Here is a 57,671-nt window from a genome sequence, read left to right on the forward strand (position 1 = left end):
AAACCAAGACATGAAGAGCTACGCCACCCAAGAGATGATCATGATCTGACGGTGCGTGGGATTCCCGGGATCGATGTGATCCGCGCCCCACGCCGCTTCTGCGCTCTCGACGGGAAGGGTAAGGTTAGGTTAACCTCACCGATATGTGGGGAAGGCACGGCCAACGACCCCGTCGGGAGGTGAACCGCGTGTACGTCTGCTCATGCTTCGGTATCACGGAGAAGCAGGTGAAGGAGCACGCGGACGCCGGCGCCTGCACCCCCCGCCAGATCGCCTCCGCCAGCAAGGCGGGCACGGACTGCGGATCATGCGTGCGCAGGATCCAGTCCATACTGGGCCGGGGCGGCTGCCCCCGGCGTGAGCTTCTCGATCAGGGCAGGCCCGCGCTGAGCGCCGTCGCGGATCTCGACGAAGCTGCGTGACGACTGAAGGAGCGTTTCCGCGCTCCATCCGGCCCCGCTGCCGGCGCTCCGGTCAGCTTTCCGGCTGTTCGATCAGCTGTGCGATGTAGAGCGGCTCGCCGAGCTTCTCGATCAGCTCCAGCTGGGTGTCGAGGTAGTCGATGTGGTGCTCCTCGTCCTCGAGAATCGACTCGAAGATGTTCGCCGAGGTCACATCGCCCTTGCTCCGCATGAGCTCGATCCCGCGCTTGAGACGGTCGATCGCCTCCACCTCGATCAGCCGGTCCGCCTGGAACATCTCTGTGACGGTCTGGCCGATCCGTACATGGAACAGCCGCTGGTAATTCGGCAGCCCATCGAGGAAGAGAATCCGGTCGGTCAGTACCTCCGCGTGCTTCATTTCGTCGAACGACTCGGAGCGGGTGTACTTCGCGAGCTTCGTCCAGCCGAAGTTCTCCTGCATCTTCGCGTGCAGGAAGTACTGATTGATCGCCGTCAGCTCGGCGGTCAGCTGCTCATTCAGAAACTCGATGACCTCGGGGTCGCCCTGCATCGCAGAGGCTCCTTCCACGCGATATGACTTCGGGAGCGGGTTCGCGCATCCTCGCATCGCAGCGGAGAGCCCGTCCAGTAAGTGCCTCCTTAGTAGGAGTTGCCCGAATCGGCGCAGACCCGGTCATGACCACCCCTCCCGGTCTGTCACCATGGACGGCATGGGTCAGCCGGAGAACCGGGATTACCGCGCAGTCGAGGAGTCCGTGCTTCCGCCGGGGCAGCGAGTACAGCGCGGCTGGCCCGTCACCCACTACGGGCCGGTGCCCAAGTTCAAGCCGGACCGCTGGGAGTTCAGGGTTTTCGGTGCGACGGCCGACGGTGACAAACACTGCTGGAACCACGGAGAGTTCTCGGCGCTGCCTTTCTCGACGGTCGTCGCCGATCTGCACTGCGTGACGAAGTTCAGCATGCTGGGGTCCGAATGGGGCGGTGTGCTCGCCCGTACGATTGTGGAACTCGCGCCGCCCGCCGCCGCCGTCACCCATGTCATGGTCTGGGCCGAGTACGGATTCAGCGCCAATATGCCGCTCTCCGACTTCACAGCCGAGCGGACGATTTTCGCCACCCATAAAGACGGCGAACTGCTGACCGCCGAGCACGGCTTCCCGCTCCGTCTGGTGGTGCCGCAGTTGTACGCCTGGAAGGGGCCCAAATGGGTCCGGGGCGTCGAATACATGACCGCCGACCGCCGTGGCTTCTGGGAGGAGCGCGGCTATCACAACCTCGGTGACCCCTGGCGGGAGCAGCGCTACTCGTATCAGGAGGAGCCGGGGGACGGCCCGGAGCTGTAGGCGCTTCCGGAGCCGCCCACCGGCTTCCGGCGGCCGGCGCGCGGGGTCCGTGGGCGTCGGTCAGTGGAACTGGTGCATCACCGCGTGGCCCTTGCCGCGGCCGATCAGCCACTTGTTGACCGGGGTGGTGATCAGGAACGCGACCACGAAGGCGATGGCGAGCGCGTACCAGAACAGCGCGTCCGACAGTTCCGCGTGCATGGCGCCGGGCCAGAGCGCGAGGACGCTGTTGTCGGTGATCTCCATGACGAGGATGGAGAGGGTGTCGGCGGCGAGCGCGACCCTCACCGCGGCCTTGAAGCTCAGGCCGGCCCGGAGGATCGTCATCATGGTGAACGAGTAGCCGAAGATGAAGGCCAGGAAGATGGCGAGAGCCATCGTCTCGACGTTGCCCCAGCCGAGCGCGGTACCGATGACCATGCCCAGGACCTCGCCGATGGCGCAGCCGACGAGGCAGTGAAGGGTCGCTCGCGCGGCCATGCCCCAGCTGACGGGTCCGCCCTCCGGGCCATGGGCGCCGTGCCCGCTGTGGTCACCGTGCCCGCCGTGCCCGCTGTGGTCCGGTTGCCCTCCGTGATCGGCAGGTGCCGTGTGACCGTGTTGCGCACCGTGCTTCTGTTCCCTCCCGTCCGTCTCCGTGTCCGGGCCATGGGCGGAGTGGTGCGCATGGGCGTCGTGCTGCATGAGAGATCCCCTAGGTCAGATGTACGTTCCAGCCAACAGCAAGGAACCGTATACCTCCCTAGGGTATTCTTTAAACGGGTGACGGACCGAGGATCAACCCCGGAGCCCCTTCAGCCTCGCCACATCCGCCGCGTGCCCTTCCCTGCCACCGGGGGTCTCGATGATCAGTGGCACGCCCTCGGTCGCGGGATGTCTCAGCAACCGCCCGAAAGGCTCCTCACCGATATGCCCGGCTCCGATGTTCGCGTGACGGTCCCTGTGCGAGCCGGTCATCTCCTGTGAGTCATTGGCGTGGACGAGTTTGAGCCGGCCCTCGCCGACCGTCTCCACCAGCAGATCCAGAGTCTGGGCCATCCCGTCCGGAGCGGCGAGATCGTGCCCGGCCGCGTGGACATGGCAGGTGTCCAGGCATACCCCCAGCCGGGGGTGGGCGTCCAGCGCCTCGAAGTACGGGCCGAAGTCCTCGACCCGGGAACAGAGCGAGAAGCCCTGCCCGGCCGTCCCCTCCAGCAGCAGAAACGGATCGTCGTCGTGTGTCAGCTCGTCCAGCAGCGGCAGCACCAGCTCCCGTACCTGCGCGAGCGCCGTCCGGCGGGACCGGCCGCCCGTCGCCGAACCGGTGTGCACGACCACGCCGAGCGCGCCGATCTCCCGGCCCCTGCGCAGCGAGTGCCGCATCGACTCCACGGACCGCTCGGCGGTCGCCTCGGTGTGCGAGCCGAAGTTGATCAGGTACGGGGCATGGACATACGCCGTGATCCCGGAGTCGGCGCACTCGGCGCGGAACGCCTCGTCCTGTGCCGGACTGCCGGTGGGTGTGGCCCAGCCGCGCGGATTGGCCACGAAGACCTGAACGGTCTCCGCCTTCAGCTCACGGGCGTAGCCGAGTCCGACCGAGGCGAGGCCGCCTGCCACGGGCACATGGCCGCCGACGGGGTTGCGCATGAGCGTTCTCTACAGCCCTTTGATCTTGATTGTCACGGTGCTGCCCTCGGCCGCCTGACCGTTCGCGGACGGGGACTGGCTCTCGACGGTGCTGCCGAGGTACGGGAAACTCTTCTCGGTCCTGACCTCGAAGCCCGCGTCCTCCAGCTTCCGCTTGGCGTCGCTCTCGGAGTCGCCGGTGACATCGGGCACGGCGATCATGCGCGGCCCCTTGGAGACCGTGAGCGTGATGGTGTCCCCGCTGGCCAGCCGCGCTCCCTCGGGTGCCGACTGCCGGGCGACGGTGCCCGCCGGCTGCGGGGCGTTGATCTGCTCGGGAGCGATCTCGACCTCGAAGCCCGCACCCTTCAGCTCGCCGGTCGCCTCCTCCACCGAATCGCCCGTGACGTCCGGGACCTCGATCGGCGCGCCCTTGCTGACGACGATGGCGACGGCCGAGTCCGGGCTGCGCGGCGAACCGGCCTCCGGCTCCGTGCCGATCACCAGGCCCTGGGGCACCGACGGGCTGAACTCCTTGGTGACCACTCCGGGCGCCAGGCCGGCCTTGCGCAGTCTGTCCTCGGCGGTGTCGAGAGGATCGCCCTGGACCGCGGGGACCCGGATGATCTCCGGGCCGCGCGAGACGATGAGGGTCACCGAGCCGTTGCCCCGGATGCGCTCATGGGTCGCGGGATCGGTGCCTATGACCGTGCCCCGGTCGACCGTGTCGCTGAATTCGCGCCGGACGTCCTTCACGTCGAGCCCCGCGCTCTCCAGCCGCTTCCTGGCGTCGCCCTCGGACTTGCCGATGAGGGCGGGGACACGCGTGAACTGTCCGGAGTTGATGTACCAGACGCCCGCACCCACACCGAAGACGACCAGGACGGCCACCAGGATCGCGAGGACGCGCCGCCCGGGGAGCCCCGGACGGCCCATCGGCCGGGGCTCCGGAGGCGGAACGGGGGGCATCGCCAGCCGCGCTGTATGGCTGACCCGCGGCTCCTCGCGGGGGAGGGCCCGCGGGATCACATCGGTGCGCTCCTCGGACCCCGAGGACCCGCCCGACGGGTTCGGGCCCCCGGCGAGCGCCCCCGGAGGCACCAGGTCCAGCTGGTCGTCCCCGAGCGCGGCACGGGCCGCACGGGCCTGCGCCAGCAGAGCCACGGCGTCGTGCGGACGCACATCGGGATTGCGGGCGGTGGCGGCGGCGACCAGCTCGTCCAACTCGACCGCGAGCCCGGGCACCAGCGCGGAAGCCGCCGGAACGGCCTCGTTCAGATGGCGGTAGAGCACCTGGGCGGGGGTGTCCCCGGAGTGCGGTTTGGCACCCGTGAGCATCTCGTACAGGACGACCCCGCACGCGTACACATCGGTGCGGGTGTCGGCCGTCCCGTCCTCGATCTGCTCGGGGGCCAGATAGGAGACCGTGCCCAGCACGGTGCCGGTGGTGTTGGTGACGGAGCCGACCGCGCGGACGAGGCCGAAGTCGGCGACCTTGACCCTGCCGTCGTCACCGATCAGAACGTTCTCCGGCTTGATGTCCCGGTGGACGAAACCGGCCCGGTGAGCCGCCCCCAGCGCGGCCAGGACCGGCTCCAGGACGTCCAGCGCCGTCCTCGGCTGGAGCGCCCCACGCTCGCGCAGCACGTCCCGTAGGGTGCAGCCCGCGACGTACTCCATCGCCAGATAGACGTACGCGCCCTCCGCGCCCTGGTCGAAGACCCCCACCACATTGGGGTGCGAGAGACGCGCCACGGACTTGGCCTCGCGGATGAAACGCTCCACGAAAGTGACGTCGGCGGCGAGGGCGGGATGCATCACCTTGAGCGCGAGTTCGCGGTCGAGCCGGGTGTCGACGGCCCGGTAGACCGTGGCCATACCGCCGACGGCGATGCGCGCGTCGACGCGGTAGCGGCCGTCGAGCACCTGCCCGACGAGAGGGTCCTGGAGGGTCGTGTCCACGCCCCGATTCTACGAGTCGCCGCCGACACCGCCGTTCGGGCGGAGCGGGACCGGTTCACGACTGATTCCGAGCTGTGACAGCACGGGCACGCCCACTTGCATGGCCTTTGGGAGCGGCTCGTCGCTTGCGGGTGCGCGGGTGCGCGGGTTCCATGGTCTGTTCCATGGCCCGTGAGCCGTGAGCCGTGAGCCGTGAGCCGTGAGCCGTGAGCCGTGCGCCGTGAGCCGTGGCGCGTGGCGGGCAGCCCCTGTGCGCCTGGGCCGCGACCGGGCTGCGGCCCGTGTGGTGGCGCATGGCCTGTGGCCACCTGAGCGGCTGCCGGGCTGAGCGGCTACGGTGCGTTCGGCCACTGAGGCCGCTGCTGGGCCACGCCCGCGACCGGCGCCGACGGCACCGGATCGGGGGCGCACACCACCGAGCGCGCTGAGCGACCACTGGCCTGCGGCCCCGGCCCCCAGCCGACCGCCCCTGACCGGGGGTGGAACCCGGTCGCCCGACCGGCGAGTCAGAACGCCGGCCGCTCCGGATCCAGCACCGCCAAGCCCGCCGCGGGCGACGACGCTTCGGCGAAGTGGCGGCGCGGAATGCGCCCCGCCCCGTGCGCGAGCCGCCCCGCCTCCACCGCATGACGCATCGCCTCGGCCATCCGCACCGGCTCCTGCGCGCGGGTGACGGCGGAGGCCAGCATCACCGCCGCGCACCCGAGCTCCATGGCGAGCACCGCGTCGGACGCGGTGCCCGCTCCCGCGTCCAGGACGACCGGCACGCGCGCGTGCTCGACGATCAGCTCGAAGTTGTGCGGATTGCGGATGCCGAGCCCCGAGCCGATCGGAGAACCCAGCGGCATGATCGCGGCGCACCCCGCGTCCTCCAGCTTCCGGGCGAGCACGGGATCGTCATTGGTGTACGGCAGGACCGTGAACCCCTCGTCGACCAGGATCTCCGCGGCGTCCAGCAGCTCGATCGGATCGGGCAGGAGGGTTCTCTCGTCGGCGACGACCTCCAGTTTGATCCAGTCGGTGCCCAGGGCCTCGCGGGCGAGCCGGGCGGTCAGCACGGCCTCGCCCGCCGTGAAGCATCCCGCCGTATTGGGCAGGACACGGATCCCGAGCCTCGACAGTACGGAGAGCACGGAGCCCTGAACGGTCGGATCGAGGCGGCGCATCGCGACCGTGGTGAGTTCGGTTCCGCTGGCGACGAGGGCGCGCTCCAGCACATCGAGGCTGGGCGCGCCGCCCGTGCCCATGATCAGCCGGGAGGAGAAGTCGGTGTCGCCGATGGTGAGGCGGTCGTCCGTCATGGCGGCGGTCACCCTCCCTGCACCGCGGTGAGGACCTCCACCCGGTCGCCGTCGCCGAGGAGCGTGCCCGGCCATTGGCTGCGCGGGACGACCGCCTCGTTGACGGCGGCGGCGACCCCGGCCGGGGCCGTGGTGAGCTGGGCGACGAGTGCGTCCAGCGTGGTTCCGGTGGCGAGTTCACGCCGTTCGCCGTTGACGGAGACAACCAGGGGAAAGCTGTTCATACGGGCTGCTCCTGGGACACGGGAGTGAGGTGTCGGGGGGTGAATCGATGGGGGGTGAAGGGATGGGCTTCCTCGGGAAGCGCGCCACCGGTGAGCACCGTGGCCATGACATCTCCTGTGACGGGGGTGAGGAGCACACCGTTGCGGTAGTGGCCGGTGGCCAGGTGAAGGCCGGGCAGGGCGGTCGGGCCGAGCAGGGGGGCGTTGTCAGGGGATCCGGGGCGGAGCCCCGCGCGGGTCTCGGTCAGCGGAAGCTCGGTGATGCCCGGCACCAGTTCATGCGCGTCGCGCAGCAGCTCGTACACCCCTCCCGCGGTGACGGCGGTGTCCCAGCCCAGTTCTTCGCTGGTCGCGCCGATGACGAGTTCGCCGTTCTCGCGCGGGACCAGATAGACATCGCTGCCGCGCACCACGGCCCGGACGGTCCGGGACAGGAAGGGGGCGTAAGCGGCGGGGACGGTGAGCCGCAGGACCTGGCCCTTCACCGGGCGCACCGGGGGCACCACATGGTCCGGCACCCCGCCGAGCCGTCCGCTGAGGCTGCCGCCCGCGAGCACGACCTGGTCGGCGTTCAGCTCCTCGCCATCGGCGAGCGTGACGCCTTCGACCCGGTTCCCGAGGACTCGGAGACGGTCCGCCCAGCCGTGGCGGAAGGTCACCCCGGCCCGTTCGCAGGCGGTGAGGAGCGCGGACGCGAGCCGCCTCGGGTCCACCTGGTGGTCGCCGTCGGCACGCAGTCCGCCGCGTACGCCCGGTGCCAGCATCGGCTCCAGACGGCGGCACTCACGTCCCGTCAGCCACTCCGACTCCAGGCCGGAGCGGCGCTGGAGGGCGTGGAGTTCCCGCAGATGGGCGCGGTCGTCGGCGTCGAGCGCGACGGCGAGTGTGCCGCAGGCGCGGTAGCCGATGTCCTGCCCGCCGGCCTCCTCCAACTCCGCGGCGAAGGCGGGGTAGCGGCGCGCGGACTCGATGTTGAGGGCGAGCAGGGTCTGTTCGCCATAGTGGAGTTCGGTGACGGCCGCGAGCATTCCGGCGGCCACACAAGCGGCTCCGCCGCCCGGCTCGGGGTCGACGACGGTGACGCGCGATCCGCGCTGCGCGGTCCGCCAGGCCGTGACCAGACCGATGATCCCGCCGCCGACGACGAGGACGTCGCAGCCCTGTGCGCCGGTGAGCCGCGCGGGCCGCCGACCGTCGGGCCGCCGACGGGCGGGCGGGTGGATCCGCGGACCGGAAGGGAGCGTTGCGGATGCCGTGGAGGCCACGGGGGCCGCGGGCGACGTGGACGGTATCGGTGGTTTCGGTGACGTCGGCGGCCCGGACCGTTCCAGCGGTCCGGGCGGCTCGGAGTTGTGCTGCATGGGCGACCAGCCCCTCCCTTCGCCGGCATGACCCGGATCAGGTTCGTACGGTCGGAGGCCGTCCAGCCTCCCTCTCAGCCCGGTGCGTCCGGACTCCCGCGTGTGTTCTACGGTGGCCACCCTAACCCCCGCCCTCAACCGGCAGTAGACGCGGTGCCGTCCGTCCGTGCGCGGCCGCGCGGCGCCGGAGAGGGTCCAGCGCAAGGGAGCAGTCGTCATGGCAAGGTCGCTCGACGGGCTCGTCCTCTCCCCGGTCGCGGATCAGGCCCCCGGTCAGGTGGGCACCCGCACCCGGTTCGCGTATCACGAGCGGGACGGCCGCGTCTGGGCGGAGTACGAGGGCGGTGACGTGGTCCACGGACGTCTCGTGGGCACGCGTGAGGGCGACCGGCTCGACTTCCGCTATGTGCAGCTCAAGACGGACGGCGCCACCTCGTCGGGGCACTGTGTCTCGAAGGTCGTGGATCTGCCCGACGGGCGGGTGCGGCTCGAGGAGACCTGGGAGTGGGAGTCGCAGGAGGGCAGCGGGACGAGCGTCGTGGAGCAGGTCCCGTAGAGCCCCCCGCCGAGCCGCTACAGCGTCGCGTCGAGCCGTCGTGGGTGTCGTGGAGCAGATGAGCCGCGCCCCGCTTTTCTGACGGTATGTCAGATGCGTAAGGTTGACGGGTGAGCGAGCAGCAGAGACAGCAGCAGACGCCGGGCGTGGTCGTCGCGGGCGCGGGAATGGCCGGGGTGCAGACCGCCGTCGCCCTGCGCGAGCAGGGCTTCACCGGCCCGGTCACCATCATCGGCGCCGAACCGCACCAGCCGTACGACAGGCCCCCGCTCTCCAAGGCGATCCTGCTGGGCACGGCCGAGGGCTCGGCCTTCGAGGTCGACTTCGAGGAACTCGGCATCGGACTGAGGCTCGGCTGCGAGGTGACCGCCGTACGGCCGAAGGCGCATGAACTGGACACCGAGGCCGGACCCGTCCCGTACGACACCCTCGTGATCGCCACCGGTGCGGAGCCGATCGCCCTGCCCGGTGCCGGGTCCGTCCCCGGCGTGCATCTCCTGCGCACTCTCGACGACGCCGAGCGGCTCCGGCCCGTCCTCGGCACCCGGCACGACATCGTGGTGGTCGGCGCGGGCTGGATCGGCGCGGAGTTCGCGACGGCCGCGCGCGAGGCAGGATGCGCGGTCACCGTCGTCGAGGCCGCCGACCGGCCGCTCGCCGGCGCGCTCCCCGCCGAGGTCACCGCGCCCATGGCCGACTGGTACGCCGAATCCGGAGCCGAACTGATCACCGGCGCGCGGGTGGCCGGAGTCGAGCCGGGCACGGTCGTCCTGGAGGACGGCAGACGGCTCCCCGCCGGGGCCGTGGTCGTCGGCATCGGCGCACGCCCCGCCACCGGCTGGCTCGCGGGCTCCGGAATCGAGATCGGCCCGGACGGCGCGATCACCGCCGACGAGTATCTGCGCACGTCCCTGCCCGATGTGTACGCCGTCGGGGACTGCGCCTCCTTTCCCTCCGCCCGCTACGGGCGGCGGCTGCTGGTCCACCACTGGGACAACGCCCTGCAGGGGCCGCGTACGGTCGCCGCCAACGTCATCGCCGGCGCTTCGGCCGCGTCCGCCGCCGAGGCGGCCGAAGCGGCCGGAGCGCCGGACGCGCCCGGAACGCCTGCCGGATCACCGGGGGAACCGCCGCGGGTCTACGACCCGGTGCCCTACTTCTGGTCCGAGCAGTTCGGCCGGTTCGTGCAGTACGCGGGCGATCACGCGGACGCCGATACGACCGTGTGGCGAGGCGACCCGGCGGACCCGGCCTGGTCGGTGCTGTGGCTGCGCGAAGGCGTCCTCGTGGCGCTGCTGGCCGTCGGCAGACCCCGGGACCTGACGCAGGGCCGCAAGCTCATCCAGTCCGGCGGGCGGCTGGACGCGACGGCGGCCGCCGACCCGTCGGTCCCTCTGAAGGCCGCGTCCCTCTGAGCTGTCCCGGATGGGGGAATGAGGCTATGACCTGCGAAAACGATGAGATCTCGGCAGAGTCGGCCACGGTCGGCCGCAGGCCCCCGCTACCCACTGTCAGTCCTAGATGGCAGGCTTGTCCCGTGACCGAGATTGACGCAAAGATCGATGCTCTCGTCCCCGCCTGGCTCACGCTGCCCGACATCGCCGAGATGCTCCATGTCGAGGTGACGCGCGTTCGGCAGCTGGTCAAGGAAGGCCAGCTGATCGCCGTGCGCCGTGGTGAGAACAGGGCCCTTCAGGTTCCCGCCGCCTTCATCAGCGGCGAGCGGGTCGTCAAGGGCCTCTCCGGCACCCTGACGCTCCTCAAGGACGACGGCTTCACCGACGCAGAGATGCTGGAGTGGCTCTTCACTCCCGACCCGACCCTGCCGGGCACGCCCGCACAGGCCCTCAGTGAGAATCGAGGCACGGAGGTGAAGCGCCGGGCCCAGGCGCTCGCCGTCTGACGTCCGCGCCGGTTCACCTGCGCGATCACTGAACACACCTGCGGTGTGCGGGCGGGCCGGCGACCTGTGAGCCCGCGAAGGCCGGCCGACTCGCACCGGCCCGCCCGCACACCGCCGACCCACCGGGGGGAACCAGCATGCCCACGGCTCGCGAGCGACTGTCCGACGCGCGGCTCTATCTCTGCACCGACGCCCGTAAGCGGCAGGGCGACCTCGCCGAGTTCCTGGACGCGGTCCTGTCCTGCGGCGTCGACATCGTGCAACTCCGCGACAAGGGCATGGAGGCGGCCGAGGAACTGGACCATCTCCAGCTCTTCGCCGACGCCTGTCAGCGCCACGGCAAGCTCCTCGCCGTGAACGACCGGGCGGACGTCGCCCACGCCGCCGGCTCCGCCGTTCTCCACCTGGGCCAGGGCGATCTGCCGGTCCCGGCCGCCCGCGCGATCCTCGGCGACGACGTGCTCATCGGCCGCTCCACCCACAGCGAATCCGAGGCGGCGGCCGCGGCGGCGGAGCCCGGTGTCGACTACTTCTGCACCGGACCCTGCTGGCCCACCCCCACCAAGCCCGGACGGCACGCCCCCGGACTGGACCTCGTCCGCTCCACAGCCGCTCTGGGAACCGGCCGGCCCTGGTTCGCGATCGGCGGCATCGACGCGGACAACCTCGACGAGGTCCTGGACGCGGGTGCCCGCCGGATCGTCGTCGTACGCGCCATCACGGAAGCGGACGATCCGGCCGAGGCGACGGCGAATCTCAGCAAACGGATACGCGCCCGCGCCGACCAGGGCTGATCCCAGCAGCCGGTGTCCGATAGATGGACGTCGGTTGGGACACCTTCCGAGCCCCGATAGCCTGCGAGTATGGCCCTCGGAACACCTTCGACCCGGACGGATCGCGCACGGACGGTGCGCGAAATGCTCGCTACCGGCAGGACGTCCTACTCCTTCGAGTTCTGGGCGCCCAAGACGGAGAAGGGCGAGCGGAACCTCTGGAACGCCCTGCGCAGAGTCGAGGCAGTGGCTCCGAGCTTTGTCTCCGTGACCTACGGAGCCGGTGGTTCCACCCGCTCCGGGACGGTCAAGGCCACCGAGCGCATCGCGGGCGACACCACCCTCACCCCCGTTGCCCACCTCACCGCCGTGAACCACTCCATCGCTGAGCTGCGCAATATGATCGGCCAGTACGCCGACGCCGGGATCCGCAACATCCTGGCCGTCCGCGGCGACCCGCCCGGCGATCCCACCGGCGAATGGGTCAAGCACCCCGAAGGCGTACGGTACGCGGCCGAACTGGTCCGCCTGATCAAGGAGTCCGGGGACTTCTGCGTCGGCGTCGCCGCCTTCCCCGAGATGCACCCACGCTCCGAGGACTGGGACACCGACATCCGGCACTTCGTCGACAAGTGCCGCGCCGGGGCCGATTACGCGATCACACAGATGTTCTTCGAGCCCGAGCACTATCTCCGGCTGCGTGAACGGGTCGCCGCGGCGGGCTGCGATACCCCCATCATTCCGGAGATCATGCCGGTCACCAGCGTCAAACAGCTCGAACGGTTCGCCCAGCTCTCCAACGCCGAGTTCCCCCCGCGTCTGAAAGACAGAATCCTCGCCGTCAAGGACGACCCGGCCGCTGTACGCTCCATGGGTATCGAGTTCGCGACGGAGTTCTGCGCGGAGTTGCTCTCGGAAGGTGTGCCGGGACTGCACTTCATCACCCTCAACAACTCCACTGCGACGCTCGAAATCTACGAGAATCTCGGACTGCACGAGCAGTCGTGATCGGCCGTACCCGACGTCGGCCGAGGGAGAGGGGCGGGCATGGGGCTTACGGTCCTCTATATCGCGTTCGGCATCGTCGCTCTGTGGCTGCTGGGCGAGGTGCTGCTCCAGTACAAGGCGAGATTGCGCTGGAGGCTGCTCGCCTTCAGCGGCTTCCTGACCGTGGTCCTCGGGGTGCTGGTGGCCTCCCGGGTGGTGATCGCGCTCGGCACGGTCGCCTTCGCGGTCGGCCAGACCTATGTGACCCTCTCCTTCCGCCGGGGCTTCTCCACCGGCTGGGCGATCGGCGGCCGTCCCGGCGCGAGCCGCCGCCGAAAGGCAGGCTCTTCCGAAGGCCCCCACCCGGCCTCGCCGGAGGGCTCCGGACCTCCCGAGAACGAATCCGGCCATGGGCCGGACGTCCCGGTGGCGGGCGGCCAGGACACCGATCCGGTCTACGAGCCGCAGCCGCTGCCGGACGACACCGGTCAGTACGGCGTGTACGACGAAGCGGCCTACGCCTCGGCGCGGCAGGCGCAGGGCGGCGAGGAGTACGGCCAGTACGACGGCGTGTTCGACCCCTACTACGGTCAGGGGCAGCCGGGCGGAGACGGCTCGGGGCAGTACGACTACGGGACCGGCCAGCAGCAGTACCCCGCGTACTCCGACCCCTATGTGGGCGGTCAGCAGTACGGCGCCTATGACAACTACGACAGCTTCGGCAACCAGCAGCAGTACGGCTCCGATGCGTACTACGCGCAGCAGCCGCAGACGGACACACCGCCGGGCGGGGTGTGGGTTCCCCAGCAGCGCGACGCCGGAGAGCCTCGGCGGGAGCAGTCCCCGTACGACTACGAGCCGGGGCACGACGAGAAACAGGAGTACCGCTACTGACGGTTCGGACGGACCGTCCGGTCCGGCGGTCTGGTTCGGTGCGCTACTGACGGTCCGGTGTGCTTCGGCGCGGGAACGGTTCCGGCTTCGGTCCGGGAAGGCTCCCGGCGGCCCCGGCCGGCCCGCCGCTCACCGGGAGCCGCTGAACTCCGCTCCCTCCACGATCAGGCCCGCCACCAGGGCCCCCGACATTCCGGCGTGCGCCAGCCCGCCGCCCGGATGGGAACGGCCGCCCACCAGATACAGCCCCGGCAGACGGGTGCTGTTCGACGGGCGCAGATAGCGGCCCCCCGCACCGGCCAGCGCGGGCGCGGTCAGTGACCCCGTCTCAGCCGGTGTCAGGATCTCGTGCCACAGCAGCCGCTCACGAATCCTCCCGGCGTCCCCCAGCGAGGCGCCCGCCGTGTCGATCAGCACCTCGGCGTACCGCTCGCGCAGCGTCTTGTCGGTCCAGTCGACGGAGCCGCCGTGCCCCGCGACCGTCGCCGTGACCGTGATGGCCTCATGCCCGTCGTCCGGGCGGGTGCGCGGATCGTTCGGGCGGAGCACGGTGACCGTGGGCCGGTCGGCCGTACCGCCGCCGAACACGGCCGCCGCCTCCGCGGCGGTGTCGGGGGAGTGCACGACGCTCCGGTGGGCGGCCGCCGCCCCCGCACCCCCGCGCAGTGCCAGCAGCACGGTGAACCTGCCCGGCGACGGCCCGCCGCCCTGCTGAGGCCGGATCTCCTCGTCACGCCAAAGCTCCGGCCCGACCGGCCCGGACACGTCCGCCACCACATGGTCGGCCTCGGCCACCGCGCCCCCCGACAACTCGACCCCGGCGGCCCGGCCGTCCTTCTCGACGATCGCCGTCACCTCGGTCCCGAAGACGAACTCGACCCGCCGGGCCGTACACCGCTCGTACACGGCCCGAGCCAACTGCCGCAGCCCGCCCTCGACATACCAGCTGCCGAAGGTCTGCTCCATGTACGGCAGCAGCGCTGCGCTCGCCGGGGCCCGCCGTGGATCCAGACCGTAGGCGAGGGCGTACCCGTCGAAGAGCGCGGCCAGCCGGGGATCGGCCAACTCCCAGGCTCCGACCTCGGAAACCGTGGCGGCCCGTCGAGTACGCAACAGGGCACGCCGACTCGGTGCCGGGTACGGATCACGCTCCAGCACCCGCCAGTCGGACCACAGGGGTTCTTCCAGCAACGGGCGGCGGGAGCGGTCCCAGGCGACCCCGGCCCGGCCCAGGAAGGTGCCCCACCGCTCGCCGGCACCGGCGCCCAGCGCCGAATCCAGTGCGGAGACGATCCCCGCCCGCGAGGTGTTCGGCAGGGTGACCTCCGTGCCGTCGGCGAAGAGATGCCTGCTCGCCGGGTCGACCTGGACGAGGCCGACGCACTTCTCCAGCGGCTCCCTTCCCGTCTTCAGGAACAAGTCGCGCCAGACGGCGGGCAGATGCAGCAGTCCGGGGCCCGTGTCGAAGACAAAACCCTCGCGCTCGAACGCGCCCAGCGCGCCCCCGTATGTCTCCGAGCGCTCGTACACCGTCACCCGGTGGCCTGCCACGGCCAGCCGGGCAGCAGCCGCCATGGCGCCCATCCCAGCGCCGATCACCGCAATCCGTGCCATGCCGACGACTCTAGTGCCGTGCCCGGAGACGCTCGCCGGGGGCTCGACGCGCTGTCCTCCCCCTCGGCCTGGCGGCCTGGGAGGTGCCCCCACCCCTCGGCTTGGCGGCCTGGGAGGTACCCCCACCGCGGGGCCCGGCGGCCTGGGAGGTGCCCCACCGCGCGGCCCGGCGGTCGGGGAGAATCCCGTATCCACCCACCGGATCGGTCGGTGAGGCTTGCCGCGCAGGCCGTCCCGGCCGCTACCCCGGTGGACCGCCGCCGACGCCCAAGGCCGTCGACCGTCGCTCCTCGCGCCGCTGGGCTCTGCGCCGCCAGAACCGGCGGATCCGCGATATCAGGAAGACCACGGTCACCACACCCAGGACCAGCAGGGCTCCCGCGATGATCGCCGCGGCCACCGGATTGAAGATCGCGAAGGTGATGATTCCGGCTACGCCCAGGTCCTCGGCGACGCTTACGGCGATGTTGCTGAACGGCTCCGGGGAGGTGTTGACCGCCATCCGGGTCCCGGCCTTGACGAAATGGCTGACCAGAGCGGTCGAGCCGCCCACCGCACCGGCCGCGATCTCCGGCAGCGAACCGCTCTGACCCGCCAGCAGCGCGGCCACGACCGCTCCGGCCACCGGGCGGATCACGGTGTGCGCCGAGTCCCATGCGGAGTCGACGTACGGGATCTTGTCCGCAACGGCCTCGCAGAGGAAGAGGACCCCGGCGATGATCAGGACATCCGTGCGCTGCAAGGCGTCGGGCACCTCGTCGGTGAGCCCGGTGGCTCCGAAGACGCCCAACAGCAGGACCACCGCGTACGCGTTGATCCCGCTGGCCCAGCCGCTGGTGAAGACAAGAGGAAGCACAGACACGGACGCGATCGTAGCCAGATGCCGGGCAGTTGGGATGGGGGTGGGCACGGACTGCTGAGTACGCGTACTCAGTGACCGGGATGAGTACGCGCGCGGATGGGGACCGGCCCCGGCGGAAGGAAGAGTGGAGACCACGCCGGGGGACGCGGCGCTCGGACCGCCGACACGGGGCGGCGGAACGGCGCGGCTCCCTCGACGGAACGGGGAGCACGTCCCGTGTCCCGCGAGGGGACGCCGGACCACGGGGGACCGGCGGGGTCACGGGGACACGGGCACGGGGGTACGCCGGTCCGGCGCGGTGTGAGAGATCACCTCCCGCCGGACCGGCGTCGTCCCGTCCATCGTGTGGCCCGCACCCGGTGGAGCCGGTGGCTCAGCGCCCGCTCACCCGGCCGTGCAGCAGTCGCGAGAGCGCCGCGTGCACATCGTCGAGCGACCGCTCCCGCTGGAACGACTGCCAGTCCAGCGCGGCCACCAGCACCATCCCGACCAAGGCGGCGGCGGTGAGCGAGATATCGATCTCCTCGCTCAGCTCACCACCCTCGACGGCCTCCCGGAGGACCGTCTCGACGACGGCGACGGCCTGCTGCCGTACCACCAGAAGGGTCGACTGCCAGGGACGGTTGGTCCGCCACAGCTCGGCGACGTACAGCTGGGTGAAGGCCGGATAGCGGTCGATGAAGACCAGACCGGCCCTGATCATCGCGTCCAGAGCCTCGACCTTGGTGCCGCCGCGCTCCGCGGTCTCGTCGGCGGCGGACTGGAGCGAGGCCGTCAGCAGCCCGACGCCGAATCGCAGCAGTTCCTCGAACAGCTCGGTCTTGCTCTTGAAGTTGTAGTAGACCGTGCCCTTGGCCACACCGGCGCGCTCGGCGATCTCGTCCACCGTGGTAGCTGAGAAGCCCTGTTCGGCTATGAGCGTCACCGCGGCCTCATAGAGCTTCGCCCGCGTCGCCCGGCGTCGGGTGTTGGTGCTGTCCATGGCGTCCATGGTGTCGATTCTCACAGGTCTCGCGGGTTCCACAGATCCGTTCCCGCCCTCCTCGCCGCTCTCTCAACGGGCTTCTCTCCGCCGCCGTTGGGTCGCGCCGTATCGAGGGCTTCCGTCGGCTGTCGTTTCGGGGTCGCGTACGGCGGTCCGGCCTTCCTGACGAGCGAGGCGGGCAGCGAGCGAGCCGCCGAAGCGGCACTGCGGCAGAGCACGTTCCCGACGGACCCTCGGCCGCGATCAGCGGGCTCGGTTCCGCCTCGATGACGACCGAGCGAAACGCCCAGCCGCGCGGGCCCTTGAGCCCGAATCCCCTCGGCGACGACGGCCGCCCCGAGCGGACTGTCCGTCCACCCTGCCCGTCTTGCGCCGACCGGGCAGTGCAAAGGACTCCCGTTCACCGGTGTTTCACGGAAAAGCGCAGGTCAGGGGCGATTGTCAGTGGGGGCCCTCACGATGGACACATACGGCCACAGTGCCGTCACACGACGACAGGAGGTTCGTCATGGCCAGCTCCCACGCGGCTGCCGCGCACCGGCGCCGTGCCACCGGCCCTGTCCCCTCACCGACCGGGCCGGCGAGCGATGTGCACCCCGTCCTGCGGCGTGCCTCGGCACCCCCCGCCGCCCTCGATCTGCTCGGCCAGGCCCGTACGGGGCTGGACGAGGCAGCCACGCTCGAAACCCCCAACGAGCGATACGCCACGGCGCATCTGGCCGCCCTGCGCACAGCAGCCGCGGTGCTCGCCGCCCGTGGATACCCCGACAACACTCCGTCCCCCGCCCGCCGTGGACAGGGCACCCCGCCCCGGCGCGGCCGCAGAGCCGGGATACGCAGCGCCTGGGAACTGCTTCCCGAGATGGCGCCGGAACTCTCCGAGTGGAGCGCCCATTTCGCCGCGGGCGCCCAGCGCAGGGCCCGTGCGGAGGCGGGCATACAGGGCGCGGCGACCAGCCGGGACGCCGAGGATCTCCTGCGGGACGCCGCGATGTTCCTCCGTCTGGTGGAGCGCATGCTCGTGCTTCAGCCGGTGCTGCCCCAGCCCAGGTCGGAGCGGCCCGAACCGGGAGACGCGGCCGGATGAGGCCGCCGCGCCGATGGGAAGCAGGGGCACTGCTGCGGAGGCCCCGGCGGGGACTCACGCGCCGGAGGCTCTTTCGGCGACCCTCGTCGGCGACATGTCCCTACGCCGGATGTGTCGTCGCGGGCATGTCTCCTCGTGCATACGCCTTCTCGCGCGTACGTCTCCGGGGGCGTGGGTCACGGCGGCGCGCCTGCTCGTGGCGAGCCCTTCACTCACTACCCGCGGACGGCGCGTCCCGGTGCCGTGTCCCGGTGTCTGTGCCCCAGAACCGTGTCCCCGCTGCGCGGCTCCCCGTGTGCCGTCCGTCCGTGATGGCAGCGCCACCATGTGCGGGGACCCGTCATCCGGGCGTCATCCGGGCGTCATCCGGGCGGGACCGCGCGGGAGTTCGGCGTCCGGACCCCAGACGGACGGGCGAGTGGCGGGTGCCGGGACGCGTCCGGCCCCGGCACCCGGTGCCGCCGGGCCGCCGGAGCCCGCGGTGGAGGCAATAAGGTGGGAACCGTCGTCAGCCCGACGAGAGCCCATCGCCCTCGGCCGCCCAGCGGCCCGGGGCGCCGCACACCAGCCGCCCCGATCGCCCCGCGCGGCCGGAGGCGGCACCGTCCGAGGAGTCAACTGCCGTGCCGGACCCGTCGCCCCGTGGGGAGACCCCACCGCGCCCGCCCCGCGCCTCCCTGCGTACCTCCGTGGTCTGGGAAGTCCTCGAAGACGCCATCGACCGGAGGGTCAAAGCCTCCGGTTCGGACACCCTGGACGTCCTCGACACAGGCGGCGGCAGCGGCTCCTTCGCGGTGCCCATCGCCCGGCTCGGCCACCGCGTCACCGTCGTCGACCCCAGCCCGAACGCGCTCTTCGCACTGGAGCGCCGGGTGGCCGAGGCAGGTGTGGCCGACCGTGTGCGGGGTGTTCAGGGAGACGTCCACGGCCTGTTCGAGGTCGTCGAGCGCGAAGGGCACGACGTGGTGCTCTGCCACGGCGTCCTGGAGTACGTGGACGACCCCGCCGAAGGCGTACGGAACGCGGTGGCCGCGCTCCGCCCCTCCGGAGCCCTCAGCCTGCTCGCCGCCGGCCTCGGCGGCGCGGTCCTCGCCAGGGCGCTCGCCGGCCACTTCACCGAGGCCCGCCAGGCGCTCACCGACCCGGCGGGCCGCTGGGGCGAGGGCGACCCGGTGCCCCGGCGGTTCACCGCCGGCCAGCTCACCGAACTCGCCGAGGAGGCCGGTGTGGAGGTCGCGGCCGTGCACGGTGTACGGATCTTCTCCGACCTCGTCTCCGGCGCCCTCGTGGACACCGAGCCGGGCGCCCTCGACGCGCTTCTCAAACTGGAGGCCGCGGCGGCTGAGCTGCCCGCATTCCACTCCGTCGCGACCCAGCTTCACCTCCTGGCGGAGAAACACGGCTGATCAGGGGCGCAGCCGCAGATGGAGTACGCCACAGACCCCCCGATCGTGTCGTTCGCCCCGTATGATCGAGGGGCAACATCCGGCATGACGGATCGGAGGTTGGGGAATCTACGCCTCAGCAGCCGAGCCGCCGTGGCGGCCCAAACTGGAGAAGTGCCGTATCGACGAAGTGGGCGGGTTTCACGGGGGCGATTCCCTGCCTATCCTGAAAGGGCCGCAAACGGTCGCCCCCGCGGCCGACGACTAGGAGGACTCCGTGCCGCTCTCGGAGCACGAGCAGCGAATGCTCGAGCAGATGGAGCGAGCGCTGTACGCCGAAGACCCCAAATTCGCGACAGCGCTTGAGGGAAGCGGGCTGCGTACGTACACCCGGCGACGGGTCTACCAAGCGGTTGCAGGCTTCCTGGTGGGTATCGCGCTCCTCATGGCCGGAATGGTCGCGCAGCAGATCTGGATCAGCGTGGTGGGGTTCCTCGTCATGCTGGGCTGTGCGGTCCTGGCAGTCACCGGCTGGCGCAAGGCGCCCAAGCCGGGGGAGCAGCAGACCCTGGGGGACGCGGCGGGAGGCGCCCGCCGTCAGCCCCGTCAATCCCGTCAGCGCAAGTCGATGATGAACCGGATCGAGGAGCGGTGGCAGCGCCGCCGCGACGAGCAGGGCCACTGACGTACCGCGGCCTCCGGGGCTGCGCCTGAGTCGTGTGCCGATGAAGGGGTGCGGGGTCCCCGCGGACCGTGAGTTATCGCGCTGTGCGTTGTGGAGTCGTCCGAAGCAAACGCCTGACAGGCTGAACCGGCCTGTCCGGCGTTTTCGCTTGCCTCGGCCGACTCGGCGGCTCGCTGGTGGTCGCTCGGCCCGTCGGCCATCAGCGAGCCAGCCGGTCGAACAGCTCGCCTTCTCCGCCCCCGGATCCGCGGCCGGACCTCAGCCGCCCCAGGGGCTGGACATCCGCCCCCGGCACCTCCAGGCACCCACCGGCACCCCAGACCTCTCAGAGCGTGATCCCCGGCCAGAAGTCCCGGCACAGGGCAGAGTGCGGCAGGGGCCGACGCTCGAGAACATCCGAACGTCGGCCCGGCCGCACGTCAGCCCCGCTGCTTCGACGCGCGGCGCAGCCGCAGCGCGTCGGCCCATCGGCTCGGGCCCACCGCATGAAGACGAGTACGCCAGCGGTCCGTCAGCGAAGTCCAGCGGGCCGACGCCGCCCAGATCACCCGTATGGACGAACGCGGCAGCAGTAGGGCCCGCACACGCGCGCCACGGTGCACACCCGCGCTCAGACCGGCACGGATACGCTTGACGTCGTCCGCCAGGCCCGTGGCCGGCCGGGGATCCGGCGCGTACAGCACCTGCTCCACCGCCCCCGCGACCCGGTGCACCGCCTCCGCGGCCTCGCCCTCAAGCTTCCCCAGCACAACGATCCGCTGCGCCGTCTTGCGGGCGGTCAGCGACTCGTCGGGCGGGATGCCGTGATCCCAGGCGGTGTCCGACACCTCCAGCCAGGCGGCCAGCGTGCGGGCCGAGGCGTCCTCGGGTGCCCGCCCTCCGGAGCCCAGCCGCCGCGCGGTGACTCTCGTCCGCCAGAGCATCGGCGACAGCGGCACCGCCACCCCCACCAGCACCCCCAGCACGATCAGCAGCGGAGCCACCGATGAGGAACCCGAGCCCGTGGGCGTGGCCTCGTCGGCGGCGGCCGCGGACGAGCACTCGCCGAGCCGCCTCAGCTCTGGCGCGCAACTGTCCGAGGCCGAGGGAGCCGCACTCGGCGCGTCCGAGGCGGTCGCCTCGGGCTGCGTCGGGTTGGTCGCGCCGCCGGACGGTGTGCTCTGCCGGGTGTACTCCGGTGTGCTGCCCCGGCTGGGCGTCGGCTCGAACCGGGTCCACCCGACGCCCTCGAAGTACAGCTCCGGCCAGGCGTGCGCGTCCCGGAACCCCACTGACATGGTGCCGTTCGCCTGCGGATTGCCCGGAGTGAAGCCCACGGCGACCCGCGCCGGAATCCCCAGCGTGCGGGCCATCGCCGCCATCGAGAACGAGAAGTGGATGCAGAAGCCCTCCTTCCGCTCCAGGAAGCGGGTGATCGCGGCGACTCCCGTGCCGGACTGCACCTCGGTGTCATAGGTGAAGCCGCCGTTCATCGCGAACCAGTCCTGGAGCAGCACCGCGGCCTCGTAGTCGTTCGCCGCGCCCCTGGTCACCCGCTCCGCGGTCTCCTTGACGACGTCGGGCAGTACGTCGGGCACCTTGGTGTACTCGCGCAGAATGTCCGCCGGCGGGCGCGGGGCCGCCGCCAGCTGCTGAGCCGTCGGCTTCACGAGCAGAGCGGTGACGGAGTACTGCGCGCCACGGGTGGTCTGGCCCCGGTCGCCGACCAGGGTGCGGCCGGTCGGCTCGTAACGCCAGCGGCCGTCGATCTCCACCTCGGTCGCCGGGTAGGGGAGCGGCAGCCAGCTCTGGCGGTAGGAGTCGGCCGCGGAGATGTTCATCTTGATCTCTTGGGTGGCGACCGACGGGTTCAGACCGGCAGGCTGCGGAAATTCGTCCGGAACGTCCCGTACTCGGCGCTCCGAGGACTTCCACGCCGCGCCGTCGAACTGGTCGAGCGCCACGAACCTCAGATAGAGATCCCTGGTGTCCGGCGCGTTCGTGCGGTAGCGCAGGGCCTCGCGGTCACTGGGCTGATTCAGGCTGTCCTGGAGCGAGACCAGCGGGTTCACCGCGGAGATGGTGCCACCGCCGCCCGATCCCGAGCCCTCGCCGGCTCCCGTGCCCGCCAGCAGGCCCCCGTCCAGCGCCGGCAGCGCTGCCGGGACCGCCAGGGCGACCCCCAGCGCCAGCACGCCGATACGGCGGCCCGTGCGGGCGGGCGCCACGGGAGCGCCGCCTCCCGGTTCGAGCGCCTTCGCACCCCGTACCGATGCGGACGGCGCCCCGCCGAAGACCCGCCCCCACTGCGAGAGCTTCTCCCGGCCCTCGGCCAGGAGGAGCAGCAGATATCCGGACGCGGCGAGAACGAACCACAGCATGCTCGCCGCACCGCCCGCGAGCCCCGCGGCCACCGAGTACAGCGCGAGCAGCGGCAGCCCTGCCGGGGCGGCGCTGCGGAACGTCACCGCGAGTGTCTCCACCAGCAGCCCGATGACCAGCACCCCGCCGATCAGCATCAGGCGGATACCGTCGGAAGCCGGTGCCGGGATCGCGTACCGCTCGATGTCCTGGCCACCCGTGGCCAGCAGCTCGCCGAAGCGCGCGAAGGTCTGCGGACCGGGCACCACACCGAAGAACGCCTGCCCCCGGGCGAAGACCACGGTGAGCAGAATCAGCCCGGCCAGGGCCTGCGCGAACACCGTCAACGCCTTCGCCAGCGGCACACGCCTCGCCAGCGCCCCCACAACCGCCTGGATCCCCAGCAGGAGCGCGGCCTCCACCAGCCAGCCGGGTGAGTCGAGCAGCGGCAGCATCGCGCTCGCCGCCAGCAGCGTGGCGGCGTACGAGCACAGCGCCAGACGTCCGCGGCCGCTCATGACCAACCCCCGGAACTGCCGTTCGCACCGATCCCGGAGGACTCCGTGCGCTGCCGGCCCGCCTGCTCCCACAGCGCGGACAGCGACACGCCCGGCGGTACGGCCAGAGCCGTCCAGCCCGCCTCCCGCAGCAGCCGCAGCCGATCCTCGATCTTGCCCGCCATCGCCCCGCCCGTCACCCAGGTCTCGCTGTCCAGGACGAAGGCCACGGCGGCGCCTCCGCGCTGCCGCATCCGCGCCACCAACGTCGCCTGCTCCTCGTCGAGATCGCCGAAGAAGGCGACCAGCAGCCCTTCGTTCCCGCCGCGCAGCACGTCGTGCGCACGCGACAGCCCCTCCTCGTCGGAGTGGTCGACGACCGCCAGCGTGTCCATCAGCAGGCCCGCGGAGTCCGCGGACTCCTGTGTCGAACCGACGAAGCCGTCGGCGCCCTCACCGGGCATCGAACTCCCGGTGTCCGTGAGCAGCCGGACCGCGAAACCGCTCGCCAGCATGTGCACCAGCGTCGACGCGGCCCCCGAGACGGCCCACTCGAAGGCCGCGTCGGGACCCACGCCCTGGTAGGCGACGCCCCTGGTGTCGAGCAGCACGGTGCACCTCGCGCGCTGCGGCTGCTCCTCACGGCGCACCATCAGCTCGCCGTAGCGCGCGGTGGAGCGCCAGTGCACCCTGCGCAGATCGTCGCCGTAGCGATAGGCGCGCGGGATGATGTCGTCGTCCCCGGCGAGCGCCAGCGAGCGCTGGCGGCCGTCCCCGTACCCCGGAGTCTCGCCCGCGAGCCGCACGGGCGGCAGCGGCTCGGTCCGCGGGATGACCGTCAACGTGTCGAACGCGCTGAAGGAACGCGTCAGTTCGCACATGCCGAACGGATCGTTCAACCGGAGCTGGAGCGGCCCCAGCGGATAGCGCCCGCGCAGATCCGAGCGGACCCGGTACGACACCTCGCGCCGCCCGCCCGCCTCGACCCGGTCGAGCACGAACCGGGGCCTCGGCCCCAGCACGTACGGCACGCGGTCCTGGAGCATCAGCAGACCGGTGGGCAGCCGCGAGATGTTGTCCATCCGCAGATGCACGCGCGCCTCGGACCCGGCGGGCACTCGGGAGGGCGAGAGACGTCTGCTGCCCGCGACCCGGTACCGGGTGCGGTACAGCACGGCCACACAGACCAGCGGCAGCACGGCGAGCAGCAGACCGACCCGCAGGAGATCGCTCTGCCCCAGCACATACGCGCACACCGAGGCGGCCACACCGGCCGCCACGAACGACCGGCCGCGAGTGGTCAGCCCCCCGAGGGCCGCCCGCACCCCGCCTTTCGCGTTCCCGTCCTCCGCGGCGGCGGGCCCCCCGGCGGACATCAGAACCGCCGGGCGTCGGGCCGCTGGCCGTAGCGCGGCTCGGGTCCATGGCCCGCGACATACGCGGTCGCCGTGCCCTCGGCCGTGGGGACCGGTGTGCGCTGAAGGATCTCCAGCACGACCTGCTCCGCCGTACGCCGGTTGAGCTGCGCCTGCGCGGTGGGCAGCAGCCGGTGCGCCAGCACCTGCACCACCAGCGACTGCACATCGTCCGGCAGGGCGTAGTCCCGCCCGTTCAACGCGGCCGTCGCCTTGGCGGCACGGAGCAGATGGAGGGTGGCACGCGGTGAGGCGCCGAGTCTGAGATCCGGGTGGTTACGGGTCGCGGACACCAGCTCCACCGCGTACCGCCGCACGGCCTCGGCGACATGGACACCGCGCACCGCGTCGATCAGCTTCACGATGTCGTGCGCGTGCGCCACCGGCTGGAGGTCGTCCAGCGGGGAGACCCCGCCATGGACATCGAGCATCTGGAGCTCGGCGTCCGCGCTCGGGTAGCCGATCGAGACGCGCGCCATGAAACGGTCGCGCTGCGCCTCGGGCAGCGGATAGGTGCCCTCCATCTCCACCGGATTCTGCGTGGCCACCACCATGAAGGGACTGGGCAGCTCGTACGAACTGCCGTCGATGGTGACCTGGCGCTCCTCCATCGACTCCAGAAGCGCCGACTGGGTCTTCGGCGAAGCGCGGTTGATCTCGTCGCCGATCACGATCTGAGCGAAGATCGCGCCCGGCTTGAACTCGAAGTCACGCTGCTGCTGGTCGTAGATCGACACACCCGTGATGTCCGACGGCAGCAGGTCGGGCGTGAACTGGATACGCCGCACCGAACAGTCGATGGACCGTGCCAGCGCCTTGGCCAGCATCGTCTTGCCCACGCCCGGCACATCCTCGATGAGCAGATGCCCCTCGGCGAGCAGCACTGTCAGCGAAAGCCGTACGACCTCAGGCTTGCCCTCGATCACGCCCTCCACCGACTTGCGGACACGATCCGCTGTGGCGGTCAGGTCTGTGAGGTTAGCTCGATCGTCATAGGTCGTCACCCGGCCCTCCTCGGCCCGTTCTTACGGGCCGAGGGACATCCAACGGCCCGGCCCACCCCGAAATACGGGCACCGGCCCCCGGAAGTTCCGGATGGTGCCACATCCGTCATTCTTGTTGCCGTTACCGCGTTGTGTCACTCGCCTGTGGATAACTACGTCGGTTTCGGCGGGTTGGATGCGATTTCCGCAGGTGTCCGACGCGTCGTACGACCGGTTCCCTCGCGAGCCGGTCCCGCACCGGCGGTGATCACGGGCCGCTCACGGTCCCGGAACGGCACCTGCGAGACCCCATGCCACGGACCCGGCACGGACCCGCCACGGACTCGGTACGGACCCGTCAAGGCGCCCGGCGCGGACCGGATCCGCGCGGGTCCCCGCGCGGATCCCCAGCCGAGATCCCTACACGGCGGGATCGATCTCCCGCAGCAGCCCCTCCTTCACATCGAAGACGAAGCCGCGGACATCATCCTTGTGTACGAGGAACGGCGAGGTCCGCACCCGCTGCATCGACTGGCGCACGTCCTGGTCGACATCGCGGAACGCCTCCACCGCCCATGGAGGACGCTGTCCCACCTCGTCCTCCAGCTCGTGCCGGAAGTCCTCCGTGAGGGATTCCAGACCGCAGCCGGTGTGATGGATCAGGATGACGCTGCGGGTGCCGAGCGCCCGCTGGCTGATGGTCAGGGAGCGGATCACATCGTCGGTGACCACACCGCCCGCGTTGCGGATCGTATGGCAGTCGCCCAGTGCGAGGCCGAGCGCGTCGTGCAGGTCGAGCCGGGCGTCCATGCAGGCGACGACCGCCACTCTCAGGACCGGACGCGCGTCCATTCCGGGGTCCTGGAAGCCGGCGGCGTAGCGCTTGTTCGCCTCGATGAGGCGGTCGGTGACCGTACCGGCGGCGCTCGCGGCGTCGGCGGAGTGGTGCGCGGAAGTCGTCATACAGACGACGTTAGTGGCCGCACGCGCGCCGAGCCCGTTGTGGGAAGGGACAAACACTCTCATCAAGGCATGTTGTGAGGTAATCCACAGGGGGTAGGCATCTCCACCTGTTCGAGTGAAATAGTCCCGTTTCAAGCCCCTTGCGCCACGCCGTCGACCGGTTGATTGACCGGGAAGAACAGTGGACTAAAGTGACGCGCAGTCCACAGATACTCCCTGCCGCTTCCCACTGATTCCGCTACTTCCGTTACCGCTGTCACTTCCTGCACTTCCTGCACATTCCCAAGATTCTTCCCGCGTGTGCGGCGTACGCACGGCTCGGCCTTTCACCCCGCTCGCCGGTCGCTCCAGCCCCGCGCCGGACCTGAGAGGGCGCCTTGAGCCATACCCGACACGTCCCGGTGATGCTCCAGCGGTGCCTGGACCTGTTGGCCCCGGCCCTGGAACGCCCCGGATCGGTCGCCGTCGACTGCACCCTGGGCCTCGGCGGACACAGTGAGGCGCTGCTCACCCGCTTTCCCCGGGCCCGCCTGGTCGCACTCGACCGGGACAAGGAGGCCCTGCGGCTCTCCGGTGAGCGACTCGCCTCCTTCGGAGACCGCGCCACCCTCGTGCACGCCGTGTACGACGAACTGCCCCAGGTCCTCGAACGGCTGGACATCCGGCGCGCCCACGGCGTGCTCTTCGACCTCGGCGTCTCGTCCATGCAACTCGACGAGGCGGAGCGCGGATTCGCCTACGCCCAGGACGCCCCCCTCGACATGCGGATGGACCAGACGACCGGCATGGCCGCGGCCGAGGTCCTCAACACCTACCCGCCCGGTGAGCTGGTGCGCATCCTTCGGACGTACGGCGAGGAGAAGCAGGCCAAGCGGATCGTCTCGGCGGTCGTGCGCGAGCGGGAACGGGAGCCCTTCACCACCAGCGCCCGGCTGGTCGAACTGATCCGGGACGCTCTGCCGCAGGCCGCCAAGCGCACCGGCGGCAACCCCGCCAAGCGCACCTTCCAGGCGCTCCGCATCGAGGTGAACGGTGAGCTGAGCGTGTTGGAGCGGGCGATCCCGGCGGCCGTCGGGACGCTCGCCGTCGGCGGCCGGATCGCCGTGCTGTCGTACCACTCGCTGGAGGACCGGCTGGTCAAGCAGGTCTTCGCGGCGGGCGCGGCCACCACAGCGCCCGCCGGGCTGCCCGTCGTACCTGAGCAGTACCAGCCCAGGCTGAAGCTGCTGACGCGCGGCGCGGAACTTCCGACCGAGGAAGAGGTCGCGGAGAACCGGCGCGCCGCCCCTGCGCGTCTGAGGGGAGCACAGCGCATCCGTGAGGACGCGCGATGAGTGAGGACGCGCGATGAGTCACGTACACGAACCCGCCCGTACCACGCGTACGAGGACGGCCGGGGGCGCGAGCAGGGCCCCGGCCACCGTTCCCGGGACCACGGCGGTGGTCCGCGCGGCGGCCGGGGAAGCGATCCGAGGAAGGACCGGGAGGACGCGGTGAGCACAGCGGCCAAACAGCTCAGGGGACGCGCCGCGAGAATCGCCCGGCTGATGCCCGCGGGCCCCAGCACCGCCGCCCGCACCCCCTTCGTCCTGCTCGTCGTGGTGCTCCTCGGCGGCGGACTGATCACGCTCCTGATGCTGAACTCCTCGCTCAACGAGGGCTCCTTCGAACTCAGCGAACTGAAGCTCGAGACCACCGAACTCACCGACGAGCAGCAGGCGCTCCAGCGCGACGTGGACAGCTACTCCGCTCCCGATGCCCTGGAGCGGAGGGCCCGCGAACTGGGCATGGTCCCCGGCGGCCCGCCGGCCTTCGTCAAACCCGACGGCGGCGTCGAGGGCGTACCGCGCAAGGCCACCGCACCCCCCGCCCCGGAGCCCACGTCCAGCGGGGCCTCGGCGTCCGCGTCGGACGCTGCGAGTGCCGCCGATGCCGCCGATGCCGCGGGTCCGTCGGGGGCTGCCGCTCCCTCCACCGGCCAACCTGGCTCACCCGGCCCCAGCCCTTCCTCCGGGCCCACCGGCCCGGCGGCTTCCACACAGCCCACCGGACCCACCGGACCCACCTCACCCTCCCGCGCCTCAGCGCGCTCCGACTCCTCGGCGGCGGCCACCGGATCCGGCCCGTCCGACCCGTCCGCGAAGCCGACCCCGACGTCCTCCGGCAGGTGACGCAGTGCCCTCCAAGGAACCGCCCCCGCGTCCCTCCTCCCGAGACGCGCCGCCCCGCCGCCGGGTGCCCGGCCCCGCCCGGCGTCCCGGCGGGCAGAGCAGGCAGAACCACCGGTCGAGTGAGCAGAGCCGGCCTTCCGGACGCCCCGGGGCCCCCGCCGCCCGGCGGCCCCGGCCCGAACCGCGCTCCCTCCGGCTCGGCAGCCCCCGCCCCCGGCTCCGCCTGGTCAGCCTCGCCCTGACCCTGGTGATGCTGGCCTTCGTCGTGCGGCTGCTCCAGGTACAGGCCGTCGACGCCAGCGCGTACGCGGCCAAGGCCGAGAAGAGCCGCTACCTCAGTGTCGAGCTCGCCGCCGAGCGCGGGGAGATCACCGACCGGTCCGGGATCGCGCTCGCCACCAGCGTCGACGCGTACGACATCACCGCCGACCCCAAGATGTTCACGCCGAACGAGAGCAAGAGCCCCGACGCCCCCGAGCAGGCCGCCGGGCTGCTCGCCCCGATCCTCGGGGTCAGCGCCGAGGAGATCACCAAGAAGCTGAAGACCCCCAAGTCCCGCTACACCGTCCTGGCCCGGCGCCAGACCCCCCAGGTCTGGAACCAGATCAAGGACCTCAAGCGCGTCTTCAACCAGAAGGCCGCGGCCGACGAGGCCAAGGGCGGCCCCGGCGTCAACGTCCTCAGCGGGGTCTTCCAGGAGCCGAGCAGCAAGCGGGTGTATCCCAACGGAGAACTCGCCGCCGGAATACTGGGTTACGTCAACGCCGAGGGCCGCGGCGCCGGAGGCGTCGAGTCCATGCTGGACGAGTCGCTCGCCGGCAAGGACGGAGAGGTCACCTACGCCCAGTCCGGCGGCCGACGCGTCCCCACGGCCGACGGCACCCGGGAAACGCCCGCCGTCCCCGGCTCCGACATAGAGCTGACCATCGACCGGGACATCCAATGGGCAGCCCAGCGGGCGATCAACGACCAGGTGAAGAAGTCCAAGGCCGACCGCGGATACGTGGTGGTGCAGGACACCGCCACCGGCGAGATCCTCGCCATGGCCAACTCGCCCGGCTTCGACCCCAACGACCTCACCCAGGCCGATGCGGCCGCCATGGGCAACGCCGCGCTCCAGGACGCCTTCGAGCCCGGCTCCACCGCCAAGGTGATGTCGATGGCCGCCGTCCTGGAGGAGGGGGCCGCCACCCCCGGCACCCATGTCGTCGTCCCCAACCGGCTGCACCGGGGCGACCGCCTCTTCAAGGACGACGTCGACCACCCCACCTGGTACCTCACGCTCAACGGGGTACTCGCCAAGTCGAGCAACATCGGCACCATCCTGGCCACCGGCCAGCTCGGCGACACCCAGCCCGAGGCGAACCGGGTGCTCCACTCGTATCTGCGGAAGTTCGGCATGGGCAGTCCCACCGGACTCGGGTATCCGGGGGAGACCCCGGGCATCCTCGCCCCGCCGGAGAAGTGGTCCACCTCGCAGCAGTACACGATCCCCTTCGGCCAGGGACTCTCCCTCAACGCCGTACAGGCGGCGTCCGTCTACTCCACCATCGCCAACGGCGGGGTACGCGTCGAACCCTCCCTGGTCCGGGGCAGCAAGGGCCCCGACGGCCGCTTCACCGCCGCACCCGCGCCCAAGAAGAACCGTGTCGTCAGCGAGAAGACCGCCCGGACGCTGGCCACCATGCTGGAGTCCGTCGTCGGCGACGAGGAGGGCACCGGCACCAAGGCCCGTATCCCCGGCTACCGCGTCGCCGGCAAGACGGGCACCGCCAACCGGGTCGACCCCGAAACCGGGACCTACAAGGGCTACACCGCCTCCTTCGCCGGTTTCGCGCCCGCCGACAAGCCCAGGGTCACCGTCTACTGCGCCATCCAGAACCCCACCGAGGGCAGCTACTTCGGCGGTCAGATCTGCGGCCCGATCTACCAGAAAGTCATGGAATTCGCGCTGAAAACCCTCCAGGTGCCGCCGACGGGCGAGAAACCGGCCGGTCTTCCGGTCACCTTCGACCCCGACGACGACTGACCGCCCCGGCGCGGACCGACCGCCCCGGCGCACGACCTGCCCGGTGAAGGAGACCGTCCGGTGAGAGATCTGGTGAGAGATCTGGTGACAGACCCGGTGAGAGATCCGGTGAAAGAAACGTTCAGCACGACACGCCACGCCGAATGATCCAAGGAACCACCAGTGACAACGATCACCCCTGATCCCGGGAACCACGGCCCGGCGCGGCACTCATTTAGCCCCGTGCACGCCGAGCCCGGTACGCTCACCGCCGTGCCACAGCCCGATCAGTACCGAACCACCCCGCAGGACGCCCCGGCGAAACCACCGGGAGCGCCCCGTCCGGACCGGCCCCACCCGACACCCCTCGGGGTGCTGGCCGCCCGGCTGGGGGTGAAGAATCCAGCGGCGGACGAGGTCACGGTCACCGGCATCACCCACGACTCGCGGGCGGTACGCCCCGGCGATCTGTACGCGGCCCTCCCCGGCGCCCGCGTCCACGGCGCCGACTTCGTGGACCAGGCGGCGAACCTGGGCGCCGCGGCCGTCCTCACCGACCCGGCGGGCGCCGATCGGGCGGCGACCACCGGACTCCCGGTCCTGGTCACCGACGACCCCCGCGGCCACATGGGCGGACTCGCCGCCGAGATCTACGGACAGCCGGGCGCCGACCTGCTCCAGATCGGCATCACCGGCACCTCCGGCAAGACGACCTCCGTCTACCTCGTCGAAGGCGGCCTGCGGGCGGCGGGCCGCACCACGGGCCTGATCGGCACGGTCGAGACCCGGATCGGCGACGAGCGCCTCAAATCGGAGCGTACGACCCCGGAGGCCACCGACCTCCAGGCCCTGTTCGCCGTCATGCGCGAGCGGGGCGTCGACGTGGTCGCCATGGAGGTCTCCAGCCACGCCCTGGTGCTCGGACGCGTCGACGGCTGCCTCTTCGACGTCGCCGTCTTCAACAACCTCAGCCCCGAGCACATGGAGTTCCACTCCGGCATGGAGGACTACTTCCAGGCCAAGGCGCGGCTGTTCACACCGGCCCGCAGCAGGCTCGGGGTCGTCAATCACGACGACGAGTACGGCCGCAGGCTCACCAAGGAGGCGTCCGTCCCGGTCACCACCTTCTCAGCCGAGGGCAGCCACGACGCCGACTGGCGGGCCGAGGACGTCGAGCTGGGCGCCATGGGGTCCGCCTTCACGATCGTGGGGCCCGCGGGACAGCGCGTCCGGGCGAAGGCGCCGCTGCCCGGCGCGTTCAACGTCGCCAACACCCTGGCCGCCGTCGTCACCCTCGCCGTCGCCGGGATCGCCCCGCAGACGGCGGCCGACGGCATCGCCGGCGTTCCCGGCGTCCCCGGCCGGCTGGAGCGCGTGGACGAGGGCCAGCCGTATCTGGCCGTCGTGGACTACGCGCACAAGACCGACGCCGTCGAATCGGTTCTCCGCTCCCTGCGCAAGGTCACCGAGGGCAGGCTGCACATCGTGCTCGGCTGCGGCGGCGACCGTGACACCACCAAACGCGGCCCGATGGGCGCGGCGGCGGCCCGCCTCGCCGACACCGCCGTACTGACATCCGACAACCCCCGCTCGGAGGACCCGCTCGCGATCCTCGCCACGATGCTCGCCGGCGCCGCCGAGGTCCCGGCCCATGAACGCGGTCATGTCCTCGTCGAAGCCGACCGGGCCGCGGCCATCGCCGCCGCCGTCGCCCGCGCGGAGCCCGGTGACACCGTGCTGATCGCGGGCAAGGGCCATGAGCAGGGACAGGACATCGCCGGAGTCGTCCGCCCCTTCGACGACCGCCAGGTACTCCGCGAAGCCATCGGCGCCACCCAGGTCGCGCCTCACGAGAAATCCCGGGGATGACCCAGTGATCACCCTCTCCCTCGCCGAGATCGCCGAAATCGTCGGCGGGCAGTCGCACGACATACCGGATCCGGCCGTGCGGATCACCGGACCGGTCGTCAGCGACTCGCGAGCCGTCCGGCCCGGCGCCCTCTTCATCGCCTTCGCCGGCGAGAACGCCGACGGCCACGACTACGCCGAACGGGCCGTCGCGGACGGCGCCGCCGCCGTGCTGGGCACCCGGCCCGTGGGCGTGCCGGCGATCGTCGTGGACGACGTCACCGCCGCGCTGGGCGCCCTCGCCCGGCAGGTGGTCGAACGCCTCGGCGCCACCACCGTCGCGCTCACCGGATCGGCGGGAAAGACCAGCACCAAGGACCTCATCGCGCAGCTCCTGGAGCGCAAGGGGCCGACGGTCTACCCCGCGGGCAACCTGAACAACGAGATCGGCCTGCCGCTGACCGCACTGCGCGCCGACGAGTCCACCGAACACCTCGTCCTCGAAATGGGCGCGCGGTACATCGGCGACATCCGCTACCTCACCGGGCTCGTACCGCCGAAGGTCGGACTCGTCCTGAACGTCGGAACCGCCCACATCGGCGAGTTCGGCGGCCGGGAACGGATCGCCGAGGCCAAGGGCGAGCTGGTGGAGGCCCTGCCCCACGCCGAGGACGGCGGCATCGCCGTGCTCAACGCGGACGATCCCCTCGTACGCGCCATGGCGTCCCGCACCAAGGCCCGGGTCGTCACCTTCGGCGAGGCCGAGACAGCCGATGTACGTGCCGAGAATGTCCGGCTCACCCGGCAAGGTCGGCCCGCCTTCACGCTTCACACCCCTACCGGGTGCGGTGATGTGACCATGCGGCTGTACGGTGAGCACCACGTGTCGAACGCGCTCGCCGCGGCCGCCGTCGCCCATGAGCTGGGCATGCCCGTCGACGAGATCGCCATCGCGCTCTCGGAGGCCGGCACCCTCTCCCGCTGGCGCATGGAGGTCACCGAGCGTCCGGACGGCGTGACGATCGTCAACGACGCCTACAACGCGAACCCCGAGTCCATGAAGGCGGCGCTGCGCGCGCTGGCAGCCATGGGACAGGACGCACAGACCCGGGGGGGGCGTACATGGGCGGTGCTCGGCCTGATGGCCGAGCTCGGCGACGAAGCGTTCGCCGAGCACGACGCCGTCGGACGGCTCGCCGTCCGGCTCAACGTCAGCAAGCTCGTCGCAGTCGGGGGCAGGGAAGCGTCCTGGCTGCAACTGGGCGCATATAACGAGGGTTCGTGGGGTGAGGAGTCGGTGCACGTGTCCGACGCGCGGGCGGCGGTCGACCTGTTGCGCAGTGAGCTGCGACCGGGAGACGTCGTGCTGGTGAAGGCTTCCAGATCGGTCGGACTGGAGCGGGTGGCCCAGGCGCTGCTCGAGAACCCGGCGGCGCCCGCGGATGGGCAGGGTGCCGGTCGATGAGGCAGATCCTCTTCGCGGGGGCCATCGGGCTCTTCCTGACCCTGATCGGCACCCCACTGCTGATCAAGCTCCTGGCCCGCAAGGGATACGGGCAGTTCATCCGGGACGACGGCCCGCGCAGCCACGGCAGCAAGAAGGGCACGCCCACCATGGGCGGCATCGCCTTCATCCTGGCCACGCTGATCGCGTACGCCTGTGCCAAGCTGATCACCGGGGAACCGCCCACCTTCTCGGGCCTGCTGGTGCTCGGTCTGATGGCGGGAATGGGCCTCGTCGGGTTCCTCGACGACTACATCAAGATCGTCAAACAGCGCTCGCTCGGTCTGCGCGCCAAGGCCAAGATGGCGGGCCAGCTGATCGTCGGCATCACCTTCGCGGTGCTGTCGCTCCAGTTCGCCGACAAGCGCGGCAACACCCCCGCCTCCACCAAGCTGTCGTTCATCACGGACTTCGGCTGGTCGATCGGCCCGGTGCTCTTCGTGGTCTGGGCGCTGTTCATGATTCTCGCGATGTCGAACGGCGTGAACCTCACCGACGGTCTGGACGGCCTGGCCACGGGCGCGTCGGTGATGGTCTTCGGCGCGTACACCTTCATCGGGCTCTGGCAGTTCCAGGAGGCATGCGCCAACGCGATCTCGCTCACCAACCCCGCGGCCTGTTTCGAGGTACGAGATCCACTCGACCTGGCGGTGGTCGCGGCGGCCTTGATGGGCTCCTGCTTCGGCTTCCTGTGGTGGAACACCTCACCCGCCAAGATCTTCATGGGCGACACCGGCTCCCTCGCGCTCGGCGGCGCGCTCGCCGGTCTCGCGATCTGCTCCCGCACGGAACTGCTGCTGGCCCTCCTCGGCGGACTGTTCGTCCTGATCACCATGTCCGTGGTCATCCAGGTCGGCTCCTTCAAGATGACCGGCAAGCGTGTCTTCCGCATGGCACCACTCCAACATCACTTCGAACTCAAGGGGTGGTCCGAAGTCCTTGTGGTGGTCCGGTTCTGGATCATCCAGGGCATGTGCGTCATCGTCGGTCTCGGCCTCTTCTACGCGGGCTGGGCGGCGGACAAGTGAGCACGCGTCAGGAACTCGCGGGCCGACGGGTCACCGTGGCCGGGCTCGGGGTCTCCGGAATCCCCGCGGCGAAGGTCCTCCATGGCCTCGGCGCGATCGTGACCGTCGTCAACGACGGGGACGACGAGCGCTCCCGCGCCCAGGCCGCCGAACTGGAGGCCCTCGGGATCACTGTGCGCCTCGGCGACGGCGCGACCCTGCCCGACGGCACCGAACTCATCGTCACCGCACCCGGCTGGAAGCCGGACAAACCACTCTTCCGGGCCGCCGCGGCGGCGGGCGTGCCCGTCTGGGGCGACGTCGAACTCGCCTGGCGGCTGCGCGGACCCGGCTCCCCGCCCTGGCTCGCGGTCACCGGCACCAACGGCAAGACCACGACCGTACGCATGCTCGCCTCGATCCTCGAAGCGGCGGGCCTGCGCACCGCGGCCGTCGGCAACATCGGCGTCTCGCTCCTCGACGCCGTGACGGGGGACGAGACGTACGACGTCCTCGCCGTCGAACTCTCCAGCTACCAGCTCCACTGGGCGCCCTCGCTGCGCGCCCACTCGGCCGCGGTGCTCAATCTGGCGCCCGACCACATCGACTGGCACGGCTCCATGGAGGCGTACACCGCCGACAAGGGCCGGATCTACGAGGGCAACACCGTCGCCTGTGTCTACAACGCCGCCGACAAGGCGACCGAGGACCTGGTGCGGAAGGCGGACGTCGAGGAGGGCTGCCGGGCCATCGGCTTCACCCTCGGCCCGCCCGGCCCCTCCCAACTCGGCGTCGTGGACGGGATCCTCGTCGACCGCGCCTTCGTCGAGAACCGGCGGGAGCGGGCACAGGAGCTGGCCCAGGTGTCCGACGTGAACCCGCCGGCCCCGCACAACATCGCCAACGCCCTCGCGGCGGCGGCGCTGGCCCGCGCCTACGGTGTGCCCCCGGCCGCCGTGCGCGACGGGCTGCGGGCGTTCCGGCCCGACCCGCACCGCATCGAGAAGGTCGCGGACGTGGCCGGCGTCGCGTACGTCGACGACTCCAAGGCCACCAACACACACGCCGCCGAGGCGTCCCTGGCCGCCTACGATCCGATCGTGTGGATCGCGGGCGGACTCGCCAAGGGCGCGACCTTCGGCGAACTCGTCGAGAAGTCGGCGGAGCGGCTGCGCGGCGTCGTCCTGATCGGGGCGGACCGTGCCCTGATCGCCGAAGCCCTGGCGCGACACGCGCCCGAGGTCCCGGTCGTCGACCTCGACCGGACAGACACTGGGACGATGTCGGCGGCCGTCCGGGAGGCGGCACAGCTCGCGCGGCCGGGGGACACGGTCCTGCTGGCCCCGGCCTGTGCCTCGATGGACATGTTCGCCAACTACAACAAGCGAGGCGAGGCATTCGCGGACGCGGTCCGCACCCTCGCCGCCGAGCGCGCCTGACCGGCCCGGCCCTTACGCCGCGCCGTGCCGCGCGTCTTCGGGGCTCCCCGAAGACGCCGGCGGCGCGTCAGGCACGACTGGAGGGGACAGCGCCCATGCCGGCCGATGACACCAGGCAGCGTCTTCGGGCTCCTCGGCGTTCGAGAAGCGGTGTCCGGGGAAGAGCACCGGAAGCGGCCCACCGGGACGGAGCCGACGGTGCTCCCGGCGGCCCGGCCGCCGCCACGTCCGCCGGGACGGGTACGTCCGCCCGCGCACGCGCGACCGCGGCGGTACGCGCCTGGACTCCTGCCCTCGCCCCCGCCTTCGCCGGCGCCCCCGCCCGCACCCCTGCCTCCGCTGGGTTGGCCCTCCGCGGCCGTACCGGAGGCGTCATCGGCCGCCGGGGCTCCCGGCTGCCGGGGAGCTCCGGCCGGATCACCGGCGCCTCGCGCCCCCCGCGCGGCAGCGGCGCCAGACGGCTGTACGAGCGCGCCCGCAAGGCGTGGGACCGTCCGCTCACCGCGTACTACCTGATCCTCGGCAGCAGTCTGCTGATCACCGTGCTCGGGCTGGTCATGGTCTTCTCCGCCTCGATGATCAAGGCGCTGGAGCTGGACCTGCCGGGCTCCTACTTCTTCCGCAAGCAGTTCCTCGCCGCGTGCATCGGCACCGTGCTGCTGCTGATCGCCTCCCGGATGCCGGTCAAGCTGCACCGCGCGTTCGCGTATCCGCTGCTGATGGGCACCGTTTTCCTGATGGTGCTCGTCCAGATCCCGGGGATAGGGCGTAGCGTCGGCGGCAATCAGAACTGGCTCTCCCTCGGCGGCCCGTTCCAGCTCCAGCCCAGTGAGTTCGGCAAGCTCGCGCTCATCCTCTGGGGCGCCGACCTGCTCGCCCGCAAACAGGACAAGCGGCTGCTGACCCAGTGGAAGCACATGCTCGTCCCGCTCGTCCCGGTCGCGTTCCTGCTGCTGGGCCTGATCATGCTCGGCGGCGACATGGGTACGGCGATGATCCTCGCCGCGATCCTCTTCGGCCTGCTGTGGCTGGCCGGAGCGCCGACCCGGCTGTTCGCGGGCGTCCTCGGCGTCGCCGTGCTCGTCGGCTTCATGTTCATCCGAACCAGCGCCAACCGGATGTCCCGGCTCGAGTGCATCGGCGCCATCGATCTCGGCCCCAACGGCGAATGCTGGCAGGCCGTGCACGGGATCTACGCACTCGCGTCCGGCGGATGGTTCGGATCCGGCCTCGGTGCGAGTGTGGAGAAATGGGGTCAACTCCCCGAACCGCACACCGACTTCATCTTCGCCATCGCCGGCGAGGAACTGGGCCTGGCGGGCACGCTGTCGGTACTCGCCCTCTTCGCGGCTCTAGGCTATGCGGGTATCCGCGTGGCCGGACGCACGGAGGACCCCTTCGTGAGGTACGCGGCGGGAGGCGTCACCACCTGGATGATGTTCCAGGCGGTGGTCAACATCGGTGCGGTGCTCGGTCTGCTGCCCATCGCCGGTGTCCCCCTCCCGCTGTTCTCCTACGGAGGGTCGGCCCTGCTGCCGTCCATGTTCGCGATCGGTCTGCTGATCGCCTTCGCGCGGGAGGAACCCACCGCGAAGGCGGCCCTGGCGATGAGGACGCCAGGGGTGAGATGGAAGACGATGAGACGGCGCGTCAAGAAGCGTCCGTCCGGAGAGCGGTGAATTTCGGTGCATGTCGTACTCGCCGGTGGGGGGACCGCCGGCCACATCGAGCCCGCGCTCGCCCTCGCGGACGCACTGCGCAGGCAGGACCCGACCGTGGGCATCACGGCCCTCGGCACAGAACGCGGCCTGGAGACCAGGCTCGTCCCGGAGCGCGGCTACGAGCTGGCGCTCATCCCCGCCGTACCGCTGCCCCGCAAGCCCACCCCGGAGCTGATCACCGTCCCCGGACGGCTGCGCGGCACCATCAAGGCGGCCGAGCAGATCCTGGAGCGCACCAAGGCGGACTGCGTCGTCGGCTTCGGCGGCTATGTCGCGCTGCCCGGCTACCTCGCCGCCAAACGGCTCGGTGTGCCGATCGTCGTCCATGAGGCCAACGCCCGCCCCGGACTCGCCAACAAGATCGGCTCCCGGTACGCGGCGGGGGTGGCCGTCGCCACGCCCGACAGCAAACTGCGCAACGCCCGCTATATCGGCATCCCGCTGCGCTACTCCATCGCCACCCTCGACCGCGCCCGCGTACGCCCCGAGGCGCGCGCCGCCTTCGGCCTCGACCCCAGCCTGCCGACGCTGCTGGTCTCCGGAGGCTCCCAGGGCGCGCGCCGCCTCAACGAGGTGGTTCAGCAGGCCGCCCCGCTGCTCCAGCGCTCCGGCATCCAGATCCTGCACGCGGTCGGCCCGAAGAACGAACTGCCGCGCGTGGACAACATGCCCGGAATGCCGCCGTACATCCCGGTACCGTACGTGGACCGGATGGACCTCGCGTACGCCGCCGCCGACATGATGCTCTGCCGCGCGGGCGCGATGACCGTCGCCGAACTCTCCGCCGTGGGGCTGCCCGCCGCGTACGTCCCGCTGCCGATCGGCAACGGCGAACAGCGGCTCAACGCCCAGCCGGTGGTGAAGGCGGGCGGCGGACTGCTGGTCGACGACGCCGAACTGACCCCGCAGTGGGTCCAGGGACATGTCCTTCCGGTGCTGGCCGATCCGCACCGGCTGTACGAGATGTCGCGTGCAGCCGCCGAGTTCGGCCGCAGGGACGCCGACGAACTGCTCGTCGGCATGGTGTACGAGGCGATCGCCGCCCGCCGTAAGGGGTGAGCCCGCCGCCGGCCCGGGGGATCCCCCGGGCCCAGCCGGAAGGAGACCGGGCCGTGGCCGGACCCACCACCGCCGAGCGCGGTGCGCGCAGACCCTCGCGTCGTAGCGGCGGAGCGTCCGGCCCGCCCCCGGACGGCGCCCCGCCCCGCCGGTCGCGCCTCCCCGGCCCGCGGACTCTGCTGATCGCCCTCGCCGTCGCTGTGCTCGTCGGCGGGGCGATCTGGGTCCTGTACGGCTCCTCCTGGCTGCGGGTGGAACAGGTGAAGACCGGCGGCACCCGTGTGCTGACACCCGCCCAGGTGAAGGAGGCCGCCGATGTCCCCGTGGGCTCGCCGCTGATCGCGATCGACACGGACGGCATCGAGGCCCGGCTGCGGAAGCGGCTTCCCCGGATCGATTCGGTCGAAGTGTCCCGTTCCTGGCCGCGCGGAATCACGCTGGAAGTGACCGAAAGACGTCCTGTGCTCCTTCTCGCGAAAGGTGCGAAGTTCGTTGAAGTGGACGACGAAGGTGTCCGGTTCGCGACGGTGGACAAAGCACCCAAAGCCGTTCCCCTGCTCGAACTGAACACCGCGGGATCGCCGAGTCTGCGACGATTCGGCACCGACCGTCTGATCACCGGAGCGGTACGCGTCAGAAGTGAACTCCCGGCAAAGGTCGCGGCGGACACCCGGACCATCGCGGTGCGTTCATACGACTACATCACCCTGGAGTTGAGCAGGGGGCGGACCGTGCTCTGGGGCAGCCCCGAGGAGGGCGAGGCGAAGGCGCGTGCCCTCACCGCTCTCATGAAAGCCGCGCCGAAGGCCGCTAACTTTGATGTCAGCGCGCCCACCGCACCGGCCGTGTCGGGCAGTTGACGTATCTCGGGCCGGGCCCGGACCCCTGGGTGGTGCGCGCAACGGCTGATCACATAGGGTGAAAAGAAAAACGGGAGGTTCGGCGTGTTCATTGAACGTCCGCCGCTTGTCGACTTAGTGTCCTGTTCGGAAGAGTCCAGCGAACGGACACACTGGTAACCCTAAACTTCAACGTTAGGGTTCGGGTCGGCGTTTTGGACCGCCCCTTCGGCATCCGTCGTCACGGCGCCACCATCGCGCAGTGACGACACGTAACTCGAGGCGAGAGGCCTTCGACGTGGCAGCACCGCAGAACTACCTCGCAGTCATCAAGGTCATCGGTGTCGGCGGCGGTGGTGTCAATGCCATCAACCGAATGATCGAGGTCGGCCTCAAGGGCGTCGAGTTCATCGCGATCAACACCGATGCGCAGGCACTGCTGATGAGCGACGCCGACGTCAAGCTCGACGTCGGACGGGAACTCACCCGCGGCCTCGGCGCCGGCGCCAACCCGGCCGTCGGACGGAAGGCGGCGGAGGACCACCGCGAGGAGATCGAGGAGGTCCTCAAGGGGGCCGACATGGTCTTCGTCACCGCGGGTGAGGGCGGCGGCACCGGCACAGGCGGAGCGCCCGTCGTCGCCAACATCGCCCGCTCGCTCGGTGCCCTGACGATCGGTGTGGTCACCCGGCCGTTCACCTTCGAGGGTCGCCGCCGGGCCAACCAGGCCGAGGACGGCATCGCCGAACTCCGCGAAGAGGTCGACACCCTCATCGTCATCCCGAACGACCGGCTGCTGTCCATCTCGGACCGCCAGGTCAGCGTGCTGGACGCCTTCAAGTCCGCCGACCAGGTACTGCTCTCGGGTGTCCAGGGCATCACCGACCTCATCACCACTCCGGGCCTGATCAACCTCGACTTCGCCGACGTCAAGTCCGTGATGTCCGAGGCCGGATCGGCGCTCATGGGCATCGGCTCCGCCCGCGGCGACGACCGTGCGGTGGCCGCGGCCGAGATGGCGATCTCCTCGCCGCTGCTGGAGGCGTCCATCGACGGAGCGCGGGGCGTCCTGCTCTCCATCTCCGGCGGATCGGACCTCGGCCTCTTCGAGATCAACGAGGCGGCGCAGCTGGTGAGCGAGGCCGCCCACCCCGAGGCGAACATCATCTTCGGCGCGGTCATCGACGACGCCCTCGGCGACGAGGTGCGGGTCACGGTCATCGCGGCCGGCTTCGACGGCGGCCAGCCGCCCGCCCCCCGCCCCCAGGTGATGGGGGCCAGCACGGCTGGCGGCAAGCGGGACGACGTCTCCGCCGTGCCCACGCCCACGCGTCCGGTCGAGAGCCCCTCCACGGCCCAGCGGTCGGCTTCGGGCCTCTCCGCCCGCGACCGCGAGCCCGCTCCGGTCGAGCCGATTCCCGTCGCGGCCGACCTGCCGGCCCCCAGCCCGGTGATCCACCCGCCCCGCTACTCGGAGGCCGAGGAACTGGATGTCCCGGATTTCTTGAAGGGGCCGTGAAGCACCACGCCATACACGCGAGCGGCGCGCACTTCGCCTTCACCGACAGGTGGGGCGGGGTGAGCGCCGTTCCGTACGAGGAGCTGAATCTCGGCGGCGCGGTCGGCGACGATCCCGCGGCGGTACGCGCCAACCGGGCCGTGGCCGCGAAGGAACTGGGGCTCGAACCGGACGGTGTCGTCTGGATGAACCAGGTCCATGGAAAAGATGTGGCCAAGGTCGACGGTCCGTGGGGCGATGGCCCGATTCCGTCGGTCGACGGTCTGGTCACCGCCCGGCGGGGACTCGCCCTCGCCGTACTGACAGCGGACTGCACCCCCGTACTGCTGGCCGATCCGGTCGCGGGAGTGGTGGCCGCCGCCCATGCGGGCCGCCCCGGCATGGTCGCCGGAATCGTCCCCGCGACGGTCGAGGCGATGACCTCCCTGGGGGCCAGCCCGGAACGGATCATCGCCAGGACCGGGCCCGCGGTCTGCGGACGCTGCTATGAAGTCCCCGCGGAGATGCGGGCCCTGGTCGCGGCGGCCGAACCGGCCGCCTGGTCCGTCACCTCCTGGGGCACCCCCGCGGTCGACGTCACCGCCGGGGTCCACGCCCAGCTCGAAGCCCTCGGCGTACGGGACCGGCAGGCGTCCGGCGTCTGCACCCTGGAGTCGAGCGACCACTACTCGTACCGCCGCGACCGCACCACCGGCCGACTTGCCGGATATGTCTGGCTCGCACCGCCCGAAGGGTTGGGGGCAGGAGAAGCATGACGGATCGTCGAACCGAACTCGCCGGGAATCTGGCGTCGGTGGAGGAACGTATCGCCGCGGCGTGCGCGGCCGCCGGCCGGAAGCGCGAGGAGGTGACGCTCGTCGTCGTGACCAAGACCTACCCGGCCTCCGATGTGCGGATTCTCCATGAACTCGGTGTACGTCATGTGGCGGAGAACCGGGATCAGGACGCGGCCCCCAAAGCCGCCGCCTGTGCGGATCTTGATCTGACCTGGCACTTCGTTGGACAGTTGCAGACCAATAAGGTCCGTTCTGTTGCGACTTATGCTGATGTCGTACAGTCGATCGACCGGATCAGGCTGGTGACGGCGCTCTCCGCCGCGGCGGTACGGGCCGGGCGAGAGCTCGATTGTCTTGTTCAGGTCGCTCTGGACGCCGAAGAGGGCGCGCGGGGCGACCGCGGCGGCGTCGCGCCCGGCGGCGTCGAGGAGTTGGCAGCCGCGATCGAGGGCGCGTCCGGTCTGCGGCTCGGCGGTCTCATGACCGTCGCTCCGCTCGCCGGACCGTTCGAGGGGCGGCCGCGGGCGGCGTTCGAGCGGCTGATGGAATTCTCATCCGGCCTGCGCATTGGGCATCCTGCTGCGAACATGGTGTCCGCGGGGATGAGCGCGGACCTCGAAGAAGCGGTGGCGGCGGGAGCGACACTTGTACGCGTCGGCACTGCGGTACTCGGAGTCCGTCCCCGGCTCGGGTAACGTCGCCAAGCAGGTCGGACCACAGCAGAAAATATGGTCATTCCCGTCAAATAGCGGGCAGACCCCGTGGATCGCGGGCACTTGGTGACACTGCAACTTTGGCGACAAGGGCGATCCACCACAGAGCGGAGGACTCAGAGCAATGGCCGGCGCGATGCGCAAGATGGCGGTCTACCTCGGCCTCGTGGAGGACGATGGGTACGACGGCAGGGGTTTTGACCCCGATGACGACTTCGAACCCGAGCCGGAGCCCGAGCGGGAGCACCGACGGCACCAGCCGCCGCATCAGGTGGAGCGGGAGGAGCCCGTACGCGCGGCCCAGCCCCCGGCACCTCGCGAACCGGTGTCGCATTCCCCTTCGCTTCCCGCAGAGAGCGGGCGTCCGGCCCGAATTGCCCCCGTGGCGTCCATCACACCTGAACGCCCGAGCCTGGAGAAGAACTCACCGGTGATCATGCCCAAAGTTGTGTCCGAGCGGGAGCCCTACCGCATCACGACATTGCACCCGCGGACCTACAACGAAGCCCGTACCATCGGGGAACACTTCCGCGAGGGCACTCCGGTGATCATGAATTTGACCGAGATGGACGACACCGATGCGAAGCGACTTGTCGACTTTGCCGCGGGACTTGTCTTCGGTCTGCATGGCAGCATTGAGCGGGTGACCCAGAAGGTCTTCCTCCTGTCTCCTGCTAACGTCGATGTCACGGCGGAGGACAAGGCCCGTATCGCAGAGGGCGGATTCTTCAACCAGAGCTGAGAACCGACACCGGGACTATCCCGGCCGTGAGGCCGGATCAAGTGAGCACAGGGGAGAGGGAAGCGCGGGATGAGCATCGCACTTCAGGTGGTCTACATCGCGCTGGTGTGCTTTCTCGTCGTGCTGATCTTCCGGTTGGTCATGGACTACGTCTTCCAGTTCGCCCGTTCATGGCAGCCCGGCAAGGTGATGGTGGTGCTTCTTGAGGCCACCTACACTGTCACCGATCCACCGCTCAAGCTTCTTCGGCGGTTCATCCCGCCGTTGCGTCTCGGGGGCGTGGCACTCGACCTGTCCTTCTTCGTTCTGATGATCATCGTCTACATCCTGATCAGTATCGTGTCTCGCTTCGCGAGATAAAGGGAGGGAACCGTGGACGATACGGTCTTGCCGACTGCCGACGACTACGTAGAGGTGAAGAAGAGATGCCGCTGACCCCCGAGGATGTGCGGAACAAGCAGTTCACGACCGTCCGCCTCCGAGAAGGCTATGACGAGGACGAGGTCGATGCCTTTCTCGACGAGGTCGAGGCCGAACTGACCCGCCTGCTCCGCGAGAACGAGGACCTGCGCGCCAAGCTGGCCGCGGCGACCCGAGCGGCGGCGCAGAATCAGCAGCAGGGCGGCATGCGTAAACCGCCCGAGCCGCAGGACGCCCGAGGTCCGGGTGCACCTGTGCCCGCCGCCATATCCGGACCGCCGGTGCAGCAGCAGCCGCCGCAGATGGGCCCGCCCCAACTGCCCAGCGGTGCCCCGCAGCTGCCTCCCGGTCCCAACCACGGCGGCCCGATGGGCGGCCCCGGTCAGATGCAGGGCGGTCCCGGCCAGATGCAGGGCGGCCCCATGGGCGGTCCTGGTCAGATGCAGGGCGGTCCGATGGGCGGCCCCGGTCAGATGCAGGGCGGACCCATGCAGGGCGGCCCGATGGGCGGTCCGATGCAGGGTGGCCCGATGGGCGGCCCCATGGGCGGTCCCGGCCAGATGGGCGGCCACCCGCAGCAGATGCCCGGTCAGGGTCCCGGCGGCGACAGCGCCGCACGGGTGCTCTCGCTGGCTCAGCAGACCGCCGACCAGGCGATCGCCGAGGCCCGTTCCGAGGCCAACAAGATCGTCGGCGAGGCGCGTTCCCGCGCTGAGGGCCTGGAGCGGGACGCCCGCGCCAAGGCGGACGCGCTGGAGCGGGACGCCCAGGAGAAGCACCGCGTCGCGATGGGTTCGCTGGAGTCGGCCCGCGCCACGCTGGAGCGCAAGGTCGAGGACCTGCGGGGCTTCGAGCGCGAGTACCGGACCCGGCTGAAGTCGTACCTGGAGAGCCAGCTGCGCCAGCTGGAGACCCAGGCCGACGACTCGCTCGCTCCGCCGCGGGCGCCCGCGGCCGCGTCGCTTCCGCCGTCACCGTCGATGGCTTCGGCCGGCGCGAGTGCGATGGGCCACAGCATGAGCGGAGGCCCGTCCATGGGCTCCCCGATGGGCGGCGGTCCCTCGATGGGCGGCGGCCCGTCGTACGGCGGACAGCAGCAGATGTCCCCGGCGATGACCCAGCCGATGGCTCCGGTCCGCCCGCAGGCACCGCAGCCGATGCAGCAGGCTCCGTCTCCCATGCGGGGCTTCCTGATCGACGAGGACGACAACTGACGGCGGGCGGCGCGCCCCGCGCGTAGCCGTCGGCAGGCAGCCAAGGGCCGGGCCAGGACGACATGTCCTGGCCCGGCCCTTCGCCATGTGCCCCTCCAGCGAGTGGGTTCGCCCAGATGTCCCGCGGCCGGGATCCCCGCGCCGCCCCTGGGACCCGGCCTCCAAGTCGTGGCGAGATCACCGGCGTCGGACCGGGCGAGCGCTGCGGTCCGTCACCCTCGCGGGTCCGCGGAGAGTACGCGACGAACTGCGCACGCCAGCCGCTCCGGGGACGGGCCGACGGTTCAGGTGGGGGGCGCTTGGTGTGAGGCGGGGGCGCACGGGATGCGTCCAGCCCGTCCGGTCTGCGAGTACGGACCTCGGACGCGGCACCGCTCTTAGGCCCCGCGCCCAGGTGCGGGCATCCTCGGTCCGACCCGGAGGCGCATGCCGGTCGATGCCGGTGGGCGGACGCCCGGCATACGCCTGAGCCGGGGTCAGCCGCCGGGTTCCCCACCGCTCCAGGGCCTTGGGGGTACGGGAACCGTTCCCGTACCCCCGACCTGATGTCTGCCCGTCATCACACCTTGCGGAGGTGGAACGTCAGGGACAGGGACTCGTCCGTGAACGCGGGACCGAAGGAGTCGTCCGGGGCCGACCGTGCGAACGCGGTCGCCAGGACCTCGTCCCCGATCAGCGCGGCGTGCTCCGTCAGCGCCTCGGCCGTCGACGGATCCGCCGAGGACCAGGCCACCGCGATACGGTCCGCGACGTCCAGCCCACTGTTCTTGCGGGCCTCCTGGATCAGCCGGATCGCGTCACGCGCGAGACCCGCGAGACGCAGCTCCGGGGTGATCTCCAGATCGAGGGCGACCGTCGCGCCAGAGTCCGATGCCACCGACCATCCCTCGCGCGGGGTCTCCGTGATGATGACCTCCTCCGGCGAGAGGGTGACGGGCTCGCCGTCGACCTCCACGGACGCCGTACCGCCGCGCAGCGCGAGGGCGAGAGCGGCGGCGTCCGCCTCGGCGATCGTCTTGGCCACCGCCTGGACGCCCTTGCCGAAGCGCTTGCCCAGGGCGCGGAAGTTCGCCTTCGCCGTGGTGTCCACCAGCGAGCCGCCCACCTCGGACAGCGACGCCAGCGAGGAGACGTTCAGCTCCTCGGTGATCTGGGAGCGCAGTTCGGGGGAGAGCGCCTCGAAGCCGGTGACGCCGATCAGCGCGCGTGACAGCGGCTGACGGGTCTTCACGCCCGACTCGGCGCGCGTTGCCCGCCCCAGTTCGACCAGCCTCCGCACCAGAGTCATCTGCCGGGAGAGCACCGGGTCGATCATGTCGAGATCGGCCACCGGCCAGTCGGACAGATGCACCGACTCGGGGGCGTCCGGCGTCACCGGAACCACCAGGTCCTGCCAGACCCGCTCCGTGATGAACGGGGTCAGCGGTGCCATCAGCCGTGTGACCGTCTCGATCACCTCGTGCAGGGTGCGCAGCGCGGCCGGGTCGCCCTGCCAGAAGCGGCGGCGGGACCGGCGTACGTACCAGTTCGACAGATCGTCGACGAACGAGGAGAGCAGCTTCCCGGCACGCTGGGTGTCATAGCCCTCCAGCGCCTCGGTCGTCTGGTCGACCAGCGCGTTCAGCTCGCTCAGCAGCCAGCGGTCCAGGACCGGCCGCTCGGCCGGAGCCGGGTCCGCCGCGGACGGCGCCCAGCTCGACGTGCGGGCGTACAGGGCCTGGAAGGCCACCGTGTTCCAGTACGTCAGCAGCGTCTTGCGCACGACCTCCTGGATCGCCGAGTGTCCCACCCGTCGTGCCGACCAGGGTGAGCCGCCGGCCGCCATGAACCAGCGGACGGCGTCCGCGCCGTGCTGGTCCATCAGCGGGATCGGCTGGAGGATGTTCCCCAGGTGCTTGGACATCTTCCGGCCGTCCTCGGCGAGGATGTGGCCGAGGCAGACGACGTTCTCGTACGACGACTTGTCGAAGACGAGCGTTCCGACCGCCATCAGCGTGTAGAACCAGCCGCGCGTCTGGTCGATCGCCTCCGAGATGAACTGCGCCGGGTAGCGCTTCTCGAAGATCTCCTTGTTCTTGTACGGGTAGCCCCACTGCGCGAACGGCATCGAGCCCGCGTCGTACCACGCGTCGATGACCTCCGGGACGCGCGTCGCCGTGCCGGAGCACTGCGGGCAGTCGAAGGTGACCTCGTCGATGAACGGGCGGTGCGGGTCGAGGGAGGACTGGTCCGTGCCCGTCAGCGCCGTCAGCTCTTCGCGTGAACCGACACAGGTGAGGTGGTTCTCCGCACAGCGCCAGATCGGCAGCGGCGTACCCCAGTAGCGGTTGCGGGAGAGCGCCCAGTCGACGTTGTTGTCGAGCCAGTCGCCGTAGCGGCCGTGCTTGACCGAGTCCGGGAACCAGTTGGTGTTCTCGTTCTCCTCGATCAGCCGGTCCTTGACCGCGGTCGTACGGATGTACCAGGACGGCTGCGCGTAGTAGAGGAGCGCGGTGTGGCAGCGCCAGCAGTGCGGATAGCTGTGCTCGTACGGGGTGTGCCGGAAGAGCCTGCCGCGCTCCTTCAGATCGGCCGTGAGCGCTTCGTCGGCCTTCTTGAAGAAGACGCCGCCGACCAGCGGGATGCCCTCCTCGAAGGTGCCGTCGGGGCGGACCGGGTTCACCACCGGCAGACCGTAGGCGCGGCAGACCTTGAGGTCGTCCTCACCGAACGCGGGGGACTGGTGCACCAGGCCCGTGCCGTCTTCGGTCGTCACATAGTCCGCGTTCACGACGTAGTGCGCCGGGGCCGGGAAATCCACCAGCTCGAAGGGGCGCTGGTACGTCCAGCGCTCCATCTCCGCGCCCGTGAACGACTGCCCCGTCGGCACCCAGCCGCCCTCCGCGCCCTGTTCCCCTGAAGACGCGCCGAGCACCTTCTCCAGCAGAGGCTCGGCGACGACGAGCTTCTCCTCGCCGTTCGTCGCCACGAGATACGTCACCTCGGGGTGCGCGGCCACCGCCGTGTTGGAGACCAGCGTCCACGGGGTCGTCGTCCACACCAGGAGCGCGGCCTCGCCGGCGAGCGGGCCCGAGGTCAGGGGGAAGCGGACGAAGACCGAGGGGTCGACGACCGTCTCGTACCCCTGCGCCAGCTCGTGGTCGGAGAGTCCGGTGCCGCAGCGCGGGCACCAGGGGGCGACCCGGTGGTCCTGGACCAGCAGGCCCTTGTCGAAGATCTGCTTCAGCGACCACCAGACGGAGTCGATGTACTCCGGCTTCATCGTCCAGTACGCGTCGTCCAGGTCGACCCAGTACCCCATGCGGTCCGTGAGCTCCGCGAAGGCGTCCGTGTGGCGGGTCACCGACTCGCGGCACTCGGCGTTGAACTCGGCGATGCCGAACGCCTCGATGTCCTGCTTGCCGGAGAAGCCCAGCTCCTTCTCCACGGCCAGCTCGACCGGCAGCCCGTGGCAGTCCCAGCCGGCCTTACGGGCGACGTGGTAGCCGCGCATCGTACGGAAGCGGGGAAAGACGTCCTTGAAGACGCGCGCCTCGATGTGGTGCGCGCCGGGCATGCCGTTGGCGGTCGGCGGGCCCTCGTAGAACACCCACTCGGGGCGGCCCTCGGACTGGGCGAGGCTCTTGGCGAAGACCTTGTTCTCGCGCCAGAAGTCGAGCACGGCGTGCTCCAGCGCGGGCAGGTCGACCTGGGCGGGCACCTGGCGGTACTGCGGGGGTGTCATCGACGAACTCCTCCGGCGGACAGACTCTCTTCCGTCGGAGGGACGAGAGCTTCCGGCTCCCGCGGTACCACCCTCCTTGGCGGCGCGTGCCGCGCCACCCCCTCATTGGGGTCGCGATGCCGGGTCTACTCACCACGAGGCTGCTGACCTCGCGGTTTTCTTCCGACGGCTCCGGGGTGATGCTTCACATCGCGCTCGCCCCCGGGCTCGCACCGTCCCCGGGTCGCTCATGGCTGCGTACGACGCTACTCGTCCCCATCCAAGCCTTTCGCTCCGCCCAGTGTAAGGGCCCCGGCGGGGCCCGGCCGACCGGTTTCGCGGGGCCTGTGGCCGGGGCGTGTCCATGACCCGAATGGCGAGACCTGTGCCGGGGGAGTCCCGGCCCTGTCAAGGGGCGGATTACCGGGCGGGGACCTGGGCACAACGGATGCAGGTCCGATTCACCGAGGCCGGGGCGGCTCGACCGGCGGCGTGCCCCGTTTGCCGCGGGGCTGAGGTCGATTTATCGTCCCAGCACGATTCGCGAGCAAGATCACAATATGTGAAGGGGTCGCGGCCATGGTGGCGAAGAAGACCGTCGGACGGAAGCCGGCGTCCGCGAGATCCGCCGCCACCGGGGCGGCGGCCGAGGGCAGGGGCGGAAAGAAGGGCACCGCCGCCGGGAAGCCGCCCGAGCCCGCCGATGAGGCGGCGGCGGGAGAGCCGTCCGCCGGGACACCCGTGAAGAAGCCGACGGCGAAGAGAACACCCGCGAAGAAGGCGCCCGCGAAGAAGACACCGGCCCAAAAGGCACCCGCGAAGAAGATCGCGGCCAAGAAGACACCGGCCAAGAAGACACCCGCCAAGAAAACACCCGCGAAGAAGGTTGCGGCCAAGCTGACAGGAGCCAGACCAGTGGGAGCGAAGAAGACGGTGGCGGTCGGGGAGAGCCCGGCGGCGCCCACGGCCCTAGGGTCTGCGGTGCCCCCGGAAGACCTCGCGGTACGGCCCGGCGAAGACCCGTGGACCCCGGAGGAGGTCGCCGAGGCGCGTACGTCGCTGGAGAGCGAGGCGACGCGGCTCAGCACCGAGCTGGCAGCCTCCGAGGCGGCCCTGACCGGGCTGATGAGGGACTCCGGCGACGGGGCGGGCGACGACGACGCCGATACCGGAACCAAGAACATCACCCGTGAACACGAACTGTCGCTCGCGGCGAACGCGCGGGAGATGCTGGAGCAGACCGAGCGTGCCTTGCTGCGTCTCGACGCCGGCACCTACGGGATCTGCGAGAACTGCGGCAAACCCATCGGCAAGGCCAGGATGCAGGCGTTCCCGCGCGCCACCCTGTGTGTGGAGTGCAAACAGAAGCAGGAGCGACGGGGCTGAGGCCGTAGCTGTGACGTACCCTCGTGCTCAGTCATGCACCTAGGTTGAAGGACTCACGTGGCAGAGGCGGAGCGCGTCATCGGTACGCCAGATGTTGACGACGAGGCCGCGGCGCCCGCCGAGCGGCCCAAGGGCAAGCGGAAGATCGCCGCGCTCTTCGGTGTGGCGGTCGTGGCGTACCTGATCGACCTCGTCACCAAGATGATCGTGGTGGCCAGGCTGGAGCACCATGCGCCGATCGAGGTCATCGGCGATCTGCTGAGGTTCGAGGCGGTACGGAACGCGGGCGCGGCCTTCGGTATCGGCGAGGCGTTCACCGTGATCTTCACGGTGATCGCGGCGACGGTGATCGTGGTGATCATCCGGTTGGCCCGCAAGCTCTACAGTCTGCCCTGGGCCATCGCGCTCGGGCTGCTGCTCGGCGGGGCGCTCGGCAACCTGACGGACCGGATCTTCCGCGCTCCTGGGGTCTTCAAGGGAGCGGTGGTCGACTTCATCGCGCCCGCGAACTTCGCGGTCTTCAACCTCGCCGACTCCGCCATCGTGTGCGGAGGCATCCTCATCGTGATCCTCTCCTTCCGGGGACTGGACCCCGACGGGACCGTGCACAGGGACTGACCTCGGGGCCTCGGGCACCTGTGGCGGCAAGGCATACTCGACGGGTGAGTATCCTTCCCGAGACCCGCACCCTGCCCGTACCCGACGGTCTTGAGGGCGAGCGCGTAGACGCAGTCATCTCCCGTATGTTCGGATTCTCCCGCACCAAGGCGGCCGAACTGGCCGCCGCGGGGAAAGTGCAGGTGGACGGCTCGGTCGTCGGGAAGTCCGAGCGCGTGCACGGCGGGGCCTGGCTGGAGGTCGAGATGCCGCAGGCGCCCGCCCCGGTCCAGATCGTGGCGGAGCCCGTCGAGGGCATGGAGATCGTGCACGACGACGACGACATCGTCGTGATCGTGAAGCCGGTGGGCGTGGCCGCGCACCCGAGCCCCGGCTGGACCGGGACCACGGTCATCGGGGGCCTCGCGGCGGCGGGCTACCGGATCTCCACCTCGGGCGCGGCCGAGCGCCAGGGCATCGTGCACCGGCTGGACGTCGGAACGTCCGGGCTGATGGTGGTGGCCAAGTCGGAGCGGGCGTACACCCTGCTGAAGCAGCAGTTCCGGGAGCGCACGGTCGACAAGCGGTACCACGCGCTCGTGCAGGGCCACCCGGACCCCCTGAGCGGCACGATCGACGCCCCCATCGGACGCCACCCGAACCACGACTACAAGTGGGCGGTCACCGCGGAGGGCAAGCCCTCCGTGACGCACTACGACCTGCTGGAGGCGTTCCGCGCGGCCTCCCTGCTCGACATCAAGCTGGAGACCGGCCGCACCCACCAGATCCGCGTCCACATGGCCGCCCACCGGCATCCTTGCGTGGGCGATCTGACCTACGGCGCCGATCCGACGATGGCGAAGCGCCTCGGCCTGACCCGCCAGTGGCTGCACGCGGTACGACTGGGATTCGAGCACCCGTCGGATGGCCAGTGGGTGGAGTACGAGAGCACGTATCCGGACGACCTGGACCGGGCACTGTCCAGGATCGCCGCCGAGAGCGAGTAACCGCCCATACCGGACACCCCTCCGCGCCCAACGAGCCCCCGCACCCCTTGCGGCAGCGGGTAGCCCGCACCGCACGAGCCCCCGCACCACGTGCGCCTGCTTGGCCCCGAGGGCCCGAGTTTCGCATCCCCCGAAAACCCCGGGGGCGGGCCGTTCTTGTCGTCCTCTGGGAGGGGGTGTGCAGGGTCGTCCCCGCAGGGGATCGGCGGCAAGTCCGGGGTTCGTGACTGTTGGGCCTGTATGCCGCCGACCCCGAGGAGTCGAGCCCGGAGGACCCCCGAACCGGCACGGGACGAGTGCCCGCGCCCCTTGCGGCAGCGGGCAACCCGCACCGAACGAGTCCCCGCACCACTGGGGACAGCGGGCAACCCGCACCGAACGAGTGCCCGTACTGCTGGCGGCAGCAGGCAACCCGTACCCAACGAGCCCCCGCACCACTCGCGACGGCAGGCGCCCCGAGGGACTCGAGCTTCGCGCCCCCGGGAAACCCCGAGGGCGGGCCGTTCTTGCCGCCTCCGGTAGGGGGTGTGCAGGGTCGTCCCCGCAGGGGATCGGCGGCAAAACCCGGGTTCCTGACGAAAGCGCCTGTATGCCGCCGACCCCGAGGAGTCGAGCCCGGAGGACCCCCGAACCCGAACCAAACAGGCCCCCACACCCCCTGCGGCAGCAGGCAACCCGCACTCGACAAGTGCCCGCGCCCCTCGCGGCAGCAGGCAACCCGCACCGGACAAGACCCCGCGCCCCCCGCGCCCGCAGGCAACCCGCACCGAACGAGCCCCCGCGCCCCCCCGCGGCAGCGCCCCGCACCCAACCAGACCCGCACCCCACGCCGACAGGCAACCCGCACCCCCAATCGGGGCGAATCGGTTATTCCGCGTGGCAGGCTGAGCCCCTGATCATGGAGGTCGCGACCCCTCGGAGGGCTCACCGTGGACCAAATGGCGCTGGTGCTCGCGCTGTTGCTCGGGGCTGTGGTGACGGTGCCGCTGGGGGAGCGGCTCGATCTGCCGGCTCCGGTGCTGATGACGCTCGCGGGGGCCGGTGTCGCGTTTCTTCCGTTCGTGCCGACCATCGAGGTCCCGCCGGAGTTCATCCTCCCGCTCGTCCTGCCGCCCCTGCTGTACGCGTCGGTGCAGCGCACCTCCTGGCGGCAGTTCGCCGCCAACGTACGCCCGATCCTGCTGCTCGCCGTCGCCCTGGTCTTCGTGACGACCGCCGCGGTCGCCTTCGTCGCCAACGCGATCGTGCCCGGACTCCCGATCGCCGCGGCGGTCGCGCTCGGCGCGCTCGTCGCGCCGCCCGACCCGGTCGCGGCCACCGCGGTCGCCGGGCGGCTCGGACTGCCTCGCAGGCTGGTCTCCATCCTGGAGGGCGAGGGGCTGTTCAACGATGTGACGGCGATCGTGCTGTACCACGTGGCGATCGCCGCGGCGGTCACCGGCACGTTCTCCCTGCCGGTCGCCGCCGGACAGCTCGTGCTCTCCGCCGTGGTGGCCGTCGCCGTCGGACTGGCGCTCGGCTGGCTCTCCAACAAGTTGCTCGCCTTCCTCGGCGACGCCACGCTTCAGGTCGGCCTCTCGCTGATGGTGCCGTTCGTCAGCTATGTCCTGGCGGAGGAGCTGCACGGCTCCGGCGTGCTCGCGGTCCTCACCACCGCGCTCTTCCTCGCCGAGCACACCGCCGACCCGGACGACGTGATGGGGCGGCTGGCCGGAAGCACCTTCTGGGGCATCGTGGACACCCTGGTCACGGGCATCGCCTTCGGCCTCATCGGACTCGAACTGCACAACGTCGTCGGCACGGCGGACGGCCACGGAGCCGAGACGGTGGCGTGGGGCGCGGTGATCACCGGGGTCGTCGTGGTCGTACGGCTGCTGTGGCTGCTGCCCGCCACCTGGCTCGCCAAGCGGCTGCACACGCTGCGGGACTACGACGAGGACATCCCCCTCAGCTGGCGCGAGACGGTCGTCATGTGGTGGTCGGGGATACGGGGCGTCGCATCGGTCGCCCTCGCCCTCGCCATTCCGCTGCAAACGGACCGGGGCGACCCGTTTCCGGGCCGGGACGAGATCGTCCTGATCGCCTTCGTGGTGATCCTCTCCACCCTGCTCCTTCAGGGGCTGACCCTCCCCTGGCTGGTCCGGCGGCTCGGTGTCCGCGCCGACACCGGCGCCGAGCGCGAACTGGAGCACAGTCTCGCGCTACGGGCCGCGCGGGCGGCCAGACACCGCCTCAAGGAGATCGAGGCGGTCGAGGAGCTGCCGGAGGAGATCGGCGAGCGGCTGCACCGGACGGCGTTCGAGGTGGGGGCGAGGATCAGCCCGGACATCGTCGACGACGAGCGGCGCGACTGGTACGCCAGGCGCGTCGAATGGATCAGGACCATCCAGCGGATCCAGCGGGAGATGCTGTCCGCCGCCCGCCACGAGGTGCTCGCCGCGCGCAGCGAACCGGGTGCCGACCCCGAGGTGGTCGACCGGGTGCTGCGGCATCTGGACGTACGCAGCCTGCGCTGACGGCCGGCGTGGGGCGTGTGCCGGGCGCTCCGGACGGGCGTGGGCCGGTGCCGGACGGACGTACCGGAAGGCGGCTGGACGGACGTGCAGGAAGGGCATGCCGGAAGGGCATCCGCCGATCGTGAGGGCCCGCGCGTACTGCGCTGCCGTACTGCTACCGGCTCGTAGGATCCGGGCATGGCACGCACCGTGGTGATCAGTGGCGGAGGTACGGGGATCGGCTTCGCGGCGGCGGAGACGTTCGCCGCCGACAGGGAGCGGGTGGTGCTGCTCGGCAGGCGCGAGGAGGTGCTCGCGCGGGCCGCCGGGCGGATCCCCGGAGCCCGCCACTGTGCGGGCGACCTCAGCCAGGTCGAGGATGTGCGCCGGGTCGCCGATTTCATCGAGCGTGAGTACGGCACCGTCGACGTGCTCGTGCACGGCGCCGGCGGCGACGGACGCCTGGAGGCCCGTGGCGAGGAAGCCGACCCGCTGGAAGCCGCCGCGCACGACTGGGCGGTCAACTTCCGGCTCAACACCCTCACGGCGGCACTGCTGACCGAGGCCCTCAAGGACCGGCTGGCCACGCCCGGCGGCCGGGTGCTGTTCCTCAGCTCGATCGCCGCGTACCGGGGCTCGGGCATCGCGCCCTACGGGGCGTCGAAGGCCGCGCTCCACCCGTACGCCTTCCGGCTCGCGCGCGATCTCGGGCCGCGCGGTGTCACGGTGAACTTGGTCGCGCCCGGTCTGGTGGAGGAGACCGGGTTCTTCGGCGGACCGTTCCCCGAGGATCGCCGCCGCGCCCTGGTGGCGGAGACCGCGACCGGGCGGGTCGCCCACCCCGGCGACATCGCGCGGACCCTGCACTGGCTCGCCTCGTCCGCGGCGGGACACATCACGGCCCAGGTCATCCAGGTCAACGGCGGCGCGGAACGCAGCCACTGAGGGTCCCGGACCCCACGACCCCCGCCCCGGATCACCGGGCCTCACCACCAACTCGCCCGTTCCCTCGACCCTCCTTCACTTGACTCCCCGGCTCCGGAGCCGGTGGGACGTCAGCCCCGCCCTGTACGCGGAGCCCGTTCCCCAGGCTGGCCCGGAATGTCCAGGGACTCCCCGCGCCCCACCGCCTCGGCCGTGGTGATCCGCGGCAGCGCGTACGGATGGTTCTCGTACAGCCATGCGATCATCTGCTCCCGCACCGCGCACCGTACGGTCCACAGGTCGTCCGCGTCCTTCGCGGTGACCAGGGCGCGTACCTGAATCGTCGAAGGCGTGGTGTCGGTGACGGCCAGGGACCAGCCGCGGCCGTCCCACGCCGGGTGCTCACGGACGAAGTCATGGAGCTTCTCCCGCATCTCGGGCACCGGGGCGGAGTGGTCCAGATGGAAGAAGACGGTTCCGGTGATCTGCGCACCGCCGCGCGACCAGTTCTCGAACGGCTTCCCGGTGAAGTACGAGACCGGCATGGTGATCCGCCGCTCGTCCCAGGTCCGTACGGCGAGAAAGGTGAGGGTGATCTCCTCGACCGTTCCCCACTCGCCGTCCACGACCACGGTGTCGCCGATCCGCACCATGTCGCCGAACGCGATCTGGAGGCCGGCGAAGAGATTGCCCAGCGTGGACTGGGCCGCGATCCCCGCGACGATGCCGAGGACACCCGCCGACGCCAGCATCGACGTACCGACTGCCCGCATCGCGGGAAAGGTCAGCAGCATCGCGGCGACCGCCACGACGCCGACCACGGCGACGACGACCCGCTGGATCAGAGTGACCTGTGTACGCACCCGGCGTACACGGGCCGGATCGCGGGTGGTGGCGGCGTAGCGGCTGTAGACGGACTCGACGACGGCCGTGGCGATCCTGACGACGAACCAGGCGGAAGCCCCGATCAGGACCAGGGTGAGCACCCGGCCGACGCCGGCCTCGTGGTCCTCGACGATCCTGATCTCCGTCTGCCGGTACGCCCCTCTCAGCAGGGCCGTGCCCAGCACGACCTGCAGCGGCAGCCGCCCACGGCGCAGCAGGCCCCACAGCGGGGTCTCGGGGTGCCGTGCGTCGGCCCGCCGCAGCAGCAGGTCGACCAGCCAGCCCACCAGCAGGGTGAGCACGATCGAGCCGCCGATGACGATCAACGGGCGCAGCGTGTTCTCCATGCCCTCGAACGTAACCTGACCTCATGAACATCATGCTTCTCCATTCGGCCTACGGTCTCCGTCCCGCCGTGCGATCCGCGGCGGAACGCCTTGAGGCCGCAGGTCATCGGGTATGGACGCCCGATCTGTTCGACGGCAGGACGTTCGAGACCGTGGAGGAGGGCATGGCGTACCAGCAGGAGATCGGGAAGGACGAACTGCTCAAACGGGCGATCCTCGCCGCGGCGGCCCGCTCGGAACTGGGTCTGGTGTACGCGGGCTTCTCGCTGGGGGCCTCGATCGCGCAGACCCTGGCGCTCGGCGATGAGAAGGCGCGCGGGCTGCTGCTGTTGCACGGCACATCCGACATCGCCGAGAACGCGTCGGTCGACGAACTCCCCGTACAGCTCCATATCGCCGACCCCGACCCCTTCGAGCCCCATGACTGGCTGACGGCGTGGTACCTGGGGATGGGGAAGGCGGGAGCCGACACCGAGGTCTACCGGTATCCGGGGGCCGGTCACCTCTACACCGATCCCGGCCTCCCGGACTACGACGAGGAGGCCGCAGAGCAGACCTGGCGGGTGGCCATCGGGTTCCTGGAGACGCTGCGCGACGAACGGCCGGCCTGATCCATCAGACAGGCCCTGAAGTACTGCGCCCTGCGAGGGGGCCCGCACCGCCGGGCGGCCGGGCCGGGCGGCCGAACGGCCGGGGAGCCGCCCCCGCCCACCCCGCGCCCCGGCCGACCCCGCGCCCCCACCGACCCCGTCCCCCGGCCGCCCCGCAGATCCCGCGCCCCCGGCCGCGCCTCGCCGACCCGGACGGATTCCCCGGACCGGCTCGCGCGCCGACGCGGAGACCGGAGGGGCGGCCGGCGAGCCCCTCCGGTCACCGCCGGTCAGGCCGCCAGCGCCTTGTCGATCGCGGTCCGGTACTGCTCCGCCGTCATCGGCGGGTTCTCCGAGCCCTCCACGGTGATCTTCTTGCCGTCCATCTTCAGCGTCGGCGTACCCTCCACTCCGCTCTTGGAGAACGTCGCCGACATCTTCATCGCCCAGGCGTCGAACGTCCCGTTCTCGACGTTCTTCTTGAACTCGGCGTTGCCCTTGAGCGCGGGAACGCTGTCCGCGATCTCCAGGAGGTACGAGTCCTTGGCGAACTTGTCCTGGCTCTCCTCGGGGTGGAACTGCTTCGAGTAGATCGCGGCCTTGTAGTCCGTGAACGCCTCGGGGC

50 protein-coding genes and 1 riboswitch (1 of these 51 running past the window's edge) are annotated in these 57,671 nt (G+C 70.8%); of the genes, 33 read left to right on the top strand and 17 right to left on the bottom strand.

The window, feature by feature from the left end:
- The first annotated feature begins 179 nt into the window (after positions 1–179).
- Complete coding sequence (locus tag ACWEFL_RS32720) at positions 180–422, top strand: (2Fe-2S)-binding protein (protein WP_451719819.1); 243 nt, start codon at positions 180–182, stop codon at positions 420–422.
- Positions 423–474: 52 nt separating this feature from the next.
- Here ACWEFL_RS32720 and bfr read toward each other — a convergent pair whose 3' ends face one another.
- Positions 475–954, bottom strand: coding sequence for a bacterioferritin (bfr, locus tag ACWEFL_RS32725; protein WP_451719822.1), 480 nt, complete (start codon positions 952–954; stop codon positions 475–477).
- A 160-nt stretch (positions 955–1,114) separates the two neighbouring features.
- Between bfr and ACWEFL_RS32730 the strand changes: the two genes are divergently transcribed.
- Complete coding sequence (locus ACWEFL_RS32730) at positions 1,115–1,747, top strand: sulfite oxidase-like oxidoreductase (RefSeq protein WP_451719825.1); 633 nt, start codon at positions 1,115–1,117, stop codon at positions 1,745–1,747.
- Positions 1,748–1,807: 60 nt separating this feature from the next.
- On the opposite strand, the gene ACWEFL_RS32735 is transcribed toward ACWEFL_RS32730, so the two are convergent.
- The 6 genes from ACWEFL_RS32735 to thiO form a co-directional block, all read right to left on the bottom strand.
- Positions 1,808–2,431, bottom strand: a complete 624-nt coding sequence (locus ACWEFL_RS32735) for a DUF4396 domain-containing protein (RefSeq protein ID WP_451719827.1) — start codon at positions 2,429–2,431, stop codon at positions 1,808–1,810.
- 93 nt (positions 2,432–2,524) lie between these two features.
- The gene (locus ACWEFL_RS32740; RefSeq protein WP_451719829.1) at positions 2,525–3,376 is read right to left on the bottom strand and encodes a deoxyribonuclease IV; all 852 of its coding nucleotides are present in this window, start codon (positions 3,374–3,376) and stop codon (positions 2,525–2,527) included.
- Between the two features lie 9 nt (positions 3,377–3,385).
- Positions 3,386–5,317 carry a Stk1 family PASTA domain-containing Ser/Thr kinase gene (pknB, locus tag ACWEFL_RS32745; RefSeq protein WP_451719831.1) on the bottom strand — a complete coding sequence of 644 codons (1,932 nt, stop codon included), beginning with the start codon at positions 5,315–5,317 and terminating at the stop codon, positions 3,386–3,388.
- Between the two features lie 506 nt (positions 5,318–5,823).
- Positions 5,824–6,618, bottom strand: coding sequence for a thiazole synthase (locus ACWEFL_RS32750; RefSeq protein ID WP_451719834.1), 795 nt, complete (start codon positions 6,616–6,618; stop codon positions 5,824–5,826).
- Positions 6,619–6,626: 8 nt separating this feature from the next.
- Positions 6,627–6,842 (bottom strand): sulfur carrier protein ThiS, encoded by a 216-nt coding sequence (gene thiS, locus ACWEFL_RS32755; protein WP_451719837.1) that lies wholly within the window; start codon positions 6,840–6,842, stop codon positions 6,627–6,629.
- Positions 6,839–8,203, bottom strand: a complete 1,365-nt coding sequence (gene thiO, locus ACWEFL_RS32760; RefSeq protein ID WP_451719840.1) for a glycine oxidase ThiO — start codon at positions 8,201–8,203, stop codon at positions 6,839–6,841. The genes thiS and thiO overlap by 4 nt, the downstream gene beginning before the upstream one ends.
- Positions 8,201–8,313, bottom strand: a riboswitch (TPP riboswitch). (Overlaps the previous gene by 3 nt.)
- A 107-nt stretch (positions 8,314–8,420) precedes the next feature.
- On the opposite strand from thiO, the gene ACWEFL_RS32765 reads away from it, so the two are divergent.
- From ACWEFL_RS32765 to ACWEFL_RS32790, 6 genes are all read left to right on the top strand, one after another.
- Positions 8,421–8,759 (top strand): hypothetical protein, encoded by a 339-nt coding sequence (locus tag ACWEFL_RS32765; protein ID WP_451719843.1) that lies wholly within the window; start codon positions 8,421–8,423, stop codon positions 8,757–8,759.
- Positions 8,760–8,869: 110 nt separating this feature from the next.
- Complete coding sequence (locus tag ACWEFL_RS32770) at positions 8,870–10,174, top strand: NAD(P)/FAD-dependent oxidoreductase (protein WP_451719846.1); 1,305 nt, start codon at positions 8,870–8,872, stop codon at positions 10,172–10,174.
- Positions 10,175–10,296: 122 nt separating this feature from the next.
- Complete coding sequence (locus ACWEFL_RS32775; protein WP_451719849.1) at positions 10,297–10,662, top strand: Rv2175c family DNA-binding protein; 366 nt, start codon at positions 10,297–10,299, stop codon at positions 10,660–10,662.
- A 137-nt stretch (positions 10,663–10,799) separates the two neighbouring features.
- The gene (gene thiE, locus ACWEFL_RS32780; RefSeq protein WP_451719852.1) at positions 10,800–11,456 is read left to right on the top strand and encodes a thiamine phosphate synthase; all 657 of its coding nucleotides are present in this window, start codon (positions 10,800–10,802) and stop codon (positions 11,454–11,456) included.
- Between the two features lie 69 nt (positions 11,457–11,525).
- Positions 11,526–12,443 carry a methylenetetrahydrofolate reductase [NAD(P)H] gene (metF, locus tag ACWEFL_RS32785; protein ID WP_451719855.1) on the top strand — a complete coding sequence of 306 codons (918 nt, stop codon included), beginning with the start codon at positions 11,526–11,528 and terminating at the stop codon, positions 12,441–12,443.
- Between the two features lie 39 nt (positions 12,444–12,482).
- Positions 12,483–13,316, top strand: a complete 834-nt coding sequence (locus ACWEFL_RS32790; protein ID WP_451719858.1) for a hypothetical protein — start codon at positions 12,483–12,485, stop codon at positions 13,314–13,316.
- A 129-nt stretch (positions 13,317–13,445) separates the two neighbouring features.
- On the opposite strand, the gene ACWEFL_RS32795 is transcribed toward ACWEFL_RS32790, so the two are convergent.
- The 3 genes from ACWEFL_RS32795 to ACWEFL_RS32805 form a co-directional block, all read right to left on the bottom strand.
- On the bottom strand, positions 13,446–14,930 hold the full coding sequence (locus tag ACWEFL_RS32795) for a phytoene desaturase family protein (protein ID WP_451719861.1): 1,485 nt from the start codon (positions 14,928–14,930) through the stop codon (positions 13,446–13,448).
- 241 nt (positions 14,931–15,171) lie between these two features.
- Positions 15,172–15,792 (bottom strand): DUF4126 domain-containing protein, encoded by a 621-nt coding sequence (locus tag ACWEFL_RS32800; RefSeq protein ID WP_451719864.1) that lies wholly within the window; start codon positions 15,790–15,792, stop codon positions 15,172–15,174.
- A gap of 373 nt (positions 15,793–16,165) precedes the next feature.
- The gene (locus ACWEFL_RS32805; RefSeq protein WP_451719965.1) at positions 16,166–16,774 is read right to left on the bottom strand and encodes a TetR/AcrR family transcriptional regulator; all 609 of its coding nucleotides are present in this window, start codon (positions 16,772–16,774) and stop codon (positions 16,166–16,168) included.
- Positions 16,775–17,285: 511 nt separating this feature from the next.
- On the opposite strand from ACWEFL_RS32805, the gene ACWEFL_RS32810 reads away from it, so the two are divergent.
- From ACWEFL_RS32810 to ACWEFL_RS32820, 3 genes are all read left to right on the top strand, one after another.
- Positions 17,286–17,864 (top strand): SAV_6107 family HEPN domain-containing protein, encoded by a 579-nt coding sequence (locus ACWEFL_RS32810; protein WP_451719867.1) that lies wholly within the window; start codon positions 17,286–17,288, stop codon positions 17,862–17,864.
- Between the two features lie 623 nt (positions 17,865–18,487).
- Positions 18,488–19,270: a methyltransferase gene (locus tag ACWEFL_RS32815; RefSeq protein WP_451719870.1), complete on the top strand. Its 783-nt coding sequence runs from the start codon at positions 18,488–18,490 to the stop codon at positions 19,268–19,270.
- Positions 19,271–19,526: 256 nt separating this feature from the next.
- Complete coding sequence (locus ACWEFL_RS32820; RefSeq protein ID WP_451719873.1) at positions 19,527–19,934, top strand: DUF3040 domain-containing protein; 408 nt, start codon at positions 19,527–19,529, stop codon at positions 19,932–19,934.
- A gap of 419 nt (positions 19,935–20,353) precedes the next feature.
- Here ACWEFL_RS32820 and ACWEFL_RS32825 read toward each other — a convergent pair whose 3' ends face one another.
- The 4 genes from ACWEFL_RS32825 to ACWEFL_RS32840 all read right to left on the bottom strand — a co-directional run bounded on the left by ACWEFL_RS32825 (position 20,354) and on the right by ACWEFL_RS32840 (position 26,132).
- Complete coding sequence (locus ACWEFL_RS32825; RefSeq protein WP_451719876.1) at positions 20,354–22,792, bottom strand: transglutaminase TgpA family protein; 2,439 nt, start codon at positions 22,790–22,792, stop codon at positions 20,354–20,356.
- Positions 22,789–24,147 carry a DUF58 domain-containing protein gene (locus tag ACWEFL_RS32830; RefSeq protein ID WP_451719879.1) on the bottom strand — a complete coding sequence of 453 codons (1,359 nt, stop codon included), beginning with the start codon at positions 24,145–24,147 and terminating at the stop codon, positions 22,789–22,791. Before ACWEFL_RS32830 ends, ACWEFL_RS32825 begins: the two co-directional genes overlap by 4 nt.
- Positions 24,147–25,190 (bottom strand): AAA family ATPase, encoded by a 1,044-nt coding sequence (locus ACWEFL_RS32835; protein ID WP_451719882.1) that lies wholly within the window; start codon positions 25,188–25,190, stop codon positions 24,147–24,149. The genes ACWEFL_RS32830 and ACWEFL_RS32835 overlap by 1 nt, the downstream gene beginning before the upstream one ends.
- A 399-nt stretch (positions 25,191–25,589) precedes the next feature.
- Positions 25,590–26,132 (bottom strand): beta-class carbonic anhydrase, encoded by a 543-nt coding sequence (locus tag ACWEFL_RS32840; RefSeq protein ID WP_451719885.1) that lies wholly within the window; start codon positions 26,130–26,132, stop codon positions 25,590–25,592.
- Between the two features lie 377 nt (positions 26,133–26,509).
- On the opposite strand from ACWEFL_RS32840, the gene rsmH reads away from it, so the two are divergent.
- The 16 genes from rsmH to ACWEFL_RS32920 all read left to right on the top strand — a co-directional run bounded on the left by rsmH (position 26,510) and on the right by ACWEFL_RS32920 (position 45,112).
- Positions 26,510–27,466 carry a 16S rRNA (cytosine(1402)-N(4))-methyltransferase RsmH gene (gene rsmH / locus ACWEFL_RS32845; protein WP_451719887.1) on the top strand — a complete coding sequence of 319 codons (957 nt, stop codon included), beginning with the start codon at positions 26,510–26,512 and terminating at the stop codon, positions 27,464–27,466.
- Positions 27,467–27,625: 159 nt separating this feature from the next.
- Positions 27,626–28,303, top strand: coding sequence for an FtsB family cell division protein (locus tag ACWEFL_RS32850; RefSeq protein ID WP_451719890.1), 678 nt, complete (start codon positions 27,626–27,628; stop codon positions 28,301–28,303).
- Between the two features lie 4 nt (positions 28,304–28,307).
- A complete protein-coding gene (locus ACWEFL_RS32855; RefSeq protein ID WP_451719893.1) occupies positions 28,308–30,332 on the top strand; it encodes a penicillin-binding transpeptidase domain-containing protein in 2,025 nt (674 codons plus the stop codon).
- Between the two features lie 162 nt (positions 30,333–30,494).
- Positions 30,495–32,180, top strand: a complete 1,686-nt coding sequence (locus tag ACWEFL_RS32860; protein WP_451719895.1) for a UDP-N-acetylmuramoyl-L-alanyl-D-glutamate--2,6-diaminopimelate ligase — start codon at positions 30,495–30,497, stop codon at positions 32,178–32,180.
- Positions 32,181–32,184: 4 nt separating this feature from the next.
- The gene (locus tag ACWEFL_RS32865) at positions 32,185–33,624 is read left to right on the top strand and encodes a UDP-N-acetylmuramoyl-tripeptide--D-alanyl-D-alanine ligase (RefSeq protein ID WP_451719898.1); all 1,440 of its coding nucleotides are present in this window, start codon (positions 32,185–32,187) and stop codon (positions 33,622–33,624) included.
- Positions 33,621–34,691: a phospho-N-acetylmuramoyl-pentapeptide-transferase gene (gene mraY, locus ACWEFL_RS32870; RefSeq protein ID WP_451719900.1), complete on the top strand. Its 1,071-nt coding sequence runs from the start codon at positions 33,621–33,623 to the stop codon at positions 34,689–34,691. Before ACWEFL_RS32865 ends, mraY begins: the two co-directional genes overlap by 4 nt.
- On the top strand, positions 34,688–36,109 hold the full coding sequence (gene murD, locus ACWEFL_RS32875; protein WP_451719903.1) for a UDP-N-acetylmuramoyl-L-alanine--D-glutamate ligase: 1,422 nt from the start codon (positions 34,688–34,690) through the stop codon (positions 36,107–36,109). The genes mraY and murD overlap by 4 nt, the downstream gene beginning before the upstream one ends.
- Positions 36,110–36,204: 95 nt before the next feature.
- Positions 36,205–37,788, top strand: coding sequence for a putative lipid II flippase FtsW (gene ftsW, locus ACWEFL_RS32880; RefSeq protein WP_451719906.1), 1,584 nt, complete (start codon positions 36,205–36,207; stop codon positions 37,786–37,788).
- Between the two features lie 6 nt (positions 37,789–37,794).
- Positions 37,795–38,889, top strand: coding sequence for an undecaprenyldiphospho-muramoylpentapeptide beta-N-acetylglucosaminyltransferase (gene murG, locus ACWEFL_RS32885; RefSeq protein ID WP_451719908.1), 1,095 nt, complete (start codon positions 37,795–37,797; stop codon positions 38,887–38,889).
- A 53-nt stretch (positions 38,890–38,942) separates the two neighbouring features.
- Positions 38,943–39,749, top strand: a complete 807-nt coding sequence (locus tag ACWEFL_RS32890; protein ID WP_451719911.1) for a cell division protein FtsQ/DivIB — start codon at positions 38,943–38,945, stop codon at positions 39,747–39,749.
- A 277-nt stretch (positions 39,750–40,026) separates the two neighbouring features.
- Complete coding sequence (ftsZ, locus tag ACWEFL_RS32895; RefSeq protein ID WP_451719914.1) at positions 40,027–41,247, top strand: cell division protein FtsZ; 1,221 nt, start codon at positions 40,027–40,029, stop codon at positions 41,245–41,247.
- The gene (gene pgeF, locus ACWEFL_RS32900) at positions 41,244–42,002 is read left to right on the top strand and encodes a peptidoglycan editing factor PgeF (protein WP_451719916.1); all 759 of its coding nucleotides are present in this window, start codon (positions 41,244–41,246) and stop codon (positions 42,000–42,002) included. The genes ftsZ and pgeF overlap by 4 nt, the downstream gene beginning before the upstream one ends.
- Complete coding sequence (locus ACWEFL_RS32905; RefSeq protein WP_451719918.1) at positions 41,999–42,718, top strand: YggS family pyridoxal phosphate-dependent enzyme; 720 nt, start codon at positions 41,999–42,001, stop codon at positions 42,716–42,718. The genes pgeF and ACWEFL_RS32905 overlap by 4 nt, the downstream gene beginning before the upstream one ends.
- A 142-nt stretch (positions 42,719–42,860) precedes the next feature.
- Positions 42,861–43,478, top strand: coding sequence for a cell division protein SepF (locus tag ACWEFL_RS32910; RefSeq protein WP_451719921.1), 618 nt, complete (start codon positions 42,861–42,863; stop codon positions 43,476–43,478).
- A gap of 69 nt (positions 43,479–43,547) precedes the next feature.
- A complete protein-coding gene (locus tag ACWEFL_RS32915) occupies positions 43,548–43,838 on the top strand; it encodes a YggT family protein (protein ID WP_451719924.1) in 291 nt (96 codons plus the stop codon).
- Between the two features lie 65 nt (positions 43,839–43,903).
- Complete coding sequence (locus tag ACWEFL_RS32920; protein WP_451719927.1) at positions 43,904–45,112, top strand: DivIVA domain-containing protein; 1,209 nt, start codon at positions 43,904–43,906, stop codon at positions 45,110–45,112.
- A gap of 559 nt (positions 45,113–45,671) precedes the next feature.
- Here ACWEFL_RS32920 and ileS read toward each other — a convergent pair.
- Positions 45,672–48,836, bottom strand: a complete 3,165-nt coding sequence (gene ileS, locus ACWEFL_RS32925) for an isoleucine--tRNA ligase (protein WP_451719929.1) — start codon at positions 48,834–48,836, stop codon at positions 45,672–45,674.
- A 558-nt stretch (positions 48,837–49,394) separates the two neighbouring features.
- Between ileS and ACWEFL_RS32930 the strand changes: the two genes are divergently transcribed.
- The 5 genes from ACWEFL_RS32930 to ACWEFL_RS32950 all read left to right on the top strand — a co-directional run bounded on the left by ACWEFL_RS32930 (position 49,395) and on the right by ACWEFL_RS32950 (position 55,245).
- Positions 49,395–50,201 carry a TraR/DksA C4-type zinc finger protein gene (locus ACWEFL_RS32930; protein WP_451719932.1) on the top strand — a complete coding sequence of 269 codons (807 nt, stop codon included), beginning with the start codon at positions 49,395–49,397 and terminating at the stop codon, positions 50,199–50,201.
- Between the two features lie 57 nt (positions 50,202–50,258).
- Positions 50,259–50,819 (top strand): signal peptidase II, encoded by a 561-nt coding sequence (gene lspA / locus ACWEFL_RS32935; protein ID WP_451719935.1) that lies wholly within the window; start codon positions 50,259–50,261, stop codon positions 50,817–50,819.
- A gap of 44 nt (positions 50,820–50,863) precedes the next feature.
- Positions 50,864–51,805: an RluA family pseudouridine synthase gene (locus ACWEFL_RS32940; RefSeq protein WP_451719937.1), complete on the top strand. Its 942-nt coding sequence runs from the start codon at positions 50,864–50,866 to the stop codon at positions 51,803–51,805.
- A gap of 929 nt (positions 51,806–52,734) precedes the next feature.
- Complete coding sequence (locus tag ACWEFL_RS32945; RefSeq protein WP_451719940.1) at positions 52,735–54,321, top strand: Na+/H+ antiporter; 1,587 nt, start codon at positions 52,735–52,737, stop codon at positions 54,319–54,321.
- A gap of 177 nt (positions 54,322–54,498) precedes the next feature.
- Positions 54,499–55,245 carry an SDR family NAD(P)-dependent oxidoreductase gene (locus ACWEFL_RS32950; RefSeq protein ID WP_451719943.1) on the top strand — a complete coding sequence of 249 codons (747 nt, stop codon included), beginning with the start codon at positions 54,499–54,501 and terminating at the stop codon, positions 55,243–55,245.
- A 110-nt stretch (positions 55,246–55,355) separates the two neighbouring features.
- Here ACWEFL_RS32950 and ACWEFL_RS32955 read toward each other — a convergent pair whose 3' ends face one another.
- The gene (locus ACWEFL_RS32955; protein WP_451719946.1) at positions 55,356–56,456 is read right to left on the bottom strand and encodes a mechanosensitive ion channel family protein; all 1,101 of its coding nucleotides are present in this window, start codon (positions 56,454–56,456) and stop codon (positions 55,356–55,358) included.
- A gap of 23 nt (positions 56,457–56,479) precedes the next feature.
- Here ACWEFL_RS32955 and ACWEFL_RS32960 point away from each other — a divergent pair, with 23 nt between their 5' ends.
- On the top strand, positions 56,480–57,067 hold the full coding sequence (locus tag ACWEFL_RS32960; RefSeq protein ID WP_451719948.1) for a dienelactone hydrolase family protein: 588 nt from the start codon (positions 56,480–56,482) through the stop codon (positions 57,065–57,067).
- Positions 57,068–57,336: 269 nt separating this feature from the next.
- Here the strand turns inward: ACWEFL_RS32960 and ACWEFL_RS32965 are convergent, their stop codons facing one another.
- Positions 57,337–57,671: the end of a DsbA family protein gene (locus tag ACWEFL_RS32965; RefSeq protein ID WP_451719951.1), read on the bottom strand. 481 nt of this gene lie beyond the right edge of the window; the window shows 335 of its 816 coding nt (coding positions 482–816); the start codon falls outside the window, past its right edge; it ends in the stop codon at positions 57,337–57,339.

Source organism: Streptomyces sp. NPDC004838, from assembly GCF_053600955.1.

Coding starts and splice junctions, on each gene's coding strand:
- bfr (WP_451719822.1), bottom strand. CDS start 954: ATGCAGGGCGACCCCGAGGTCATCGAGTTTCTGAATGAGCAGCTGACC.
- ACWEFL_RS32730 (WP_451719825.1), top strand. CDS start 1,115: ATGGGTCAGCCGGAGAACCGGGATTACCGCGCAGTCGAGGAGTCCGTG.
- ACWEFL_RS32735 (WP_451719827.1), bottom strand. CDS start 2,431: ATGCAGCACGACGCCCATGCGCACCACTCCGCCCATGGCCCGGACACG.
- ACWEFL_RS32740 (WP_451719829.1), bottom strand. CDS start 3,376: ATGCGCAACCCCGTCGGCGGCCATGTGCCCGTGGCAGGCGGCCTCGCC.
- ACWEFL_RS32750 (WP_451719834.1), bottom strand. CDS start 6,618: ATGACGGACGACCGCCTCACCATCGGCGACACCGACTTCTCCTCCCGG.
- thiS (WP_451719837.1), bottom strand. CDS start 6,842: ATGAACAGCTTTCCCCTGGTTGTCTCCGTCAACGGCGAACGGCGTGAA.
- thiO (WP_451719840.1), bottom strand. CDS start 8,203: ATGCAGCACAACTCCGAGCCGCCCGGACCGCTGGAACGGTCCGGGCCG.
- ACWEFL_RS32765 (WP_451719843.1), top strand. CDS start 8,421: ATGGCAAGGTCGCTCGACGGGCTCGTCCTCTCCCCGGTCGCGGATCAG.
- thiE (WP_451719852.1), top strand. CDS start 10,800: ATGCCCACGGCTCGCGAGCGACTGTCCGACGCGCGGCTCTATCTCTGC.
- metF (WP_451719855.1), top strand. CDS start 11,526: ATGGCCCTCGGAACACCTTCGACCCGGACGGATCGCGCACGGACGGTG.
- ACWEFL_RS32790 (WP_451719858.1), top strand. CDS start 12,483: ATGGGGCTTACGGTCCTCTATATCGCGTTCGGCATCGTCGCTCTGTGG.
- ACWEFL_RS32795 (WP_451719861.1), bottom strand. CDS start 14,930: ATGGCACGGATTGCGGTGATCGGCGCTGGGATGGGCGCCATGGCGGCT.
- ACWEFL_RS32805 (WP_451719965.1), bottom strand. CDS start 16,774: ATGGACAGCACCAACACCCGACGCCGGGCGACGCGGGCGAAGCTCTAT.
- ACWEFL_RS32810 (WP_451719867.1), top strand. CDS start 17,286: ATGGCCAGCTCCCACGCGGCTGCCGCGCACCGGCGCCGTGCCACCGGC.
- ACWEFL_RS32825 (WP_451719876.1), bottom strand. CDS start 22,792: ATGAGCGGCCGCGGACGTCTGGCGCTGTGCTCGTACGCCGCCACGCTG.
- ACWEFL_RS32830 (WP_451719879.1), bottom strand. CDS start 24,147: ATGTCCGCCGGGGGGCCCGCCGCCGCGGAGGACGGGAACGCGAAAGGC.
- ACWEFL_RS32840 (WP_451719885.1), bottom strand. CDS start 26,132: ATGACGACTTCCGCGCACCACTCCGCCGACGCCGCGAGCGCCGCCGGT.
- mraY (WP_451719900.1), top strand. CDS start 33,621: ATGAGGCAGATCCTCTTCGCGGGGGCCATCGGGCTCTTCCTGACCCTG.
- ftsW (WP_451719906.1), top strand. CDS start 36,205: ATGCCGGCCGATGACACCAGGCAGCGTCTTCGGGCTCCTCGGCGTTCG.
- ACWEFL_RS32905 (WP_451719918.1), top strand. CDS start 41,999: ATGACGGATCGTCGAACCGAACTCGCCGGGAATCTGGCGTCGGTGGAG.
- ACWEFL_RS32910 (WP_451719921.1), top strand. CDS start 42,861: ATGGCCGGCGCGATGCGCAAGATGGCGGTCTACCTCGGCCTCGTGGAG.
- ACWEFL_RS32915 (WP_451719924.1), top strand. CDS start 43,548: ATGAGCATCGCACTTCAGGTGGTCTACATCGCGCTGGTGTGCTTTCTC.
- ACWEFL_RS32920 (WP_451719927.1), top strand. CDS start 43,904: ATGCCGCTGACCCCCGAGGATGTGCGGAACAAGCAGTTCACGACCGTC.
- ileS (WP_451719929.1), bottom strand. CDS start 48,836: ATGACACCCCCGCAGTACCGCCAGGTGCCCGCCCAGGTCGACCTGCCC.
- ACWEFL_RS32930 (WP_451719932.1), top strand. CDS start 49,395: ATGGTGGCGAAGAAGACCGTCGGACGGAAGCCGGCGTCCGCGAGATCC.
- ACWEFL_RS32950 (WP_451719943.1), top strand. CDS start 54,499: ATGGCACGCACCGTGGTGATCAGTGGCGGAGGTACGGGGATCGGCTTC.
- ACWEFL_RS32955 (WP_451719946.1), bottom strand. CDS start 56,456: ATGGAGAACACGCTGCGCCCGTTGATCGTCATCGGCGGCTCGATCGTG.
- ACWEFL_RS32960 (WP_451719948.1), top strand. CDS start 56,480: ATGAACATCATGCTTCTCCATTCGGCCTACGGTCTCCGTCCCGCCGTG.